This is a genomic window from Methylobacterium sp. J-026 (assembly GCF_022829585.1).
In the GTDB taxonomy this organism is placed as follows: domain Bacteria; phylum Pseudomonadota; class Alphaproteobacteria; order Rhizobiales; family Beijerinckiaceae; genus Methylobacterium.
In genome coordinates this window covers 1-42,529 of record NZ_JAKSYC010000146.1, presented here as the reverse complement: position 1 = coordinate 42,529, position 42,529 = coordinate 1, and the positions used below count along the sequence as shown (strand labels likewise).

General features: G+C 71.2%; 44 protein-coding genes and 1 tRNA gene. 24 read left to right on the top strand and 21 right to left on the bottom strand.

Translation table 11 applies throughout. From position 1 onward, the window contains the following. The 3 genes from MKK69_RS14055 to MKK69_RS14045 form a co-directional block, all read left to right on the top strand. The coding region (locus MKK69_RS14055) for a response regulator transcription factor (RefSeq protein ID WP_243968634.1) at window positions 1–222 on the top strand (222 nt) is incomplete at its 5' end. Window positions 223–335: 113 nt separating this feature from the next. After that, on the top strand, window positions 336–548 hold the full coding sequence (locus MKK69_RS14050; RefSeq protein WP_409564812.1) for a hypothetical protein: 213 nt from the start codon (window positions 336–338) through the stop codon (window positions 546–548). Between the two features lie 33 nt (window positions 549–581). Then, window positions 582–971, top strand: a complete 390-nt coding sequence (locus MKK69_RS14045) for a DUF6894 family protein (protein WP_243968632.1) — start codon at window positions 582–584, stop codon at window positions 969–971. A gap of 138 nt (window positions 972–1,109) precedes the next feature. On the opposite strand, the gene MKK69_RS14040 is transcribed toward MKK69_RS14045, so the two are convergent. Beyond that, window positions 1,110–1,547 (bottom strand): DUF488 family protein, encoded by a 438-nt coding sequence (locus MKK69_RS14040; protein WP_243968631.1) that lies wholly within the window; start codon window positions 1,545–1,547, stop codon window positions 1,110–1,112. Window positions 1,548–1,803: 256 nt separating this feature from the next. On the opposite strand from MKK69_RS14040, the gene MKK69_RS14035 reads away from it, so the two are divergent. Next, complete coding sequence (locus MKK69_RS14035) at window positions 1,804–2,634, top strand: glycoside hydrolase family 25 protein (protein ID WP_243968629.1); 831 nt, start codon at window positions 1,804–1,806, stop codon at window positions 2,632–2,634. A gap of 89 nt (window positions 2,635–2,723) precedes the next feature. Here the strand turns inward: MKK69_RS14035 and MKK69_RS14030 are convergent, their stop codons facing one another. The 4 genes from MKK69_RS14030 to MKK69_RS14015 are packed head-to-tail and all read right to left on the bottom strand — an operon-like array spanning window position 2,724 to window position 5,993. Further along, the gene (locus MKK69_RS14030) at window positions 2,724–3,500 is read right to left on the bottom strand and encodes an ABC transporter ATP-binding protein (RefSeq protein WP_243968627.1); all 777 of its coding nucleotides are present in this window, start codon (window positions 3,498–3,500) and stop codon (window positions 2,724–2,726) included. After that, window positions 3,497–4,549 (bottom strand): FecCD family ABC transporter permease, encoded by a 1,053-nt coding sequence (locus MKK69_RS14025; RefSeq protein ID WP_243968625.1) that lies wholly within the window; start codon window positions 4,547–4,549, stop codon window positions 3,497–3,499. The genes MKK69_RS14030 and MKK69_RS14025 overlap by 4 nt, the downstream gene beginning before the upstream one ends. Then, complete coding sequence (locus MKK69_RS14020; RefSeq protein WP_243968623.1) at window positions 4,546–5,610, bottom strand: iron ABC transporter substrate-binding protein; 1,065 nt, start codon at window positions 5,608–5,610, stop codon at window positions 4,546–4,548. Before MKK69_RS14020 ends, MKK69_RS14025 begins: the two co-directional genes overlap by 4 nt. Beyond that, window positions 5,610–5,993 carry a VOC family protein gene (locus tag MKK69_RS14015; protein ID WP_243968622.1) on the bottom strand — a complete coding sequence of 128 codons (384 nt, stop codon included), beginning with the start codon at window positions 5,991–5,993 and terminating at the stop codon, window positions 5,610–5,612. Before MKK69_RS14015 ends, MKK69_RS14020 begins: the two co-directional genes overlap by 1 nt. A 218-nt stretch (window positions 5,994–6,211) precedes the next feature. Here MKK69_RS14015 and MKK69_RS14010 point away from each other — a divergent pair, with 218 nt between their 5' ends. Together MKK69_RS14010 and fabI are read left to right on the top strand one after the other, a co-directional pair. Next, complete coding sequence (locus MKK69_RS14010) at window positions 6,212–7,138, top strand: DnaJ C-terminal domain-containing protein (RefSeq protein WP_243968620.1); 927 nt, start codon at window positions 6,212–6,214, stop codon at window positions 7,136–7,138. A 94-nt stretch (window positions 7,139–7,232) separates the two neighbouring features. After that, a complete protein-coding gene (gene fabI, locus MKK69_RS14005) occupies window positions 7,233–8,057 on the top strand; it encodes an enoyl-ACP reductase FabI (protein WP_243968618.1) in 825 nt (274 codons plus the stop codon). Window positions 8,058–8,145: 88 nt separating this feature from the next. On the opposite strand, the gene MKK69_RS14000 is transcribed toward fabI, so the two are convergent. From MKK69_RS14000 to cysK, 5 genes are all read right to left on the bottom strand, one after another. Further along, window positions 8,146–8,304, bottom strand: a complete 159-nt coding sequence (locus MKK69_RS14000; RefSeq protein ID WP_243968616.1) for a hypothetical protein — start codon at window positions 8,302–8,304, stop codon at window positions 8,146–8,148. Beyond that, entirely contained in the window at window positions 8,297–8,602 is a 306-nt protein-coding gene (locus MKK69_RS13995) for a hypothetical protein (RefSeq protein ID WP_243968614.1), read from the bottom strand. Before MKK69_RS13995 ends, MKK69_RS14000 begins: the two co-directional genes overlap by 8 nt. Continuing rightward, window positions 8,602–8,928: a hypothetical protein gene (locus MKK69_RS13990; protein ID WP_243968612.1), complete on the bottom strand. Its 327-nt coding sequence runs from the start codon at window positions 8,926–8,928 to the stop codon at window positions 8,602–8,604. The genes MKK69_RS13995 and MKK69_RS13990 overlap by 1 nt, the downstream gene beginning before the upstream one ends. Window positions 8,929–9,055: 127 nt before the next feature. Further along, window positions 9,056–9,511 carry a hypothetical protein gene (locus tag MKK69_RS13985; RefSeq protein WP_243968611.1) on the bottom strand — a complete coding sequence of 152 codons (456 nt, stop codon included), beginning with the start codon at window positions 9,509–9,511 and terminating at the stop codon, window positions 9,056–9,058. Window positions 9,512–9,937: 426 nt separating this feature from the next. Next, complete coding sequence (gene cysK, locus MKK69_RS13980) at window positions 9,938–10,912, bottom strand: cysteine synthase A (RefSeq protein WP_243968608.1); 975 nt, start codon at window positions 10,910–10,912, stop codon at window positions 9,938–9,940. 323 nt (window positions 10,913–11,235) lie between these two features. Here cysK and MKK69_RS13975 point away from each other — a divergent pair, with 323 nt between their 5' ends. Next, window positions 11,236–12,147, top strand: coding sequence for a TAXI family TRAP transporter solute-binding subunit (locus MKK69_RS13975; protein WP_243968606.1), 912 nt, complete (start codon window positions 11,236–11,238; stop codon window positions 12,145–12,147). A gap of 12 nt (window positions 12,148–12,159) precedes the next feature. On the opposite strand, the gene MKK69_RS13970 is transcribed toward MKK69_RS13975, so the two are convergent. Then, window positions 12,160–12,699, bottom strand: a complete 540-nt coding sequence (locus MKK69_RS13970; protein WP_243968638.1) for a GcrA family cell cycle regulator — start codon at window positions 12,697–12,699, stop codon at window positions 12,160–12,162. Between the two features lie 449 nt (window positions 12,700–13,148). On the opposite strand from MKK69_RS13970, the gene MKK69_RS13965 reads away from it, so the two are divergent. Then, complete coding sequence (locus MKK69_RS13965; RefSeq protein WP_243968604.1) at window positions 13,149–14,336, top strand: patatin-like phospholipase family protein; 1,188 nt, start codon at window positions 13,149–13,151, stop codon at window positions 14,334–14,336. A gap of 114 nt (window positions 14,337–14,450) precedes the next feature. Here MKK69_RS13965 and MKK69_RS13960 read toward each other — a convergent pair whose 3' ends face one another. The 3 genes from MKK69_RS13960 to MKK69_RS13950 form a co-directional block, all read right to left on the bottom strand. Further along, window positions 14,451–14,579 carry a TFIIS helical bundle-like domain containing protein gene (locus MKK69_RS13960; RefSeq protein WP_243968602.1) on the bottom strand — a complete coding sequence of 43 codons (129 nt, stop codon included), beginning with the start codon at window positions 14,577–14,579 and terminating at the stop codon, window positions 14,451–14,453. Window positions 14,580–14,666: 87 nt separating this feature from the next. Beyond that, on the bottom strand, window positions 14,667–16,079 hold the full coding sequence (gene pyk / locus MKK69_RS13955) for a pyruvate kinase (RefSeq protein ID WP_243968600.1): 1,413 nt from the start codon (window positions 16,077–16,079) through the stop codon (window positions 14,667–14,669). A gap of 95 nt (window positions 16,080–16,174) precedes the next feature. Further along, on the bottom strand, window positions 16,175–16,669 hold the full coding sequence (locus MKK69_RS13950) for an SRPBCC family protein (protein WP_243968598.1): 495 nt from the start codon (window positions 16,667–16,669) through the stop codon (window positions 16,175–16,177). Window positions 16,670–16,926: 257 nt separating this feature from the next. Between MKK69_RS13950 and MKK69_RS13945 the strand changes: the two genes are divergently transcribed. Then, complete coding sequence (locus tag MKK69_RS13945) at window positions 16,927–18,141, top strand: lytic murein transglycosylase (RefSeq protein ID WP_243968636.1); 1,215 nt, start codon at window positions 16,927–16,929, stop codon at window positions 18,139–18,141. Between the two features lie 7 nt (window positions 18,142–18,148). On the opposite strand, the gene MKK69_RS13940 is transcribed toward MKK69_RS13945, so the two are convergent. The 4 genes from MKK69_RS13940 to MKK69_RS13925 all read right to left on the bottom strand — a co-directional run bounded on the left by MKK69_RS13940 (window position 18,149) and on the right by MKK69_RS13925 (window position 21,545). Next, a complete protein-coding gene (locus MKK69_RS13940; protein ID WP_243968596.1) occupies window positions 18,149–18,937 on the bottom strand; it encodes an aldolase in 789 nt (262 codons plus the stop codon). A gap of 99 nt (window positions 18,938–19,036) precedes the next feature. Then, a complete protein-coding gene (locus MKK69_RS13935; RefSeq protein WP_243968594.1) occupies window positions 19,037–20,053 on the bottom strand; it encodes a biotin-dependent carboxyltransferase family protein in 1,017 nt (338 codons plus the stop codon). Beyond that, on the bottom strand, window positions 20,053–20,787 hold the full coding sequence (locus tag MKK69_RS13930; RefSeq protein WP_243968593.1) for a 5-oxoprolinase subunit B family protein: 735 nt from the start codon (window positions 20,785–20,787) through the stop codon (window positions 20,053–20,055). The genes MKK69_RS13935 and MKK69_RS13930 overlap by 1 nt, the downstream gene beginning before the upstream one ends. Next, a complete protein-coding gene (locus MKK69_RS13925) occupies window positions 20,784–21,545 on the bottom strand; it encodes a 5-oxoprolinase subunit PxpA (RefSeq protein WP_243968591.1) in 762 nt (253 codons plus the stop codon). The genes MKK69_RS13930 and MKK69_RS13925 overlap by 4 nt, the downstream gene beginning before the upstream one ends. 303 nt (window positions 21,546–21,848) lie before the next feature. Here MKK69_RS13925 and MKK69_RS13920 point away from each other — a divergent pair, with 303 nt between their 5' ends. The 9 genes from MKK69_RS13920 to MKK69_RS13880 all read left to right on the top strand — a co-directional run bounded on the left by MKK69_RS13920 (window position 21,849) and on the right by MKK69_RS13880 (window position 32,444). Continuing rightward, window positions 21,849–22,241, top strand: a complete 393-nt coding sequence (locus MKK69_RS13920) for an exopolysaccharide production protein YjbE (RefSeq protein ID WP_243968589.1) — start codon at window positions 21,849–21,851, stop codon at window positions 22,239–22,241. A gap of 442 nt (window positions 22,242–22,683) precedes the next feature. Further along, entirely contained in the window at window positions 22,684–23,790 is a 1,107-nt protein-coding gene (locus MKK69_RS13915; protein ID WP_243968587.1) for an efflux RND transporter periplasmic adaptor subunit, read from the top strand. After that, the gene (locus MKK69_RS13910) at window positions 23,783–26,935 is read left to right on the top strand and encodes an efflux RND transporter permease subunit (protein ID WP_243968585.1); all 3,153 of its coding nucleotides are present in this window, start codon (window positions 23,783–23,785) and stop codon (window positions 26,933–26,935) included. Before MKK69_RS13915 ends, MKK69_RS13910 begins: the two co-directional genes overlap by 8 nt. 642 nt (window positions 26,936–27,577) lie before the next feature. Further along, a complete protein-coding gene (locus MKK69_RS13905; RefSeq protein WP_243968583.1) occupies window positions 27,578–28,162 on the top strand; it encodes a cell division protein DivIVA in 585 nt (194 codons plus the stop codon). A gap of 58 nt (window positions 28,163–28,220) precedes the next feature. Further along, window positions 28,221–28,688 (top strand): hypothetical protein, encoded by a 468-nt coding sequence (locus tag MKK69_RS13900; RefSeq protein ID WP_243968581.1) that lies wholly within the window; start codon window positions 28,221–28,223, stop codon window positions 28,686–28,688. 138 nt (window positions 28,689–28,826) lie between these two features. Beyond that, on the top strand, window positions 28,827–29,360 hold the full coding sequence (locus MKK69_RS13895; RefSeq protein WP_243968579.1) for a hypothetical protein: 534 nt from the start codon (window positions 28,827–28,829) through the stop codon (window positions 29,358–29,360). A gap of 76 nt (window positions 29,361–29,436) precedes the next feature. Continuing rightward, window positions 29,437–29,607 carry a hypothetical protein gene (locus MKK69_RS13890; protein WP_243968577.1) on the top strand — a complete coding sequence of 57 codons (171 nt, stop codon included), beginning with the start codon at window positions 29,437–29,439 and terminating at the stop codon, window positions 29,605–29,607. Window positions 29,608–29,986: 379 nt separating this feature from the next. Continuing rightward, window positions 29,987–31,126, top strand: a complete 1,140-nt coding sequence (locus MKK69_RS13885; RefSeq protein ID WP_243968575.1) for a helix-turn-helix transcriptional regulator — start codon at window positions 29,987–29,989, stop codon at window positions 31,124–31,126. A gap of 46 nt (window positions 31,127–31,172) precedes the next feature. Then, entirely contained in the window at window positions 31,173–32,444 is a 1,272-nt protein-coding gene (locus MKK69_RS13880; RefSeq protein WP_243968573.1) for a cytochrome P450, read from the top strand. Between the two features lie 65 nt (window positions 32,445–32,509). Here MKK69_RS13880 and MKK69_RS13875 read toward each other — a convergent pair whose 3' ends face one another. After that, window positions 32,510–33,793, bottom strand: coding sequence for a hydantoinase/carbamoylase family amidase (locus MKK69_RS13875; RefSeq protein WP_243968571.1), 1,284 nt, complete (start codon window positions 33,791–33,793; stop codon window positions 32,510–32,512). 453 nt (window positions 33,794–34,246) lie between these two features. Here MKK69_RS13875 and MKK69_RS13870 point away from each other — a divergent pair, with 453 nt between their 5' ends. From MKK69_RS13870 to MKK69_RS13845, 6 genes are read left to right on the top strand one after another with little or no spacing between them, the layout of a single operon-like run. Then, entirely contained in the window at window positions 34,247–35,473 is a 1,227-nt protein-coding gene (locus MKK69_RS13870; RefSeq protein ID WP_243968569.1) for a transporter substrate-binding protein, read from the top strand. Beyond that, on the top strand, window positions 35,466–37,094 hold the full coding sequence (gene urtB / locus MKK69_RS13865; protein WP_243968567.1) for an urea ABC transporter permease subunit UrtB: 1,629 nt from the start codon (window positions 35,466–35,468) through the stop codon (window positions 37,092–37,094). The genes MKK69_RS13870 and urtB overlap by 8 nt, the downstream gene beginning before the upstream one ends. Further along, entirely contained in the window at window positions 37,091–38,185 is a 1,095-nt protein-coding gene (urtC, locus tag MKK69_RS13860) for an urea ABC transporter permease subunit UrtC (protein WP_243968565.1), read from the top strand. The genes urtB and urtC overlap by 4 nt, the downstream gene beginning before the upstream one ends. Continuing rightward, complete coding sequence (locus MKK69_RS13855) at window positions 38,182–38,892, top strand: ATP-binding cassette domain-containing protein (protein WP_243968563.1); 711 nt, start codon at window positions 38,182–38,184, stop codon at window positions 38,890–38,892. Before urtC ends, MKK69_RS13855 begins: the two co-directional genes overlap by 4 nt. Next, window positions 38,889–39,605 carry an urea ABC transporter ATP-binding subunit UrtE gene (gene urtE / locus MKK69_RS13850; RefSeq protein WP_243968561.1) on the top strand — a complete coding sequence of 239 codons (717 nt, stop codon included), beginning with the start codon at window positions 38,889–38,891 and terminating at the stop codon, window positions 39,603–39,605. Before MKK69_RS13855 ends, urtE begins: the two co-directional genes overlap by 4 nt. A gap of 20 nt (window positions 39,606–39,625) precedes the next feature. Beyond that, a complete protein-coding gene (locus tag MKK69_RS13845; protein WP_243968560.1) occupies window positions 39,626–40,588 on the top strand; it encodes an acetamidase/formamidase family protein in 963 nt (320 codons plus the stop codon). Window positions 40,589–40,725: 137 nt separating this feature from the next. On the opposite strand, the gene MKK69_RS13840 is transcribed toward MKK69_RS13845, so the two are convergent. Both MKK69_RS13840 and MKK69_RS13835 read right to left on the bottom strand, forming a co-directional pair. Then, window positions 40,726–40,800: transfer RNA gene (locus MKK69_RS13840), tRNA-Gly, on the bottom strand. Between the two features lie 405 nt (window positions 40,801–41,205). Then, on the bottom strand, window positions 41,206–42,529 hold a 1,324-nt coding region (locus tag MKK69_RS13835; RefSeq protein ID WP_243968558.1), incomplete at its 5' end, for a PLP-dependent aminotransferase family protein.

Below are 42,529 nucleotides of genomic sequence, written 5' to 3'. Positions count from 1 at the left end.
GCGGCGGGGGTCGAGCGGCTGCGGGCGCGCCTGCCCGTCACGGGCCGGGAGGCGGAGGTCCTCCTCTGGCTCTCGCGCGGCAAGTCGAGCCGCGACATCGGTGAGATCCTCGGATTGAGCCATCGGACCGTCACCAAGCATCTCGAAGGCATCTACGCCAAGCTCGGCGTGGAGAACCGCACCGCGGCCTCGATCATCGCGGCGCGCCATCTTCAGGATTGAGTCGGCGCCGCACGCCCCATCTTGTCCACAGGCGTCGCGGCCCGGCGCAACGCCTTGGTAAGCGCCCGCGCGCCACGGTCCAGGCTCAGATCGACAAGCCGAGCCCGGACGCGATGATGACCTGCCAGCAACTCGCCGAGGAACTGAAGCGGATCGCCACCACGCAGGTCAGCGACATCACCCGCGCGGTCAAAGAAGGTCAGAAGTCGATCGCCCTGAACGAGGTGCGCGATATGGCGCGGCGCCTCGAACTCCTGGCCGACGCCTTCGACCCGCGGCCGGCGACCGAGGATGCTGAGCCGGCCGACGGTGCGCAGGCGGCCTGAGGCACGTATTCGGCCCTCCCGAGGAGCCTCCCCATGATCCACGCCCATTTCCTCGTCCGCTTCGGCGGCGCGTCGCTGCCCGCTTCGGCGGCACAATGGGTTGCCGACGCCGACGCCGCCCGGGCGACCGCGCGCACGATCGTGCAGGGCCTGATGCGCCAGCACGGCGGCGACCCGCGGTTGCTCGACGCGACCATGGTGATCACCGACGAGACCGGCGCGACGCAGCTGGAAATCCCGTTCCTCGACGCGCTCTACATGCCCGTCGAACCGGTGGCCGACCTGGACCGGCGGACGCGGCGCATCGCCCCGCCCTCGCGACTCGCCGCCACCCTGCACCCGCTTCGGAAGCTCGCCGGCGCGATCGGTGCACGCATGCAGCCTGTGCACGGATCCCCGACGGATTCGCGCTTTTCCGCGTGACGAGCCGGCGCCGCGCGTCTCCCCTGCAGAGGGGGGAGAGAAGTGCGCGGCACGCTGGGGGCGCCTTGTCTCCTGAAAGATATCACGGAGAGGCGACCCGGCCCCGGTTTGCGTGACCCGCGTGACCCGGAACGCCCCTCAAAGATCCCTGACCGTGAAGCCCCGCTCGGCCAGGCGCTCCGTCAGGACGCGCCGGTGGCAAAAGGCCGGATCGCGCTCGAAGCAGAGCAGGCAGAGCGGAGCGGCCTCGGCCAGGGCGGCGAGGTCGTCGAGACTCGCCTGTCCGGCGGCCGTGTCGAGCACTTCCTCGCAGTAGATCCGGCGCATCAGCGCCGAGTCCCCCGCCCGGGCCGCCAGGCGGCCGGATTTCGGGGTTCCGAGGCTGCGCAGATGCGTGTAGCCGAGCCCGGAATCCCGCAGGGCTGACCCGAGGGCGCCCTTCGAGAAGCCGCGCTTGCGCGAATTCGCCACCGCCCGGACATCCGCCAGGACGGCGACACCGGCGGCGCTCAGGATTCCGGGGACGTGCTCCGAATCGAGCCCTTCGTACCCTATGGTAAAGATTTGCTTGTTCACGGCGGCGTGACCGAACTCGTGTGTCAGGCCCGGCACTTAGCCGGGTGTCACCCTGTGCAACACCCTAGGATGTCCTGCGTATGTCGCGGCGTTGCAACGCATCTCGGAATTCCGCCGCAATGATCGCAAAGGTCCGTTAACCGCGCCGGGGCCATCGAATACGCCTGTCTGAGGCGCATCTTCGGTGGCGGGCTAAACACTGATGTCGCGGATCGACCAGTTTTCGCACACGTCCTCCCCCTGCCGGATTCCGGGCATGAGCCATCGGCTGAGGGCGGCTCGCCGGCTCGCCGGACGGTTCGCGGCGGCGGTGATTCTCGCCGGCCTCGCGGCCTGTGCGTCGAATCGCGATTTCTACCCGACCAAGGGCGACGCGAAGCCCCATCCGGGCGTGGCCAAGGCGAAGCTCCACCCGATCCAGGGCATCGACATCTCGAAGTGGCAGGGCAACGTCGATTGGGCCTCGGTCCGGGCCTCCGGCACGCAGTTCGCCTTCATCAAGGCGACCGAAGGCGGCGACCACGTCGACGAGCGCTTCCGCACCAACTGGGACGGGGCGGCCCGGGCCGGCGTCCCGCGGGGGGCCTACCACTTCGTGTTCTGGTGCCGCTCCGCGAAGGAGCAGATGGAGTGGTTCCGGAAGAACGTGCCGAACGACCCGGCCGCCCTCCCGCCCGTGCTCGACGTCGAGTGGAACGGCCACTCGCAGACCTGCCCCAAGAAGCTGCCCCGGGCGCAGGCCCTGGCGATGGTCACCGAGATGCTGGAGGAGATGGAGCGCTACACCGGCAAGCGGCCGATCATCTACACCGACATCACCTTCCACAAGGACGTGCTGGAGGGCGAGCTGCCGGATTACCCGCATTGGCTGCGCTCCACCGCGGCGGAGCCGGAGGAGCGCTTCGTCAATCGCAAGTGGATGCTCTGGCAATTCACCTCCACGGGCCGCGTGCCGGGGGTGCAGGGCGACGTCGACCGGAATGCCTTCTACGGCACGCCGTCGGACTGGGCCTCGTTCCTCTCGACCGATTGCGATCCCCGGGAGCACAAGCGGTTGTCCGAGCAGGGACTTTGCACGGACAAATAGGTGTGCTTCCGGCGAACGAGCCTGGGTTCGTTCCGGCGGCGGTATCCCGGGATATGAATGCGGCACCCCGCGGCGGCGCGGGATAGCGGTCAGTCGATGACCGGCGCGCAGACCGGCGCCGCGATGCCGGGCACCGTCGCCATCACCACGTCGATCCCGTAGATCCGGCGCAGCAGCGCCGGGGTGACCGTCTCGGCGGAGGGTCCGCAGGCGGCGACCCCACCGTCGTGCAGGGCGATGACGCGGTCGGCGCAGAGCAGGGCGTGGCCGGGATCGTGGGTCGAGAACAGCACGGCGATGCCGGCCCGGGCCAGGCGGCGGACCTGGCCGAGGACCCGGGCCTGGTTGCCGAAATCGAGGCTCGCGGTGGGTTCGTCCATGATCAGGAGCCGCGGCGCCCCGCTGAGCGCCCGGGCGATCAGGGCGAGCTGCCGCTCACCACCGCTGATCTCGGTATAGACCGTCCCGGCCAGGTGCCCAATTCCGAGGGTGGCGAGCGCCCGCTCGGCGGCCGCCTCGTCGGATGGGCCGGGCGTGGCGAACGGCGCGAGCCGGCTCGCCCGCCCCATCACCACCATCTCGCGGACCGTGTACGGGAAGTAGGCCGCGTGCGCCTGCGGCACGGCGGCAACCGCCCGGGCGGTCTCGGTCCGCGACAGCCGGGCCAGGTCCGAACCGTCGAGCCGGATCCGCCCCGCCCGGGCCGGGATCAGGCCCAGCACGGTCTTGAGCAGGGTCGTCTTGCCGCCGCCATTGGGCCCGAGCAGGCACATCACCTCGCCCGCCGCGATGCCGAACGAGACCCCCGCTCCGACGGTCCGGTCGCCGTAGCCGAAGGCGAGTTTCTCGACCTGCAGCAGCGTCATCCGATCCGGCCGCGTCCGGCCGCCAGCAGCCACAGGAAGAAGGGGGCGCCAACCAAGGCCGTGAGGATCCCGAGGGGTACCTCGATCGTCCCGACGGTGCGGGCGATCAGGTCGACGGCGAGGAGGTAGCCGGCCCCGAGCGCCAGGGAGGCCGGCAGCAGCCGGCGGTAGTCCGGCCCGACGAGCAGGCGGGCGATGTGGGGCACGATCAGCCCGATCCAGCCGATCACCCCGGTCATCGAGACCGCCGCCGCGGTGATCAGGGTCGCCCCGGCGATCAGGATGGGGCGCAGGACCCGCGTCTCCACGCCGAGGGCCCGGGCCTCCTCGTTCCCGAGGCTCATCAGGTTCATCCGCCAGCGCAGCAGCACCAGGGGCGCGAGGCCGACCAGCATCATCGGCAGCACCGCGCCGGCATCGCCCAGAGTCACCGACGTGAGGCTGCCGAGGAGCCAGAAGGTGATCGCCGGCAGCTGGTTATAGGGATCGGCGAGCACCTTCAGGAGCGAGATGCCCGCGCCGAGCACCGCGCCCACCGCCACGCCCGCCAGCACCAGCGTCAGGACCGGATCGTTGCGGCGGACCGCGAGCCCGACGCCGTACACCGCCGCGACGGCCGCGAGTCCGCCCAGGAAGGCGAGCGCCTGGATCGGCGCGACCGGAAGGCCGAGATAGATCCCCAGCACCGCCCCGAGCCCGGCTCCGGCCGAGACGCCGAGGATGTCCGGCGAGACGAGTGGATTGCGGAACAGCCCCTGATAGGTCGCCCCCGCCGCCGAGAGGGCGCCGCCGACCACCAGGGCGGCCACGACCCGGGGCAGGCGCACCTGCATCACCACTGTCTCCACCGCCGCCGGCGCCCGGGCCGGCAGGCCGAGCAGCCGGTGGCCGAGCACGTTGGCCAGATCCGTCAGGGTGACCGGATACTTGCCGACCGCCAGCGCGAGCACGGACAGCGCCAGGAGGGCGGCCCCGGCCAGGAGCGCCGCCGGGACCCTGACGCTCCGGTGCGCCCTTACCGGAGCCGAGGCGGAGGGGGATCGGCTCACGGCGTTGCACCCGCTGGCGTCGGATCGAGCAGTGCGGCCGCCTGCGCGGCGTCGAGGTCGACGTGATAGAAGCGGCGGTAGAAGTCGCGCACGACCTCCGCCATCGGCTGCGGGAACAGGTCCGGGTGGAGCAGCCCCGCCAGCCAGCGCAGGCCGATCAGCCGGTTGACGCCCGGCGGCGCGTCGAACCACGGAAACGGCTGTTGCGGCGCCAGGTAGATCCGGCCCTCTCGCACCGCCCGCAGGTCCCGCCAGAGCGGATCCGTCCGCACACCGGTCGCGAAACCCGGATCGAGGGTGACGATCACGTCGGGATCCCAGGCCAGGACCTGCTCCAGGGAGACCGCGCCGAGGCGCCCGTCGCCGCCCTGCGCGACGTTCCGGCCGCCGGCCGCCTCCACGAGTTCGGTGTTGATCGAGCCGGAGAACCCGGTCTCCAGTCCGCGCGGCCCCCGAGCGTAGTAGACGCGCGGCCGCCGATCCTCCGGGATGGATCCGACCGCCTTCGCCACCGCGCCGGTCAGGTCCTCTGCGTAGGCCGCGAGGGCGTCCGCCTCGGCCTGCCGGCCCAGGGCCGCCCCGAGCTGCCGGTAGGATTCGGGGATCTTGGCGAAGCTGCCGTCGAGCAGGATGTAGGGGATGCCGGTCTGAGCCTGGACCCGGTCGGCCAGCGACGCATAGGTCGGTCCGAGGCCGCCCGAATCGACGATCAGGTCGGGCTTGGCGGCGAGCACGCTCTCGACGTTGGCGGTGCCGCCGCGCCCGGTCAGGCGGCCATAGGCCGGGAGCGCTCGGGTGCGGGGCTCGAGATAGGGCAGCGCCTCGGGCCGGGGCACGCTGACCCAGCCGACCATCCGGTCCGGCGCCAGGGTGTAGAGCAGCACCGAGGCCGGGGGGCCGGCGGCCAGGACCCGCTCGATCCGTTCGGGTAACTCGACGGTCCGGCCGGCCGCGTCAGTGAAGGGGCGGGCTGCGGCTGCGCCGGCCAGGACCAGGAACTGGGCCAGAAGCAGCGCAAGCGCGCCGGCGCGGGATCCGCCGGGTCCGAACAGGGCCCCCATCAGACGGATCCGCGCTCCAGGATCTCGATCAGCGCCCCGTCCGGCCCCTCCACGAAGGCGATCCGCAGCCCCGGCCCGCGTTCGGTGATGCCGGTGCGGACCGGGACGCCGCGGGCCGTGAGATCGGCCATGGCCGCTTCGATATCGGCGACCCGCAGCCCGATATGCTCGATGCCGAGGCACGGGGTGGATGCGGCCGGCGCCGTCTCCGCGGGCGCCTGCTCGATGAACACGGTCAGCCCGCCGAGATCCAGGACCACCCGCTGCACGGGGTCGGCGCCGACGCGCTTCACCTCCCGGGCCCCGAAGGTCTCGACATAGAACCGCGCAGCCTGCACGGCGTCGCGGCTGCGCAGATGGACGTGGTCGCAGGCGTATTGCATCGGACCTCCGGTTCCTCGCGATTCGGCGTCGGCGCAGCTCCAGTCACGCTGCGCGGGCCTGTGCCGAAGCGAAGTTATGTCCCCCGATACTCCGGGACGAGGGGGACCGCTTGACGCCGGCCGCGAACCCGCAGACTTTCGCCCCCAGGACCGTTGCAGGTATGCAACAGCCTTCCCACATCCGGGTGGAAACCCCACACCGCACAGCCAAGAGTTCCATGCGCAATCCCTACGACGTGCTGGGCGTGGCCAAGGGGGCGAGCGAGGCCGACATCAAGAAGGCCTATCGCAAGCTCGCCAAGGACTTCCACCCCGATCGCAACGCGAACGACGTGAAGGCCAAGGACCGGTTCGCCGAGGCCAATTCCGCCTACGAGATCCTGGGCGACGCCGAGAAGCGCAAGCAGTTCGACCGCGGCGAGATCGACGCCGACGGCAAGCCCCGCGCGACCGGCTTCGAGGGATTCGGCGGCGGACGGGCCGGTGGATTCGACTTCGAGAACATGGCCCGCAGCCGGCAGGGCGGCATGGGCGCCGGCATGGCCGGCGGGATGGGCGAGGACATCTTCTCGCACATCTTCGGCGAGGCGTTCCGCGCTGGCGGAGCCGGCCCCGGCGCCCAGCGCCAGGCCGCCAAGGGCGAGGACATCGCCGCCGAGCTGTCCGTGACCCTGGAGCAGGTCGTCAGCGAGGAGAAGCTGCGCCTGTACCTGCCGACCGGGCGGGAGGTGGACGTGGTCATCCCGCGCGGGGTGATCGACGGCCAAGCCATCCGCCTCCGCGGGCTCGGCCAGAGCGCCGGTCCGCGCGGCGAGCCCGGCGACGCGCTGCTAACCATCCGGATCCGGCCGCACCCGAATTTCACCGTCGACGGCCCGGATCTGCGGACCACGGTCGATGTCCCCCTCGAGGATGCCGTGCTCGGTGGCACGATCCGCGTGCCGACGCTGACCGGACCGGTGGAGATGAAGATCCCCGCGATGACGAGTTCGGGCCGCACCTTCCGCCTGCGCGGCAAGGGTCTGCCGAAGAAGGACGGGAGCCCCGGCGACCTGTTCGCCACAACCGCCATCGTCCTGCCGGCGGGCGAGGACGCGGCGCTCATGGACTTCGCCCGCGCCCGCCGCGGCGCCAAGGCGGCCTGAACGCGCGGGGGCGCCCCGGACTTCCGTCGCCGGGCCGCCTCCGCTAAGGAGACGCCCCGGCGCCGCGAGGTGTCGCGAGGCTTCGGGATCGATCATGGCGGAACACGGGCAGGGGCTTCTGGCGGGCAAGCGGGGCATCGTCCTGGGTGTCGCCAACAACCGCTCGATCGCCTGGGGCATCGCCCGCAGCGCCCGCGCCCACGGGGCGGAACTCGCCTTCACCTATCAGGGCGATGCCCTGCGCAAGCGGGTCGAGCCGCTGGCGAGGGAAGTCGACGCCCACGTCATCGGCCATTGCGACGTGACCGAAGCGGCCACGATCGACGCGGTGTTCGCGGAGGCGGCCCGGGTCTTCTCCGACGGGATCGACTTCGTCGTCCACTGCGTCGCCTTCTCCGACAAGGACGAGCTGACCGGCCGCTACATCGAGACCTCGGAGGAGAACTTCACCAAGTCGCTCTTGGTCTCGTGCTACTCGTTCACGGCGGTGGCCCAGCGCGCCGAGAAGATCATGCGCCCCGGCGGCTCGCTCGTGACGCTGACCTATTACGGCGCCGAGAAATGGATGCCGCACTACAACGTCATGGGCGTCGCCAAGGCGGCGCTCGAGGCCTCTGTGCGTTACCTCGCGGCCGATCTCGGCCCGAAGAACATCCGGGTCAACGCGATCTCCGCTGGCCCGATCAAGACGCTGGCCGCCTCGGGGATCGGCGACTTCCGCTACATCCTGAAGTGGAACGAGTACAACGCACCCCTGCGCCGGACCGTGACCATCGGCGAAGTCGGCGAGACGGCGGCGTATCTCGTCTCCGACATGGCCGCCGGCATGACCGGCGAGATCCTTCACGTGGATGCCGGCTACCATGTCGTCGGCATGAAGAATCCGGACGCGCCGGACCTGACGCTCGACAAGGACTGACCCGTCTCCGCGGCAGGCCCGTAGCAAAACGGATTACGAACGACCCACCGCGTAAGCCACGTACGAGGTCCCAAAAAATTCGGGCTGGTCAGCTGCCGCCGGGATCCGTCTCGTCATGCTGGGTCTTGCCGCCCTGGGGCCCGAGCCCCGGTTTACCGTCAGTTTTCTCGTTCGGGTCCCTGACGGCATCGGGCGCGACGTTCTTCGGCTTGTCCGGCTTCGCGTCGGTCTCCTTGCGGTCAGTCATCCCGGGTCTCCCGCTCCGCGCGGGACAGGCCGCCCGCAATGCTGTCGTCAGTCGCCGCCGCGGCCTTCCGGTCGGACTGTCCGCCGGACGAACCGCCGATCGCCGGCGGTGCCCGTCCCGAGTCACCGGTGCTGCCCCAGCCGTCCTTCGGTTCCGTTCGGGGTGCGGCGCCCATATCGGTGATGGCTGCCTGCTCGGCGGTCTGATGACCGCCCCCGGCAGCGGGTCCCCCGGGGGACCCGACCGCGTCTTCGGGCTTGCGGGTCGCCGTCCCGGAGTCGCGCGTCGGCCGGATCATCAGCGTTTTCCGTCGTCCTGGCCGACCGCCGCGGTCGCCCGGTCGATCGCCTCGCTCAGATCCGCGCCGGTCCCGGTCTTGCCGTTGAGGGCGTCGAGGTTCTCGCGCGGCGTCTCCGCCTCGGTCGCATCCGTGGCATCGGAGCCGGGCGTGCCCGAGGCGATCCGCGCTGCCTCTGCGTCCCCGGCCGGATCGCGCTTCAGATCGGCCTGGGTCCGGGCCGCCAGCCCGACGTCGAGGGGCGAGTCCTGGCCGAGATCCTGACCGTTCCGGTCGGCCTGGGCGCTGAAGGTCTTCAGCGACGGTCGATCTGTTTGCTGGCTCATGGCTCACCTCTTCCGTGTCTGCGCAGGACAACGGAGGCGGGACGGGAGGGTTGCGCCGGGGACGATCGGTCGCCCTGGGAGCATTGCCCCGAGAGGAGGCTGCTGGTTCCCGGAGGAAGACGCGGCGTCAGCGTCCCACGATGCGTGGCAGGAGTGCCTGGGCCAGCCGCTGCACCGCATCCTCCGCCGCCCCGCGGCTCATCGCCTTGGCTTCGATCGTCAGAAGATCGCCGTCGCGCAGGATGACGGCGGTCGAGCCCGCGCCGCCGGTGAAGGCGTACAGGCTGATCCAGCCGATTGCCGGTCCGGCGGGCAGGCTGGTGAGCCGGCAATCGGGGTTCTGCTTGAGGCAGAGGGTCTCCAGCGCAGCGAGGGTGGTCTTGCCGGACCGGATCCGGTCCTCGGTGCCGTCGGTCAGGCGCCCGAGCTGCAACGCGACCGTGGGGGCGCCCTGACAGGCCTGACAGGTGAGAATGAGCTGACCCGGCTGGGCCTGCGCGGTGGCACCGTCGCCGAGGATCGTCCGGGCCGGCTCCGCGAGGGATGTCAGGTCATGGATCGCGAAACCCTGCGCCAGCGCCATTTGGGACTACAGGCTGCACAGGATCGCGAAAAGGCAGCGCATGCGAATCTCCGACCGGTCGCCCGATCGGCGGTAGCGGAACGATCAACGAAGATCCAGACGGGTCCCGCGCGGGCCGCGGCACTGAGAATCTATGATCGTTTGCGCGATCGATACGCGCATGCGGCAATCAAGAGTGCTGAATAAATCCAGACGACTTGCAGACAACGCTCACTCAAACCTTTGAACTGGAGTGTTCGGAGCGACATAGCCTCTCAGAATGACGATGTCGCCGAACACCCTTCGGCCTGTGCCACCCGCCGTGGCGACCGACTCGGCCCCGGCCGGCCATGCCCGAACCCTATGGACCGCGTCCCGCCGAGGGAGGCCCCGCACCGTTCGACGCGGCGCGGGGCACGCGGCCGCCGCGTCCGCGGCGCAGCCCGCTCAGCCGATCCCGTCGAACAGCGCCGACGAGATGTAGCGCTCGGCGAAGGAGCAGGCGATGGTCACGATGCGCTTGCCCTGGAACTCGGGCCGTTTGGCCAGCTCCAGCGCGGCCGCGACGTTGCCGCCGGTTGAGATGCCCCCCGGGATGCCCTCCAGCCGGGCCAGCGCCCGGGCGGTCTCGAAGGCAGTCTGATTGGAGACCTTCAGCACGCCGTCGAGGATGGCGGTGTGGAGGTTGTCGGGGATGAAGCCGGCGCCGATCCCCTGGATCTTGTGCGGGCCGGGCTGGCCGCCGGAGATCACCGGGGATTCCTCCGGCTCCACGGCAAAGACCTTCATGTGGGGAAGGCGGGGCTTCAGCACCTCGCCGACACCGGTGATGGTGCCACCCGTGCCCACGCCGGCCACGAACGCGTCGAGCTGGCCGCCGGTGTCGCTCCAGATTTCCTCGGCGGTGGTCTTCCGGTGGATCTCGGGGTTGGCGGGGTTGGAGAATTGCTGCGGCATCACCGAGCCGGGAATCTCCTTCAGCAGCTCCTCGGCCTTGGCGATCGCGCCCTTCATGCCCTGCGCGCCGGGGGTCAGCGCCAGCTCCGCGCCCAGGAAGGCGAGCATCTTGCGCCGCTCCAGCGACATGGTCTCGGGCATGACCAGGATCAGCCGGTAGCCCCGCGCCGCGGCCGTGAAGGCCAAGGCGATGCCGGTGTTGCCGGAGGTCGGCTCGACCAGCGTGCCGCCGGGCTGCAGCTTGCCGGAGGCCTCCAGCGCGTCGATCATGTTGACGCCGATACGATCCTTGACGCTGGCGATCGGGTTGAAGAACTCGAGCTTCAGCAGGATCTCGGCATCGACGCCGTGCTCCTTCGGAAGGCGGTTCAGGCGGACCAGGGGCGTGTTGCCGATCGTTTCGGTGATCGAGCCGTAGACACGGCCGTGGCCGACCTTCGCCGGTGCGTGGAGGGAATCGGCCATCGCGGAACTCCTGCTCGTCGTGGGATCGGACAGATGTGTGTCCGGACCGACCAGACCAAGGCTTCCTGGGTTGGGGAGGCCGGGCTCGGACGCGGACGGGAGGCTGCGATATCGCGTTGCCGCCACCGGAGCAATCGGGCTAAGTGCCGTTGCTGAAAGTTCTTTCCGCTCCCGACGATGTGTCCGGCCGTTGGTGGAACGGCTTTGCTATTGGCCGCGTGATCGATGGAAACTTATTCTCCTCCTCTGCGCCGGCCGGGCGCCCACGCATGACGGGACCGCCGATGCCGACACGCCGTACGCACACCGCCGGAGCAGGGCCGTTGACGCGCCGGACGGCGATCCTTGCGGCGCTCGGCCTCCTCGCGGCGCGGCCGGCCCAGGCCGCTGACGCCGTCCACGTCGTCCTGGCCACGGCGACGCCGGGCGGCGGCTTCCCGGCCTTCGGAGCGGCCTTCGCGGCGGCGATCCGGCAGGCCGATCCGGACGTCACGATCGAGACCCGCGCCAGCGCCGGCTCGGCCGAGAATCTCGGCCTCCTGCGGTCCGGCTCCGTCGATCTCGGCTTGGTTCAAGGAGAGTACGCCTACCCGGCCTTCGCCGACCCCGGCGGGGTCACCGTGCTGGCCCCGATGTACCCGACACCCGGCCTGTTCGTGGTCCCGGCGGGCAGCCCGATCCGGTCGGTGGCGGATCTGCGTGGACGCGCGGTGGCGCTGGGCACGCACCAGTCCGGCCTCACCGTGATGGGGCGCACCGTGCTCGCCGCTTCGGGGCTCGATCCCGAGCGCGACATTCGCCCGATCCTGCTCGACCGGGCGGGTGATGGGCCGACCCTGGTGCGCGAAGGCCGTGCCGACGCGCTCTGGGGCGGCGGTCTCGACTGGCCGGGCTTCGCAGCGCTCGCCCGCGCGCCGGGCGGAGCCCGGTTCTTCGGTCCGTCCGAGACCGGGATCGCGCGCCTCGCGCAGCCCGGCGCCGCGATGAAGCGGCTGACCGTGCCGACCGGCAGCTTTCCGGGGCAGGCAGACCCGATCGAGACGGTGGGCTCCTGGAGCTTCGTCCTGGCGCGCCCAGGCTTCGACGGCCATCCGGCTGACCGGATCGTCCGCGCGCTCGCCCGCGACGCCGCAGCGCCGACCCACCCGAGGAACCTCATCGGGCTGGTGCCGCCGGAGCGCATCAACGCCGCCACCGTACGCTACCTGCGCGCGACAGACGCGAGCCGCCCCTGACCCTGTCCCCGATCAGCGGAACGAGGCGACCCGGCGATCCCGCTTCCGCTCGGCCGCGGGCTGGTAGGCGATCTCGGCGTGGTGGGTGCAGTAGGGGAGGCCGGTGATCGCGCGGCCGCCGCAGAACCGGAATTCCGGTGTGGTCGGGTCGCCGAGCGGCCAGCGGCACATGGATTCGCGCAGGTCCATGATCGTGACCCGCTGGGAGGTGGCCAGAGGGACCGGTGCTGTCGCCGGCGCGGGGGCCGGGAATTCGGGCGCCGGGCGGTGCGACAGGATCGCCACCGGCTCGGGGGCCTGCGTCTCGACCACCGCGATGGCGGTCTCGATCTCCACGGTCTTCGCCGACGGCACCACGACGGCGGCGGCAGGCAGTTCCTCGCCGCCCCTCGGGCGTCCGGCCAGACCGAGGCGATGGACCTTGCCGATCACCGCGTTGCGGGTCACGCCACCGAGCTGCGCCGCGATCTTGCTCGCGCTCTGCCCTTCCTCCCACAGCCGGCGCAGGAGCGCCACGCGATCATCCGTCCAGCCTACGACGCCCGCTTCCATCATCCCCTCCGCCCCCTGCGGCTTGCGCTGCGCCATGGTCTGCGATGCGCATCCCGGGTCAATGGACCCGCCATTCGGCCGGCCACGCCGCCGTGCGGACCGCGCACCCGCGCGACAGGCTCCGCACCGCAGTGCGACACCCTGTCTCGTCAAGCCGCGGGGAACCCTAGCGCGCGGCTCGCGAGCGTTGCAAGGGCGCCGGGCAGTCCGGGGCGCCTCCTGTCCACCGCCAAAGGTTTGACGGCGTCCGGCGCGGCGGCCCGATCGCGCCACCGCGTGGGTGATGCGCCCGCATCGGTTGTGCGAACCCGCGATCCCGTATGATCGTGACCCCCGCGCAACAGCGCCATGTTATCGCGCCCATTGGCCGGCTAAGACGGAACCTCCGCTGCGGCCAAGCTCGTTCCGTATGGCACAGTGGCCGGGTTTCACGGATCGGGGTGACGAGGATGGGTTTCCGTCGGACAAGCCTGCACGCGCTGGTGGCGCTCGGGCTGGCGGGCCAGGTCACGGCCTGCGGCAGTCTTCCGCGCACGCCGTACACCGCCGAGCAGGCGTCGCTCGCGGGCATTCCCGGCATTCCGGGCGCCCGCGTTTTCGCCGACGCCTCGGTGGAGACGATCGCGGAACTCGCCGCCAACCCGCACAGTCGGGCCAAGGGATTCACCTACCTGGCACTCTCGGGCGGCGGCGGCGACGGGGCCTACGGCGCCGGTGTGCTCAACGGCTGGACGGCTTCGGGCCAGCGACCGGAATTCACCCTGGTGTCGGGTGTCTCGACCGGTGCTCTGATCGCGCCCTTCGCCTTCCTGGGTCCGGCCTACGACGCCTACCTGACCGAATTCTACACCAGCGGCGTCGCCGGTGATCTGGTGGCGTCGCCCAACCTCGCGAACGTGCTGTTCGGCTCGGGCCTGTTCGGCGACGGGCGCCTGCGCAACCTGATCGACCGCTACGTCACGCCGGACCTGATCCGCGCGGTGGCCGAGGAGCACGCCAAGGGCCGGCGCCTGCTGGTGGTGACCACGAACCTGGATTCCCAGCGCGCGGTGATCTGGAACATGGGCGCCATCGCGGCGAGCGGGGTGCCGAACGCCCGGGAGCTGTTCCGCGACGTCCTGGCCGCCTCGGCCAGCATCCCGGCGGTGTTCCCGCCGCAGCTGATCGACGTCTCGGCGGGCGATACGCGCTTCCAGGAGATGCATGTCGACGGTTCGGTGGTGACGCCGGTCTTCACGTTGCCGCAGACGCTGCTGCTGCGCGACGGCCGGATCCGGACCGGCGGCAAGGCCGAGATCTTCGTGGTGATCAACGGCCGCCTGGAACCCGATTTCGAGGTCACAAAGGACAACACCCTCTCGATCGTCGGGCGCTCCTTCACCACGGCGAGCCGAGCCCGCTCGCGGGCCACGCTGACGGCGACCTACGCGCTCGCGCGGAACAACGGCATCGGCTTCAACCTGACCTACATCGACGAGGACGGCCCGAAGGTTCCCCCCTCGAAGGGTTTCGACACCGCCTACATGCGCGCCCTCTATGAGGAGGGCATGGCGAAGGGTCGGACCGGCACGTTCTGGCAACACACGGTGCCGGCGGCGCCGACCGTCAAGGAGACGGCCGCCGCGATCGCGAACTAACTGTGAGGCCGCGCGCCTGACGGCGCGCGGCCAGCGCGTTCGAGCCGTACGCGCCCGCGTTGCGATCGGGAACGGCTTGAAGGTTCTGCTGTGACGCGCTCGGCGCCGAGCGCCCTATCGGCCCAGGATCTTCGTGACCAGGCGGCCGATCGGCGTCGCGGTGCTGGCGTTCCGGTCGTCGCGATCGACGGGGCGGTTCTCGTTGCCGAGGATCTTTGAAACGATGCGTCCGATGAGGTTCATGGGTCGGCCCTCCGTTGGCGCGCCATAACGGCGCAGCTTTCGATTCAACGGGCGAGTGGCGGGGCGCGTTCCACCCGGGCCTCCGCCTCAGACTTGCAGCAGGCGAATGTTGTTGGTGTTGCCGGCCGTGTGGAACGGGATGCCGGCGGTGACCACGATGATGTCGTTCGGCTTGGCGAAGCCCTCGTCCTGCGCGTGCTGCCGGGCCTTCGCGGTCATCTCCTCATAGGAGTCGACATCCTCGGTCAGGACGCTGTGCGCGCCCCAGAGGAGGCTCAGCCGCCGCGACGTCGCGAGGTTCGGCGTCAGCGCCAGGATCGCGGCGGCCGGGCGCTTGCGCGCCACCCGGGCGGCCGTGGTCCCGCTGGCCGTGTAGGCCACGATGGCGGCGGCGTGCACGGCCTCGGCGAGGTCGGCCGTCGCGGTCGCCACGGCGTGGGGCGGTGTCTCCTCCTCGCCGGGCTCCGAGGCCGCCACGATCGAGTGGTAGAGCTTGTGCCCCTCCACGCTCCGGATGATCCGGTCCATCATCGCCACCGCCTCGACCGGGTAGCGGCCGGTGGCCGATTCCGCCGAGAGCATCACGGCGTCGGCTCCGTCGTAGATCGCGGTGGCGACGTCGGAGGCCTCGGCCCGGGTCGGTGCGGGGGCGTTGACCATGGAGTCGAGCATCTGGGTCGCCACGACCACGGGCTTCACCGCGAGCCGGCAGGCGCGGATCAGCTCCTTCTGCCGCCCGGGCACGTCCTCGTGCGGGATCTCCACGCCGAGGTCGCCGCGGGCCACCATGACGGCGTCGGAGAGGCGAATGATATCGTCGATCCGCTCCAGCGCCTGGGGCTTCTCGATCTTCGACATGATCCCGGCGCGGTCGCCGATGATCCCCCGCGCCTCAATCACGTCCGAGGGCTTCTGCACGAAGGACAGGGCCACCCAGTCGACGCCGAGTTCGAGCCCGAAGGCGAGGTCCGCCCTATCCTTCGCGGTGAGCGGCGACAGGTCCAGCAGCGTCCCCGGCAGGTTGACGCCCTTGCGATTCGAGATCGTCCCGCCGGTGACCACCTCGGCGGTGATGGCGGTCCGCTCCGGCCCGGTGACGCGCACCCGCACCCGCCCGTCGTCGATCAGCAGTTCCTGGCCGGGCACCACGGCGTCGAAGATCTCCGGGTGGTGCAGGGGAATCGCCTGCTTGTCACCGTCGGTGCCGTCGAGGACGAACCGGACGGTCTCGCCCGCCTCGAGATCCAGCCGGCCGTCGCGCAGCGTGCCGATCCGGATCTTGGGTCCCTGGAGATCCTGCAGGATGCCGATCGGCCGGCCGACCTCCTGCTCCAGGGCGCGGATCGCGGCGTGGACCCGTGCATGGTCCGCTTGGACGCCGTGACTGAAGTTCAGCCGGAACGTATCGACGCCGGCGAGGAACAGGGCATGGAGCCGGTCGGGCGCCGATGTCGCGGGGCCCACGGTGGCGACGATCTTGGCGTGGCGGTGACGACGCATGCGGGTCTCGGCCTCCTGAGACTGCCCCTGGGGATCGTGCCGGGCGGCTGGTTGCCGCCCGAAGAGCGTTTCGCACCCACGCGATTCGACAGAGCCTATCTGGACGCTTCCCGGGCGATCCCGGCAAGCCCGGACTCGAACACGCCCGCGATGTCGGCGACGGCCTCGGCATCGCTCATGCCCTCGGCGTCGAAGGTCGCGCTCCAGAGCACCGTCGATCCGGTGCCGTTCGGCCGGACCGTCAGCGTCGCGTTGTAGGCGCGCACCGGCAGGGGGCCCTGGACGAAGCCATAGCTGTAGCTCATGCCGACCTCGTCCCGCGCGGTCTCGACCTCCACGACGGTGCCGAGGCCGCCCTTCACCACCAGGCCGCGGATCTGCGCGCGGATGCCGTCATCCTCGTCGTCGCTCGACAGGATGCAGCGCTCCACCTGCGGGTGCCAGAGCTGGATGGCGCAGAAATCGCCGACCAGCGCCCAGACCGCGCCGGCCGGCGCGGGGATGTCGCGGCTGCGGGTCACCTCCAGGGCGCAGGCCGGTTCCGCGGCGAGCAGCGCCGTACCGAGGATCGCGAGGGCCGCACGCTTCACCGGGTCGGTCTCCCTCGGGCCATGTCGGGTGAACGTCGGATATCCGCGTTTGTTCGTCGGGCACCGCGCGGGCACGGCGGACGGGTCACACGACGTGGTGATATGGCCCCGATCGGCGTCCGATCGAGACCGGCCGCTTCCTGGAAGCCGCCCCTCCCTGCGGGTTATGCTGGTACGTCGAGGGATCTGGATCGCCGGAGATGCCCATGCCCGCTCACGATGCGCCGAAGCAGCCCGCGCGGATCGGCATTCTCGCCATGGCCTGCGCGCTGGCACCGACCCTGGCGGCCGCCGCACCTGACGCAGCCCCGCCCGCGCCGCAGGCCTTCGAGACCTGCCGCGCCGACCTGATCGCCTGGGCTACGGCGCGGGCCGTGCCGCAGAGCGTCGCGGATGCCCAGCTCGCCGGCCTGACGGCCGATCCGGACGTGCTCGCCGCCAGCGGGAGCCAGGGCGAGTTCGTGCGGCCGATCTGGGACTACATCGAGGCCAGCATCACCCCGTCCCGTATCGCAGCCGGCCAGCGCAAGCTCGCCGAGAATGCCGAGACCCTGTCGGCGATCGAGGCCCGGTACGGGATCGACCGTCACATCCTCGTGGCGTTCTGGGGCGTGGAGTCGAATTACGGCGCCGTCCTCGACAACCCCGCCATCGTGAAGCCGGTGGTGCGCTCCCTGGCGACCCTTGGCTGCGGCGACCCCGCCCGCGCTCCCTACTGGCGCGACGAGCTGGCGGCGGCCCTCCAGATCCTGGCGTGGAACCAGGCCCCGCTGGAGCGGATGCCCGGCGGGCTCACTGGTTCCTGGGCGGGCGCGATGGGCCACACCCAGTTCATGCCGAGCGTGTACCAGCGCTACGCGGTCGATTTCGACGGCGACGGGACACGCGATATCTGGACCTCGGTGCCGGACGCCCTGGCCTCCACGGCCAACTACCTGCGCGCCCAGGGCTGGAAGCCCGGCGAGGGCTGGGGCGCCGAGGCGGTCCTGCCGGAGAACTTCGACGCCGCGCTCGCCGACGAGACGACGCCCCGCAGCCTCGCCGCGTGGCGGGCGTTGGGCGTGTCACCCGTCCCCGGGCGTCCGGTCCCGGACGAGACCGCGGAGGCGACCTTGATCCTGCCCGCCGGGATCCGCGGCCCGGCCTTCCTGCTCCGGCCGAACTTCGCGGTGATCCTGCGCTACAACACGGCGCTCGCCTACGCGCTGACGGTGGCGCTCCTGTCGGACCGCCTGCGCGGGGATCCAGGTCTCGTCCGCGACTGGCCGCGGGGCGACCGGCCGCTCACCGCCGACGAGCGGCGCGATATCCAGTATCGGCTCACCGCGCGGGGCTTGCCCACCGGCGGTGTCGACGGCAAGATCGGCCCGAAGACCCGGGCGGCCCTGCGCGCCTTCCAGGGCGCGGTCGGGCTGCCCGCGGACGGCTATGCCGACGCGGCGCTGCTCGACAGGATCCGGGCGACGCCGTGAGCGCCGGTCACGCCAAAAAGGCCGGCTCGTCCCGGGCGAGCACGCGCTTGACGCTCTCCAGATGCATCCGCGCGCTCTCCGCACGGCCGGCCGCCTCCTGGGCCGCCACGTGCTTCACGATCGCTTCGGGCACGATTTTGAGGGTGCGCCCCGTGCTCAGGGCGAGCACCTGCGCCTGTGCGGCCCGCTCCAGGTAATACAGATCGTCCCAGGCCTCCGCGATGGTCTCGCCCAGGACCATCACGCCGTGATTCTTGAGGAACACCACGTCGGCATCGCCGGCGCTCGCTGCGATCCGCCGGCCCTCATCCGAATCCAGGGCCAGCCCGTTGTAATCCTCGTCCACCGCGATGCGGCCGTAGAATCGCAGGGCGGTCTGGCCGGCCCAGGCCAGGGGCTGGCCCTCCAGCATGGCGAGGGCGGTAGCGTAGGGCATGTGGGTGTGGAAGGCGGCCCGGGCGCGGGGCTTCAGCCGGTGCAACTCGGCATGGATGTGGAAGGCCGTGGCCTCCGGCTGGCCGTCGCCCTCAACGACGTTGCCGTGGAAGTCGCAGAGCAGGAGACTCGACGCGGTCACCTCCGCGAAGGCCAGACCGTAGGGATTGACCAGGAACAGGTCGGGCCGCTCGGGCAGCACCGCCGAGAAATGGTTGCAGATGCCCTCTTCCAGCCCGTGCCGGGCGGCCCAGCGCAGGCAGGCGGCGAGGTCGATCCGGGCGCGGCGGACGCTGTCGCCGTTGAGCGGTTCGTTGCTGCGCGCGGGCGGCGTGCCCGGGGCGGAGACGGCGTGCGCCATACGTAGGAGACTTTCCTGCTCGCGTTCGAAAAACTGCCGCCGGAGACCCGGTTCTCCGGGACCGCCAGCGGCGCGGCCCGGCCATAGCGTGTCGCCCGCTCAGGCGCGACCATCCGTGACCCCGCCGACGAGGTTGAGGCGCAGCAGGAAGTCGGAGGCGAAATCCGTGCGGACCACCGGTTCCCGCGCCGCCGGCTCCCGGAGATGGTCGCGCTCGGCCTTGCGCGCCGCCACCGCCTCCGCCACCGTGACGTCCCGGAACGCGAGGCGCGCCCCGCCGCGCGCCTGGGCGAGGCGGCCGAGATCGGGGCCGATCACGGTGGCGATCTTCGGGTATCCGCCGGTGGATTGGCGGTCGGCCATCAGCACGATCGGCAGGCCGTTGCCGGGGACCTGGATCGCGCCCATCGCCACGCCGTCGGAGACGATATCGTGGCCCTTGGCGTGCTTCACGGGCGTCCCGTCCAGGAAGCAGGCCATCCGGTCGCCCCGGGGCGAGACGGTCCAGGGCCCGGTCAGGAAGGCCGCGATCTGGTCGGGGGCAAAGTAGTCGTCCTGCGGACCCAGCACGACGCGGATCAGGCGCGCATCCCGCTCCAGCCAGGGCACGACGAGCCTGTGGGGCGTCGCCGCGCCCGGTCGGCCCTCGGCCACGGGCAGGCGGTCGCCGGCGGTGAGGCCGCGCCCGTCGAGGCCGCCGAGGGCCGAACGGGTGTGGGTCGCGGTGGATCCGAGGACCGGCGCCACGTCGAGCCGGCCACTCACCGCGAGGTAGCCCCAGGATCCGGCATCCCCCGCACGCACCGCCAGGGTCCGTCCCGGCTCCAGGGTCAGCGCGACGGCGCCGGGCAAAGCCGCCCCGTCCAGGGCGACCCGGAAGCCCGGCGCGACCAGGGCGAGGCCGACCGCGCCCTCCGCCGCCGTGACCGTGACCCCGCCGGTGGAGACCTCCACGGCGGTGGCGTCGAGGGGGTTGCCGGCCGCACGGTTGGCGGTGGCGTGCATCAGCGGGTCCATCGGCCCCGCCGCGGTGATGCCGTAGCGCAGGTAGCCGTGCCGGCCGCCATCCTGCAGCGTGATCCCGGGGCCGGAGGCCTCGACGACGAGCGCCGCCATCAGCGCGACTCCCAGCGGCGTACCACCGCCTCGCCCGCCGCCTCGCGGGCGCGCAGCGCGTCGAAGGTCGCGGCATCGACGGGTTCGAAGCGGATCAGGTCGCCCGCGCCGACGAAGAAGCTCGGGTCGCGCTCCGGCGCGTAGAGCCGGGCCGGGGTGGCGCCGATCACGTACCAGCCGGTCGGCATCGGCACGGTGGCGACCGCGGCGAGCCCGCCGCCGATCACCACGGCGTTTGCCGGGTGGGGCGGCCGCGGGCTCGCCCGCCGGGGCACCGCCAGAGCCTGCGGCAGGCCGCCGAGATACGCGAAGCCCGGGGCGAAGCCGTACATGTAGACCCGGTAGGTCGCCCCGGCATGGGTCGACACCACGGCATCGGGGGCGAGGCCGGTGCGCTCTGCGACCTCGGCGATGTCCTCGCCATGGGGGGCGTCGTAGCAGCAGGGCAGCGTCCACAGGGTCGTGGCGGCCGCCCGGGTGGCGGTGCCTGCCACGAGGGCCCGGACCCGGTCCGCGAGCGCTGCGCGGTCGAGTACCAGCGGATCGTAGTGGAGCATCAGGGAGCGGTAGGTCGGGACGCGTTCCCGCAGGCCCGCGGGCGGGTCGGCACCCAGGGCGTCGTCGAGCGCCAGGACCCGGTCGCTGATCGCGGGGTCGACGGTCGTGCCGAACTCGACCACCAGCGCCGCCTCGCCCGCGTCGAGGAGACGGGGCTCGCTGACGGCGTCGCTCACGGACGGAACGGCGCCAGCGTCACCCCGGCCGCCTCCAGCCGGTCCCGGACCGCCCGAGCGGTGGCGACCGCGTGCGCCGAGTCGCCGTGGACGCAGATCGAGCGGATCGGCGTCGGCAACGCCGCGCCGCTGGCCGTGAGGATCGCCCCGGCCTCGACCATCCGCAGGACCCGCTCGGCGGCCGCGCCGGAATCGGTGATCAGGGCGCCGGGCTGTCCTCGGGGGATCAGAAGGCCGGATTCCGTATAGCCACGATCGGCGAAGATCTCCTGATGCACCGCGAGCCCGAAATCCTCGGCCGCGGCAACCTGCGCGCTGAGCGCGATCGCGAGCATGGCGAGGTCCCGGTCCACCGCCCGCACCGCCCGGGCGATGGCGTCGGCCACCGGCCGTTCCTCGGCGGCGAGGTTGCCGAGCGCCCCGTGCGCCTTCACGTAGGTAATGCGATGGCCTGAATAGGCGGCCAGCGCCGCCGCGGCCCCGACCTGATAGGCCACCAGCCGCTCGATCTCGTCCGGGCTGAACGGCATCCGGCGGCGACCGAAGCCCCACAGATCGGGGAAACCCGGATGGGCGCCCACCGCGACACCCCGCGCCTGCGCCAGGGTGAAGGTCCGGGCCATGATCTCGGGATCGCCCGCGTGCAAGCCGCAGGCGACGTTGGCCGAGGTCACGATGTCCAGGATCGCCGCGTCGTCGCCGCAGGCATAGGCGCCGTAGCCCTCGCCGAGATCCGAGTTCAGGTCCACGCTCGTCAACGGATTCGCTCCTCTGCAACTCCGTCGCGCCGCCGGGCCCGATTCGATCCGCGGCCAGGGCGGAGCGTGCCCGTGAGAGTCTTGAACAGCCCGGACCGGAGTGCAAGGTCGATGCCGCATGGTCGGCCAGGGAATCTGACGACGGGGCCTGCGGGGACGCACGGCCGCCGCGCAAGGCCGATGCCTTGAGGCTCCGCGAATTCAGACCCTGTACTGCGACACGGTGAAGTTCGCGACATCTACCTCGGAACTCCCGGGAGGATTTAGCATTTAGCCCGGAGTAAAATATCTGGAGGAATGTTTATGAAGGTCTCACGTCTGGCCAGCGCCGTCGCGCTCCTGACCCTGGTCGCCGGCCCCGCCCTCGCGGCCCCGTGCAGCACCGGGACGACCATGCCCAAGACCCCGGATCAGCAGGCATCCAACCCCAAGAGCTCCGATGTCGACAAGTCGAGCAAGAACCTCGCCGGCGGCCAGCAGCCTGCCTCGCCCGGCACGGTCGGGGCCATGAACAACGCGGGTGCTGCTCAGACAGCGGACGCGCAGGCGACGGCGAATGCCCCCAAGTCCAGCGCCGATCCGGGTGCCGCGAACCTCGCGGGCGGCAAGCAGCCGTCCTCTCCCGGGACCGTCGGTGCGATGAACAACACCATGGCTGACCGTCAGACGGCGCCGGTTCAGGGCGGCGGCTGCTGATTTAGCACAACCCTGTTGCACGTCATGCGGAAGCCCGCCTCGCCCGTCGAGGCGGGCTTTTTCGTCCGTGCGGCCCGTGTCCGCCCTCCGGAGGGCGACATGCGTCCTGCGACTCCAAAAAAATTGACCCGTTGCATGCCGGCGTCGGACGACCGGTCCGATTGCGTGCTCTGGGCCTCTCCACGCGCATCTGATCGAATGGATCGCATTCGGCGCGGCGCCTGAACGGTCTTCGATGACACCCTGATACGGTCGTTGAGCCCCGGGCCCGCGCAGCGCGCCCCCGATGGCCTCGCGCTTTCAGGCTGATCTCGGCCCACCCGGCGCCGAGACGCATCCCCGCCGATCGACCGTCACGGAGTTTGAGCCGGGCTCATCCGGGTGTATCGGGTACATTCGGCATCCAACTCGGGATGTTTTGGCAATCACGCGGGGGCTTGGGGTGGGTCGGAGAACGCGCCTCATCGTCGGGCTGCTGCTGCTCGGGGCGATCGGCGTCGCCGTTTCGGAGCCCGGTCGAGGATTGCCCGGCCGGGCCGCCCTCGGCCTGCATGCGGCCGGCGAGCGGCTCGCGGTCCTCCTGCCCGCCATGCGCAAGCCGCCGGCGGTCGAGGCGCGGTTGCCGGCGCCGCGTACCGCCGTGGAAGACGGGCGGACCTTCATCCGGCTGTCCGATCCAGAGCGCGCGCGGATCGGGCTCGTCACCGAAACGCGCCCGGCCGTGCAGCATCGCCAGGAGCTGACCGCCTACGGCACCGTCCTCGATCTCGCCCGCATCACCGAGCTCACCAACAGCTACGCGGGCGCCGTCGCCGCGCTCCAGACCGCCCAGGCGCGGGCCGAGGTCTCGGCCAGCGCCGCCCGCCGCGCCCGCAACCTCGGCGCCGGGGTGGTGGCGGTCGCCCAGATCGAGACCGCGGAGGGCACGCTCCTGACCGACCGGGCCGCCCAGGCGGCGGCCGAATCGCAGGTGCGGACCCTCGCGGCGACCGCGCGGCAGGAATGGGGTTCCGCGCTCGGCAAGGCGATCATCGACCGCGCGCCCCTCGTCACCCGGCTGATCGAGCGCACGGATTTCCTGATGCAGGTGACGCTGCCGCCCGGGGAGACCTTCGCGAGCCCGCCGCAGGCCGCCTTTGCCGAGGTGCCGCCGCAGAGCGAGCGGGTCGCCCTGCGCCTGGTCTCGCCCGCCACCCGGACCGATCCCCGCCTCCAGGGTCAGAGCTTCTTCTACCTCGTGTCCGGCGACAGCGGACTCCTGCCCGGCACCAGCACGATGGCGTTCCTGCCGGGCGAGCGCGCGGTCCGCGGCGTGCTCGTTCCAGAGGATGCCGTGGTCCACGGGGAGGGGAGCAGCTGGGTCTATCGCAGCACCGGCGACGGCGCCTACGTCCGGCACCCGATCCGGCCGGACGCCCCCATGTCGGCGGACGCCTACGTGGTCGAGGATCTGCCGGACGGCGCGGAGATCGTGCTGCGGGGCGGCCAGGCCCTCCTCTCCGAGGAGATGAAGAGCCGCATCCGCGTGGTGGGCGACGACGATGACTGAGCCGTCCGGCTGGGCTGGCCGCTTCGGTCCCCAGGCTGCCCTCGTTGGTTTCGCCGTCCGTCAGCCGCGGGTGGTGCTGGCCCTGGCCTGCGCCCTCGTGATCTTCGGACTCACCGCGCTGGCCGGCGCCCGCTACGATGTCTTTCCCGAATTCGCGCCGCCGACCGTGACGATCCAGGCCGAGGCGCCGGGCCTCGACTCCGAGCAGGTCGAGGTGCTGGTGACGCAGCCGGTCGAGGTCGCGGTCGGCGGCCTCCCCGGCCTGGAGACGCTGCGCTCGACCTCGATCCAGGGCCTGTCGGTGATCACCGCCGTGTTCAGGCCGGGCAGCGACGTCGACCGGGTGCGCCAGCGGGTCAATGAGCGGCTGGCGGCTTTGTCGGGGCGCCTGCCCGACGGTGTCGCGGTGCCCGCGATGACCCCGCTCACCTCCTCGACCCTCACGGTGCTCCTCGTCGGGCTGACCTCCGGCACCCGGGATGCCATGGATCTGCGCCACGTCGCCGAATGGACCGTGCGCCGACGCCTCCAGGCGGTGCCGGGCATCGCCCAGGTGTCGCTCTACGGGGGTGCCGTGCGGGCGCTGCAGGTGCAGATCCGCTCCGACGACCTGATCCGCTACCAGATCGCCCTCAACGACGTGCTGGCCGCGGCCCGCAAGGCGACCGGCGTGCGCGGGGCCGGCTTCGTCGACACCCCGAACCAGCGCGTGCTGCTGCGGACCGAGGGGCAGTCGCTCACCCCGGAGGCGCTGGGGCGGACGGTGCTCCACAATGACGGCGGGGCGAGCGTGGTGCTCTCCGACGTGGCCACGGTCACGGCCGCCCCGGAGCCGGCGATCAGCGCCGCCCTGGTGGACGGCAAGCCCGGCGTCCTGCTGATGGTCGGCGCCCAGGTCGGGGTCGATACCCGGGCGGTGACGGCCCGCCTGGAGGCCGCCCTGGACGAGCTGCGCCCGGTCCTCGACCGAGAGGGAGTGTCCCTGCGCGCCGACCTGTTCCGGCCGGCGAACTTCGTGGATGTCGCCACCGGCAACGTGATCCAGGCCCTGGCGTTCGGCGGGGTCCTGGTGGTGATCGTGCTCCTGGTCTTCCTGGCGGATTGGCGGGCGGCGCTGATCAGCGCGGCGGCGATCCCGCTGTCGCTGATCGCCGCCGCGCTCGCCCTCCAAGCCTGGGGCGAGAGCCTTAACACGATGACGCTGGGTGGCCTCGCCCTCGCCATCGGCGAGGTCGTCGACGACGCGGTGATCGGCGTCGAGAACGTTTCCCGCCGCCTGCGGGCGGCGCGCCCCGGCGGGCAAGGGGCCGCCCGGGTTGTGCTCGGCGCGATGCTCGAAGTGCGCAGCTCGGTTGCCTACGCCACCCTGGCGGTGCTGCTGATGTTCCTGCCGGTCCTGGCGCTCACCGGGGTGGCGGGACGCCTGTTCGGCCCCCTGGCCCTCGCCTACGTCGCGGCGGTCGTCGCCTCGCTGCTCGTCGCGCTGACCGTGACGCCGGCGCTGGCGCTGCTCCTCCTCGGCGGCCGCAATGCCCGGGACGCCGCGACCCGCGAACCCCCGGTCGTGCGCTGGAGCCGCGCGGGATATCTGGCGCTGCTGGCGCGGATTGGCCGGGTGCCGCGGATCACGATGCTCGTGGGCGTGCTGGTGACGCTCGGCGGCGCCGCCATCCTGCCGACCCTCGGGGCGGTGTTCCTGCCCGACCTGAAGGAAGGCCACATGATCCTGCACATGGTGGCCGTGCCCGGCACCTCCCTGCAGGAATCGCAGCGGCTCAGCGGCCTCGTCTCCGGCGGCCTGAAAGGCATCCCGGGGGTACGGGCGGTGGCCGCACAGATCGGGCGCGCGGAGGCCGGAGAGGACACGGCGGGACCCCATTACAGCGAGATCCATATCGACCTGGAGCCCGGCCTCGACGGGGCCGCGCAGCGGAATATCGAGATGGCGATCCGCACGCTGGTCGCGGGTTTTCCCGGCGCGGCCTTTTCGCTGAAGACCTTCCTGACCGAACGCATCGAGGAGACGGTGTCGGGCTTCACCGCGCCGGTGGTCGTCAACGTGGTCGGCAGCGATCTCGACCGGATCGAGGCCGCCGCCCGCTCGGTGGCGCGCGAGCTCGCGGAGGTGAAGGGTGCCCGGGACGTCCAGCAGGCCTCCCCGGCCGGCCTGCCGCAGGTGACCGTGGCCCTGCGGCCGGTCGATCTGCGCCATTGGGGGCTCGATCTGGTGGAGGTGCTGGAGGCGGTGCGCACCGCCTACCAGGGCGATGTCGTCGGTCAGACCTACCGCGGCAATGCGACGGTCAACGTGTTGGTGATCCTCGACGCGCAGGTGCGGAGCCGGCTCAGTGCGATCGGCGATTTACCCTTGCGGGTGCCCGGCGGCCGCTTCGTCCGCCTCTCGCAGGTCGCCGATGTCTACGAGAGTGCCCGCCGCTATCAGGTGCAGCATCTTGGGGCGCAGCGGATGCAGGCGGTCACCGCCAACGTCGAGGGCCGCGACGTGTCGGGTTTCGTGGCGGCGGCCAAGCGCAAGATCGCCCGCGAGGTCCGGCTGCCCGAGGGGGTCTACGTCGCCTTCTCGGGGGCCGCGGAGGCGCAGGACACGGCCCGGCGCGACCTGATGATCCATGCCGGGCTGGCGGGCTTCGGGATCATCGTGCTGCTCGCTGTTGTCACCGGTTCCACGGCGAATCTGATGCTCGTCCTCGTCAACCTACCCTTCGCCTTCGTGGGCGGCGTGGCGGCGGCCGCGCTCGCGGGCGGCGTATTGTCGCTGGGTTCGATCGTGGGCTTCGTCACCCTCTCGGGGATCTCGCTGCGCAACAGCGTGATGATGGTTGCCCATTACGAGCAGATGGTGAACCGCGACGGCCGGCCCTGGGATGCCGCCACCGCCGCGGAGGGTGCGGCCGATCGGATGGTTCCGATCCTGATGACCTCCCTTGTCACCGGTCTCGGGCTGCTGCCCCTCGCCCTCGGCGCGGGCGAGCCCGGTCGGGAGATCGAAGGACCGATGGCGCTCGTGATCCTGGGCGGCCTCACGACCTCGACGGTTCTGAACCTCCTGGTCCTGCCGGTGCTGGCCCTGCGCTTCGCCCGCTTCCGGCCCGTCGACGATGCGCTGGCGGTCCTCCAGTCCTGAACTCGACCGATGTCGCCGCATCGGTGCGGTGCGGGCGCACTCTCGAATCCAGATCCATCTGGCGAGGCGGATTTGCGGTACACAAGGACCGTTTTTTGGGGCTCCGGACCAATACGACCGATTGATTGCAGTCATATCGAATAATTACATCAAATACAGGCGAGAAATTTATTTTGATATATGTTTAATATCCCAAAAAATGCGTGCAATGTAAATATTGATCGAGCTTAAAGACCAATATCGCCTGCCTTTGACCGCTGTGGCTTTCTCGGTCGCGCCGATACTGCAGGATGTATTGACCCAACGGGCATCGGCCAGCCCGGACATCGCGGGATATTCGACGCATCACGACGGCGGATCGGTCGAGGCCCGCCCCGACGGTCGAGCGGGACGAAGATTAATTGTGGTTAGGAGGAGCTTATGAAAAGCTAGCGGGCGAATACACAATTAACGAGTCATTAACCATGACTGTGTCTCTATCATGCCATGTTCGCCATGGGAAAGGCAGAAATGAGCATGATCGCGGCTCCCACAGCCTCTTGGTCCCACATTCTGACGCAGGTCGCGGAGAGTCTGGACCGGATCTCCGAGAAACCGTCGGCGGAGATCTTAAGGCTCAAACCGACCTCCGGTCCGGCCGACATGCCCGCGCTGCGGCTGAGCCTGGATTCCGAGGAGGTCCCGGCCGCGGTCGTCCCGCAGCCGGCCGTCAACGACGCCGAGCCGGTCCCGGCACCGGTCTCGGAACAGGCCTCCGGACCGACGTCGTCCGACGTTCAGCCCGACGCCGTCTCCGACTGGATGACGACCCTCGACATCATCAACGGCATGGTCGGTCTTGCCGACGAGCAGAAGAAGCGCCTGCGCGAGCAGAGCGCCTCGCACGGGGTGCTGCTCGAAACCGTGCAGCGCGAGCTCAAGGAGACGCAGCAGCGCCTGCAGCTCTCCGAGATGCGGGCCCACGAGATCCAGACGCGGGCCGATATCCGCCTGCAGCGGGTCCAGGCCGATGCGGATGCGCAGGTCGAGGAGATCCGTGCGGAAGCCGAGGCCCGGGTGCGCACGCTCCAGGCCGAGGCGGAAGCCTGGGTCCGGGCGGCCGAAGAGCAGGTGCGGGTCGCCGACCTCCGGGCCTATACCGCCGAGAAGTGGCTGTCCCGGATCGACGCGGCCGCCAAGACGCTGCTGCTCGGCGGCCATATGAGCCAGATCGAGGCCGAGGCCTGAGCGAACGGGCGCTCCACCCCCGTCGCTCCCGTCCTCCAGCCCGGCCCCAGGATCGATCATGGAACAGTCACGACGGATCGCCTCCGATCAGTCCGGCGCGGTGCTCGCCGCCACCGAGCCGACCACGGACGGCGCGATGTCCCAGGGCAAGGTCGTCGTCCTGACCTCGCTCCCGACGGCCGCGAAATGGTCGGGCCTGCTCGATCGGGTGCGCGGTGCGGCCGAATATATCCGCGCGGTCGAGGATCGCGCCCAGGATTACGAGGGACGCGTCCAGGACCTCGTCGAGCAGGTCCGTGCCGACCTCCGGGACGCCGATGCGAAGGTTCGCGCCGCCGAGCAACGCACCGACGAGGCCGAGGCGCAGGCCGCGATCCAGATCCGGGCCGCGGAGGAGCGGGCCCGTATCGCCGAGGAGCGCGCCGCGCTGGCCGAGGAGTGGCTGCGGCGGATCTCCGAAACGATCGAGGCCGAATTCGTCATGGCCCCTGCCGATTCGCGCAGGACCGCCGTGTCGGCCATTTGAGAGCAATCGTCGAACCCCCGGCCATCGGGGGTTCTTCGACCTGCGGATGATGCTGTGGCGGGCGTTTCCGGAGAGACGCGTGACGCAGCGTCGCCAACGCCGCCGTCTTGAGACACGAACGGGCAGAAGGGAACCGCGATGCCAGCGATGGACGAGGCGTTCTGGGCCAACCTCGATGCGCAGATCGTCGCGCACCGGCAGGACGGCCAGGACAAGCCGCCGGCCGCATCCCCCCAGCCGGCGCCGGTGATCGCCGTGGTGAACGGCGCGGCTCCGGCGCCCCGCCGGATGCCCTCGGACTGGACCGGTGTGCTCGACACCCTCACCGCGGCCAAGAGCGCCGCCCAGCAGCAGGAAACGCGCCTGCGGGAGCAGGCCGCCGAGCAGGACGCCCTGCTCCAGGAATTGAAGCGCTCGCAGCAGGAAGTCCGCGCCTTCGAGGTGCTGCTGCGCGAGGTTCAGGCTCAGGCGGACGCGAAGGCCGGGGAAATCCGGGCCCGCGCCGAGGCGCAGATCGGGAAGCTCCAGGCCGAGGCCGCCGCGCAGATGCAGGCGATGGAGGCGCGGGTCCAGGCTGCCGAACGACGCGCCGAGGCCGCCGAGGGCTGGCTGGTGCGGATCGAGCAGGCGAGCCGGGATCTGGCGCCCGCGGAGCGACGGGTCGCGGCGTAGGGACCATCAACTGGGGGGCGGGGCCATGTGCGCGCCGCGCCGCGTCCGCGCCGGGACGGCGGAACGATCGATCCGGGTGCCAGCGCTGGCGGCTCTGCTGGCGCTGTCGCTCGGCGGCTGCGTGACCTTGTCGGAGGGGCCTGTCGACCGGGACGTGATCGAGCAGGTCTTCCCGACCGCTCCCAGCGCGGCCGTGAGGGGCGCCGCCCAGGACCCCGCATGGCGGCTGCGGCTGACGCGCCTTTAAGCTCGCACCGTAACGCCTGTCGCCCCCCGCCTGCGCGATACGCGGTCGGGCCTGCCGGCATGCGATGTTACCGGCCATCCATCCCACAGCCGTCGCACGGCCCTCGGCGCATGCCTCATCCATTTGGGGGACGCGCTTCTCGTTCTCGTTGCTAAAACGAATGTACGAGCAACCCTAAGCCAGGGCCCCGACCATGCCCGAGCTGCCGTCGTGACGCGATCGACGAGCGCACCGGCCGCGTTCGCCGCCGTCCTCGGACACGTGGCGCAGCCTGCCGCCCGGACGGCACCGCCCGCCATGCCCGTCGAGGAGGCCGATCACCACCGCGAGCCGTAGGTTACGTCCGCGTTCAACCTGTCCCTGACAGCGGAGTGTGGCGATGGAAGAACTCGAGACCTATTCGCACCTGGTCGGGTCGATCTACGACCGTGTCGGCCAGCCGGAAGAGTGGTCCGCGCTTCTGGAAGACCTCGTCGGCTTCGTCGGCGGCCGGGTCGGGCAGCTCGCCGTGTTCAGCCTGGACGGGTCGCGCAAGCCCATGTGGGCGGTGTCAGGGTTCGACCGGACGCAGTACCGCACGTTCCTCTACCGGCACGCCACCGAGGACCCCCGGCTTCCCTACATCCTGTCGAACCAGGGCAAGGTGATTCGCGCCGAGGAGGGGGTCGATCCCGCCCAGTTCCGCGAGACGGCCCTGTTCAAGGAGGTCGTCCGGCCGTTCGGCATCGAGCACAGCCTGGTCACGTATTTCGCCCGGGAAGCCGACGTGATGGCGACCCTCGCGGCCATGCGCGACGAGGAGGCGGGCCCGTTCCAGTCCGCCGAGATGCGGCGCCTGTCGACGCTCGTGCCGCATCTGCGCCGGGCCTTCGAATTCTACGCCCTGATGCGGCAGGCCTCGGAGCGGTCCTCCGATCTCGCCTCCGCCCTCGACCTCCTCGACGCGGCCGTGATCCTCACGGATTCCCGTCTGCGCGTCGCCCATGCCAACCGCGCCGCCGAGGCATTGGCGAAGTCCCGCACGGGCCTGTCCCTCGACCGGGGCAGCCTCGCCATCAAGGACGGGCCGTGCTCGCGCCGGATCGCCAAAGCCGCCACCGAGGCGCTCGCCGCCGCCAAGGGCGGGGTCAAGATCACCCAGGCCGACCATATCGCCATCACCTGTGCCGAGACCGGCACCCCGATGCGGGTCTCGCTCCATCCCCTGTCCAAGCGTCCGACGGGCACGGGCTCGCGGGTCAGGGCCGAACTCGCCGTGGTGATCCGCAACGGCGCACCCAAGCTGCAGGAGGGGGCCCCCGGCCGCCTGCAATGCCTGTTCGGATTGACCGGCGCGGAGGCGGTCCTCGCCCACGCGGTCGCCTCGGGGCGCTCGCTCAGCACCCATGCCCGGGAGCGGGGGATCGCGATCTCCACCGTGCGGACGCAGCTGCGCGCCCTGTTCGCCAAGACCCAGACGCACCGACAGGGCGAACTCGTCGCGCGCCTACGCGAAGGCCTGGATATCTCCCTGAACTGACGGCCCGCCCCGCCGAACGCGGCCGCCTTGTGGAATGGAGTCGCGCATGCCCGATCCCGCCGCGCCCTGCCTCGCGGAGCTGGAAGCCCTGCCGGTGGCGGATCGCTGGCCGGTGGCCCGCGACTGGATCCGGCGCGCCCCCGGACCCTTCTTCGCGCAGTTGCGGGAGCGTGCGCCGATCCTGGATTGCGGCGCGGTCGTCCTCGTGGCCAGGCGCGCCGACGTGGCCGAAATCCTCACCCTGCCGAGCGTCTTCTCCGTCGCGCTCTACAAGCCCAAGATGGGCTCGTTCATGCTGGCGCTCGACGGGACCGAGGTGAACTACAGGGACAAGGCGGTGATGCGCGCCGTGCTGCCCTGGGGCGACCTTCCGGCCATCCGGACGCGCGCGGGCGCGATCACCGATGGGGTTCTCGACGCGGGCGGCGGATCGCTCGACGTCGTCGCGTCGATTGCGCGCCTGGTGCCGATGCGGATCGTCCAGGAGTTCCTCGGCTTCCCGGCGCCGGACGCCGACCTCTTGCGCTGGTCGTATGCGAACCAGCTCGACCAGTTTAACAACCTGCCCTTCGACGGGCGTCCGGATGCCGCGAAGGTCCAGGCCGCCGCCGAGCACGCCCGCGCGGAGATGCAGGCCGCTTTCGCGTCGCTCATTCCGGCCCGGCTCGCGGCCATCGAGGCGGGCGCGAACCCGCCCGACGACGTGCTCACGCGGCTTCTGCGGCTGCAGATGCCGGTCGCGGCCGGCTTCGGGATCGACCGGGTGGTCATCAACGTCGGCGGTCTCCTCATCGGCACCATCGAGACCACCGCGGAGGCCGTGGTGAATGCCCTGGCCGAGATCCTGCGGCGCCCGGACGTCCACGCGGCGGCGCGGGCCGCCGCGGCCGACATCGCGGCCTTCGACGGTTTCGTGTGGGAAGCGCTCCGTTTCGCGCCGATCGTCGCCTTCATGTTCCGGCAGGCCGAGACCGACCACGTGCTCGGACGCGGTGGCCCGGGGGCGCGCCGGATCCAGAAGGGCAGGGTGGTGCTGCCCCTGAGCCTGTCGGCGATGTTCGACGCCGACTGGGTGCCCGATCCCGAGCGCTTCGACCCGACCCGGCCGGACCACGCGTACCTGCATTTCGGCCTCGGTCACCACGAATGCCTGGGCCGCTACATGGCCGGCGTCATGATCCCGGAGATGGTGCGCCGGATCCTCCTCCGGGACGATCTCCGCGCCGAGAGCGCCGTCGAGGATGACGGCACGCCGTTCCCGACCGCCTTCCGGATCGCCTACGCGTGCGATCCCGCAGCGGTGCCAGACGGTCACTGACATGCCGCCGCCGGACTGCCCAGGTGGTCAGTCTCGCGCGTTGCGGTGCCCGAGTAGAATGGTCCTCAGCCGCCGCAGGTTTCCGCCGCCAGCCAGACGGTGAGGATCGCGGTGGCGTCGAGCAGATCGTCGATCGCCATGGCCTCGTCGGGGTTGTGGCTGCCGTTGGCGTTGCGCACGAACAGCATGGCCATCGGCACGCCGGCCTTGGCGAAGGCGGCGGCGTCGTGGGAGGCGGGGCTGCCGAGGGGCCGGGTCGCGATGCCGAGCGCGTCCGCCGCCGCCGCGAGCCCGTCGCGGATCCGGGGCGCGACCGCGCCCACGGAGGCCTCCGCTCGGGACCCGAGCGCCACCTTGACGCCGCGGCGCTCCGCCGCCGCCACAGCGTCCAGGAAGGCGGCCTCCAGTTCCGCCAGCACCCCGGCCGTGTAGGCCCGCATGTCCAGGCTGAAGCGGAATTCGCCGGGGACCGTGGTCATACCGTGCGCCGCGGCGTCGGTGTGGAACCGGCCGAAGGTGACCGCCATCGGGCAGCCGGCCGCCTCCCGCTCCGCCCAGACCCGGTCGAGGGCGAGGGCGATCTCCGCGCCGGCTATGGCGGCGTCCCGGCGGAAGCGGCGCGGGGTGCCGACATGGTCGTAACGCCCGCGGATCCGGACATCGGGATAGCGCACGTTGCCCGGGATCCCGGTGCAGAGCCCGACCGGGATCCCGGCTTCCTCGAGGCTCGGAGCCTGCTCGATATGCACCTCCAGGAAGGCGTGGATCGCGGTGGCGTCGAGGGCGGGCGGGCCGGCCCGCAGCGCTTCCGGGTCGCCGCCCGCCCGGGCGATATGCCCGGCGAGCGCTTGGCCGTCGTCGATCCGGACGGCATCGAGGGCCCCGTCCGGGAGGCTGCCGAGCGCTGCCCGGCTGCCGACGTAGGATACCTGGAACCAGACGCTCTCCTCGGCGCGGATCGCCATGACGGTGATGTCGCGCTCCGGCGTCAGACCGAGCCGGCGGATGGCCGCGACGGCGGCGAGGCCGGCCACCACGCCGGCGGCCCCGTCGTAATTGCCGCCCTGGGGCACGGTGTCGAGATGGGAGCCGATCAGGATCGGCGGCAAGCGGCGGTCCCGGCCCGGCAGGGTCATGGTGGTGTTGGCGGCGGCATCCCGCCGGACCGCGAGGCCGAGTTCCTCGGCGCAGCGCACCACCACCGCGTGGGCCGCGGTCTCCTCCGGGCTGTAGGAGGCCCGCGTGAACCCGGGCTCGGTCCGGCCGCAGCGGGCCAGCGCCGCGAACAAAGCCTCAACCCGGCCCCGCTGCGCGCGGACTGCCGCGCCGATCGCCGATGCCGTTTCCATCCCTGCGCCGCTCCAAGCCCGGATCGCTCGCCGCTGCGCTGCCATTTCCGTGCCGCCCGCGCCGTAGCCGGTCCGACGCCGAGCGTCAGCGCCGCGGCGCATCAGCCGAGGACGCGTTTCAGGCTGGGCTCGAACCGTGAGCAGCCGGTCGAGAATTCGGGACGGCGATCATTGCCGTGACGGGCGCACATATCGGCTCGCCCCGGGAAGCGGATGTCGGGATCCGCGGCATGACCGCTCCGTGCCTCAGAAGCGGCCGCGCTTCAGTGCCATTATACGTCGGCCCCGTATTCCGGTCTTTGAAGCGGATGGTCCCGGGCGAATTCTGCCCGTCGCGTGTACAAGTGACGCCAATATGCGCAAGCCATCCGGCGATCTGCAGCCTCTTTGACCTTCCCGTCCCCGACCCCGCGGCCGACAATCGAGCGTGCGGCCGAGGGAGCTTTGGAATCGATGACGCAACTCACGCGGCGCGGCGTCCTGGGCACGGCGGCTTTCCTGGCGGCGCCTGCGCTCATCCGGCCGGCCTTCGCCGCCGATACGGTCAAGCTCGGCTGCCTGTTCTCGTCCTCCGGCACGATGGCCAATCTTGAGGGCCGGCTGAACCACGTGGTCCGGATGGCGGCCGACGAGATCAACGGGCGCGGCGGCGTCAACGGCCGTCAGATCGAGGTCGTGACCTCCGATCCCGCCTCGGACTGGCCGCTCTACGCACAGGTCGGACGGCAGATGCTCCAGCAGGAGAAGGTCGCGGCCCTGTTCGGGTGCTGGACTTCGGTGTCGCGGAAGTCGGTGCTTCCGGTCGTCGAGCAAAATGACGGGTTGCTGTTTTACCCGCTGCATTTCGAGGGCGACGAGAATTCGAAGAACGTCGTCTACGTGAACTCGCCGCCGGCGAGTTCCGTGCTGCCCGCGGTCGACTACCTGATGGGTCCGGACGGGGTCGGCGCGAAGCGCTTCTTCATGATCGGCTCGGACTATGTCTGGCCGCGCACGATCAACAAGCAGCTGAAGGGCTACTGGACGGGCAAGGGCATCCCCGAGACCGCGTGGCGCGAGGAATACGTGCCCTTCGGCTTCTCGAACTTCCAGACGCTGGTGAACCAGGTGCGCAGCTTCGCCAGCCAGCCCGGCGGCCAGCCGATCGTGGTGCTCACCGTCGTCGGCTCCTCGATCCCCGATTTCCTGCGCGAATTCGCCAACCAGGGCATCAGTGCCACCGACGTCCCGATCCTCGGCCTCGACATGGTGGAGGCCGATCTGGAGGGTCTCGATACCGGGAAGCTCGTCGGCCATCTGAACTGCTGGGCCTATCTCCAGGCCGCCAAGGGCGAGCGGAACAGGAAATTCCTCGGCGACTGGGCATCCTACGTGAAGGCCAAGAACGTCCCGTTCAGCGCCGATACCGTGATCGATCCGATGGTTTCGGCCTACGACAGCGTCCAGCTCTGGGCGCTGGCCGCCGCCAAGGCGGGGTCCTTCGCGGTCCCGGAGGTGCGCAAGGCCTTCGCGGGTCTGAGCTTCGACGACCCGTCCGGCTACACGCTGACCATGACGGGGGCGGACAACTACGTCTCCCGCGGCGTCTTCATCGGGTCGGTCAACGAGAAGCGCGGCTTCGACGTGCTCTGGCAATCCCCCGACGCCCCGAAGCCGGTCCCGTTCAGCCCCTATGGCTGATCCGGGGCGGCGTGCCATCCTGGCGCTCTGGTCCCTGGCGCTCGCCTGTCTCGCTCTCCCGGCCACCGCCGCACCGTTCGACCGGGCGGCGCTCGCGGCCGCGCTCTGCGGCGACGGGGCAGCGCAGGTGCGCGGGGCCGAGGGCCTCGTCCAGGCCGGCGGCGCGCTGCCGGGCGATGACCTGGCGTTCGCGGGGCGGATCCTGGGCGCGTTGGCCGAGCGCCGCCTGTCCTGCACCGCCGAGGGCGCGGTCCTGCTCGATCGCCCGGGGGCGCCCGAGGGCCGCGACGCCGTCACCGACGCGGTTCGGCCGGCCGCGGAGGCGCGCGCGCCCGTCCTCGGCCTGCGCCAGCGCGCCGCCGTCGAGACCGCGCGCGGCATGATCGGCCTCCTGACCGGACCGGATCCGGCGGCGCGCGCCGCCGGTCTCGCGGTCCTGGAAAGGCGCATCGCGACCGTGCCGGAGGCGGTGTTCGACCGGGCGCGGGACGCGGAGACGGATCCCGGTCTGAAGTCCACCATCGCCGGCCTCGCCCAGGCGGCCGCCCTGTCTTCGGCCGATCCGGCCCGGCGCGTCGCGGCGATTGGCGCCGTGGCGGCGAGTCCGTCCGGGACCGCCCGGGCGCGGCTCGCGGCGCTGAAGGGCGATCCGGCCTACGCGACCGATCCGGCCTTCCGGGCGGCCGTCGATGCGGGGCTCGCCCGGGTCGGCCGCGCGGTCGCGATCGGCGACGCCCTCGCGGTCGTCTACAACGGGTTGAGCTTCGCCAGCATCCTGTTCATGGCGGCGGCCGGGCTCGCGATCATCTTCGGCTTGATGGGCGTCATCAACCTCGCCCAGGGCGAGTTCATCATGCTCGGCGCCTACGCCACCTACGGCGTGCAGGAGGCGCTGCGCCGGTTCGCCCCCGGGCTGCTCGACCTCTACCTCGTCGCGGCGATCCCGGTGGCCTTCGGCGCCGTCGCCCTGGTGGGGATCGTGGTCGAGGCGCTGATCCTGCGCCACCTCTACCGGCGCCCGCTGATGAGCCTGCTCGCCACCTGGGCGGTGAGCCTGTTCCTGGTGAATCTGATCCGCGTCACCGTCGGGACGCAGAACCTGCAATTCGCGATGCCGGCCTACGTCAGCGGCGGCGTACCGCTCTACGCCGACTTCGTCGTCACCTGGAACCGCCTCTTCGCCATCGGCTTCGCGGTGGTGACGCTGGCCCTGACCCTGCTGATCCTGCGCCGCACCCCCCTCGGGCTCGACATCCGCGCGGTGACCCAGAACCGCGACATGGCCGCCTGCCTGGGCCTGCCGACCCGCCGGGTCGACCGCCTCGCCTTCGGCCTCGGCTCGGGGCTGGCGGGGCTCGCCGGGGTGGCGCTCTGCCCGATCTACAGCGTCAATCCCGGCATGGGCTCCGGCTTCATCATCGACAGCTTCATGGTCGTGGTGCTGGGCGGCGTCGGCAGCCTTGCCGGGACCCTGGTGGCGGCGCTCGGGGTCGGCGGCGCCAATGTGCTGCTCGAGCCGATTTCCGGCGCGGTCGCCGCCAAGGTGATCGTGCTCGTCGGCATCATCCTGTTCCTGCAGCGCCGGCCCGAGGGGCTGTTCGCGTTCCGGCGGCGGCGATGAGCGGAACCCTCCGGACCGCCCTGGCGCGCCAGACCGGGCCGGCGACGCGGGCCCTGCGCGATCCCCTGGTCGCCGGGCTGGTCGGGCTTTGCCTCGCCGCCGCGGCGGCCCTGCTGGTGGCTCCCCCCGCCCCCTACCTCGTCAACGCCCTGGGCCAGCTCGCCGCCTTCGCGATCCTGGCCGTCTCCCTCGACCTGGTCTGGGGCTATCTCGGCATCCTCAGCCTGGGGCACGGGCTGTTCTTCGCCATCGGCGGCTATGTCTGCGCCATGCACCTGCTCGCCCACGGCGCTGCCGTGACCGGGGTGCTGCCGGACTTCGTGCAGTTCATGGGCTGGAAGAGCCTCCCGGCCTACTGGGCGGGCCTCGACCACGCCGCCTACGCCTTCCTGCTCGCACTGGCGGTCGCCGGCCTCGTCGCCTTCCTGTTCGGGCTCGCCTCGTTCCGCTCGCGGGTCAACGGCGTCTACTTCTCGATCATCAGCCAGGCGCTGGTCTACGTCGCGATGCTGCTGATGTACCGCAACGATACCGGTCTCGGCGGCAACAACGGCATGACCGGCTTCCCGCTGCTGTTCGGCTGGCCGATGGGCTCCCCCGGCGTGGTCACGGGCCTCGCGGTTGCCACGCTGATGGCACTGGCCGCCGTGCTCGCCGGCGCCCGGCTCTTGGTCGGCAGTGCCGTCGGGCGGCGGATGCTCGCCTGCCGCGACGACGAGACCCGCCTGCGCACGCTGGGCTACAGCACCACCCGGCTGAAGCTCGGGATCTGGTGCCTCTCGGCCATGATCGCCGCCCTGGCCGGCATCCTGTACGTGCCGCAGGTCGGCATCATCAACCCGCGGGTGCTGGCGCCCGATCTGTCCATCGAGATCGCCGTCTGGGTGGCGATCGGCGGGCTGGGGCGGCTCGGCGGGGCGGTGATCGGCGCCGTGCTCGTCAACGGCCTGAAATTCTGGCTCAGCGCCGCGATGCCGGAGGCGTGGCCCTTCATCCTGTCGGGACTGGTGCTCCTCGTGGTGCTGGTGCTGCCGAACGGGCTTCTCGACCTCGCGGGCCTCCGCCCGACCTGGCTGCGGGCGGCCCGATGAGCGCCCTGGTGGTCGATGCCCTGACGGTCGTCTTCGGGCGCTTCACCGCCCTCGATGCCGTCTCGCTGGCGGTCGATCCCGGCGAGGTGCGGGCCGTGATCGGGCCGAACGGCGCCGGCAAGACCACGCTGCTCGACGTCATCTCCGGCATCACCAAACCGGTCGCCGGCCGGGTGACCCTGGGCGACGGGCTCGACCTGACCCAGTGCTCCGAGGCCGCGATCGCCCGGGCCGGCGTGCGGCGCAAGTTCCAGAAGCCCAGCGTCTTCCCGGCCCTCACCGTGCGCGAGAACCTGGAGATCGGCTGCGGGCCCGCGCTGGCGCCCCGCGAACGCCCCGCCCGCATAAGCTCCGTCCTGGGGGAGATCGGCCTCGCCCCGCGTGCCGCGGTTTTGGCCGGACGCCTCGCCCACGGTGAGAAGCAGTGGCTGGAGATCGGCATGGTGCTGGCCGCAGAGCCCGCGCTCCTCCTGCTCGACGAGCCGGTGGCCGGCCTCTCCGACGCCGAGACGGCCCACACCGCCGCGCTGATCCGCGCGCTTCGGCGGCCGGACCGGGCGATTCTGGTGATCGAGCACGACATGGCCTTCGTGGAGGCCGTCGCCGACCGGGTGACGGTGCTGCACGAGGGCCGCACCCTCTACGAGGGCAGCATGCGCGGCGCCCGCGGCGATGCCCGGGTCATCGAGGTCTTCCTCGGACGATGAGTGATACGACGCCCGCACCGGCACGCCTCGCAGTCGAGGGGCTCGACCAGCATTACGGCAGTGCGCAGGTGCTGCGCGGGATCGACCTCGCCGTCCAGCCGGGGGCCTGCCTGGCCGTGCTCGGCCGCAACGGCGCCGGCAAGACCACGCTGCTGCGCTGCCTTACCGGCCTGATCCCGGCGAGCCGCGGCCGGATCGCCCTCGACGGGATCACGTTGGACCGCCTGTCGCCGGACCGCCGCGCCCGTTCGGGCCTCGCCTACGTGCCCCAGGGCCGCGAGATTTTTTCGGAGCTGACCGTCGCCGAGAACCTGAGGGTCGCCGCCCGCGCCCACGGGCTGGAGCGCACCGATGCCGTGGACGAGGCCGTCGCGCTCTTCCCCGCCCTGCGCGGGCTTTGGCACCGCCCGGGCGGCAACCTCTCGGGCGGCCAGCAGCAGCAGCTCGCCATCGCCCGGGCGCTCGCCACGCGACCCCGGGCGCTCCTGCTGGACGAGCCGACGGAGGGCATCCAGCCCTCGATCGTGGCCGCCATCGAGACCGTGATCGCCGGCCTGAACGGCCGGATCACGGTGCTGCTCGTGGAGCAGTATCTCGATTTCGCATTGCGGGTCGCCGACGCCGTGGTGGTGCTGTCCCGGGGCAGCGTCGTCGAGCGCGGCGCCCCCGGTGCGCTGAACCACGATACGCTCACCCGTCACATCGCCGTCTGACGGCACAACAAGGAGACGCCGTGTCCACGCATCACGAGATCCCCGCCACGCCCGAGACGATGGTGCTCGGCTACTTCGACGCCGCCCTGCCGCCGGTCCTCACCGTCGCGTCCGGCGACACCGTCACCCTGCACTCGCATCCGGCGGGCGGGCGCGAGTCGCTCCATCCCGATCCGGCCCGGGTGCCGGCCGACCTGCTCCACGCCCTCGACACCCTGCAGCGCGGCCCCGGCCCGCATTTCGTCACCGGGCCGGTCCACGTGGCGGGCGCCGAGCCCGGCGACATGCTCCAGGTCGACATCCTCGACCTGAAGTTCCGCCTGGATTGGGGCTTCGTGGCGATCCTGCCGCTGCTCGGCACCCTGCCGGACGAGTTCACCGACTACGAGACGATCCACGCCGACATCGACACCGCCCGCGGCCTCTGCCGGCTGCCCTGGGGCACGGAACTGCCCCTCGACCCGTTCTTCGGCATCCTGGGCACCGCCCCGCCCGCCGCCTGGGGCCGGGTCGGCACACCGGTGCCCCGCGCCTTCGGCGGCAACATGGACAACAAGGAGATGCGGGTCGGCACGACTTTGTACCTGCCGGTGTTCAATCCCGGCGGCGGCTTCTACGCGGGGGATGGCCACGGGGTCCAGGGCGACGGCGAGGTCTGCATCACGGCGCTTGAGACGGGGCTCACCGGCACGTTCCGCCTCACCGTGCGCAAGGATCTCCCGGGCGCCTGGCCCTTCGCCGAGACCCCCACCGACCTGATGTCCATCGGCCTGCACGAGAGCCTTGACGAGGCGATGCGGCAGGCCGTGCGCGAGATGGTCCGCCTCGTCTGCGCGCGCACCGGACTCACCCGGAACCAAGCCTATATGCTGTGCTCGCTGGCCGGAAACCTGCGGATCACCCAGACGGTCGATGGCAACAAGGGCGTGCACATGCTCATGCCCAAGGCCGCCCTCGCTCAGGCCCCATCCCGGACGGCCTGACACGCGATCGAATCGCCGTCTGCCAGATGTCAGTTGGCGCGTCTCTCGATATTCGGGACGGCGCGCCATCGACCGGTAGGGCCGTCCCGAGCAGGGGCGGGCCTACCGCACGCGGTCGTCTTCGACGGGGAATGGCGTGGAGCGGGCGATCGGGATCGAACCGACGACATTCAGCTTGGGAAGCTGACGTTCTACCACTGAACTACGCCCGCAACGGGATGCGTTCTGAACGGCTTCGGGGGTCCGAGTCAACGCCCTTCGTGACGGTCCTGGCCGCTGCGTCGCAGATTGGTCGCGCGAGCGAAGCGGCATCGGACAGTCTCGTCGATGCGCTGCGGCAGCGCGAAGTCCGTTGGGTGACCGGAGTGCCACGTCTGCGGACGCGGGAGGCGAAGATGGCCTGTCGCCGCCCGAGTTCGGATCGCTCACGGTAGCGTAGCCCGGAAGCAGTCCTCCTAGGTCGCCGGGAGACCTTCGCATGGCGATCGCGATCAGGCTGTTTTCGGCTGCACGGCCGATGACCGGAAAGAGCTTGATCGTGTGATCGTCTTGGTCGTCATTCGAGCGCATCATCGAGTGACCGGGCGTGTGCTTCGACCGCGATGGGGCTCGGCGGTTCAGATGTAGGCCGAGGCGAGGGCCGGGGAGCCTTCGAGGGCGTGGGCAAGCACCTCCAAGCCGTGCGTGATCTGCTGACGGGTCGAGGGGCCGCCGAGACAGAGACGGACCGCCTCCGGTGGCGTCCCCGCGACGCAAAACGGGTCGCTGGCGATGACGCCGAGCCCGGCCGACCGACCTTGGCTGGCGAAGGCCGAGCGCGTCCAGCCCTCCGGCAGCGTGATCCAGACGTGGAAGGCATGCGGATCGGCCGTGTAGGTCCCGGCTGGAAGCATCGCGGTTGCGATGCGCTGCCGTGCGGCTGATTCCTCGCGGACGAACTGGACGATGGCCTCCGCCGTGCCATCCATGATCCAGCGCGTCGCCAGGGCCGTCGAGATCGGCGAGGCCATGACCGTAGCGGCGCGCAGGGCGCCCCCCAGGGGCAGTGCGGAACGGGCGCTCGGGGCGACCAGGAAGGCGAGCCGAAGTCCGGCGCCCAGGCACTTGGCCAGTCCCGCCACGTAGTAGGTGATCTCCGGTGCGAGTTCCGCAAAACTCGGCGGCGGAGACGGGCAGATGCGGGCGTAGGCGTCGTCCTCGATGATGGTGACGGCGTATCGCCGCGCAACCGCGATCACGGCCTCGCGCCGCGTCCTGGGCAGGGTCGCGGTGGTGGGGTTCTGCAGCAACGGATTCAGGTAGATGGCCTTCGGCGCGACTTTGGTGCAGGCGGCGGCGAAGGCATCCGGATCGACCCCGTATCGGTCCATGGGCAAATCGACGAGGCGCAGGCGCAGATGTGCGGCGAGCGCGCGGATCCCGGGATAGGTGATCCGCTCGGCGCAGATCGTGTCGCCCGCCTGAGCGACCTGCCCCAGTATGCCGAACAGGGCGCTGTGCGCGCCCGGGCAGATCAGCAGACGCTCCCGGGACGTGACGACCCCGCGGCCTTTCAGCCAGCGCAGAGCCGCTTCCTTGTCCTCCTCCGTGCCGCCGAAGCCCTGGTAGCGCAACAGGTTGGTGAGATCGCCGGACAGGTCCGCGAACGAGGCCTGCATGCGGGCTTGCAGGGCCGGCGCGTCGGGCTCGGGGGGCAGGTTCATGGTGAAGTCGACGGGACCGGTTCGACGCGCTGTCGTGGCACCGGTCGAACGCGGCGGGCGAGCGGGATCGACCACGAAGGTTCCCTGACCGACGCGCCCCTCGATCAGCCCGCGCTTATGGGCTTCGACGTATCCGCGCGACACCGTCGTGAAGTTCAGGTCGAGCGCCTCAGCGAGGGCGCGCTGGGTCGGCAGGCGCGTCCCCGCGGTCAGACGCCCGGTTCGGATGTCCTCGGCC

Excerpts from the sequence above, each read along its gene's own strand:
- MKK69_RS14050 (WP_409564812.1), top strand. The coding sequence starts at position 336 with ATGATGACCTGCCAGCAACTCGCCGAGGAACTGAAGCGGATCGCCACC.
- MKK69_RS14045 (WP_243968632.1), top strand. The coding sequence starts at position 582 with ATGATCCACGCCCATTTCCTCGTCCGCTTCGGCGGCGCGTCGCTGCCC.
- MKK69_RS14035 (WP_243968629.1), top strand. The coding sequence starts at position 1,804 with ATGAGCCATCGGCTGAGGGCGGCTCGCCGGCTCGCCGGACGGTTCGCG.
- MKK69_RS14030 (WP_243968627.1), bottom strand. The coding sequence starts at position 3,500 with ATGACGCTGCTGCAGGTCGAGAAACTCGCCTTCGGCTACGGCGACCGG.
- MKK69_RS14020 (WP_243968623.1), bottom strand. The coding sequence starts at position 5,610 with ATGGGGGCCCTGTTCGGACCCGGCGGATCCCGCGCCGGCGCGCTTGCG.
- MKK69_RS14015 (WP_243968622.1), bottom strand. The coding sequence starts at position 5,993 with ATGCAATACGCCTGCGACCACGTCCATCTGCGCAGCCGCGACGCCGTG.
- MKK69_RS14010 (WP_243968620.1), top strand. The coding sequence starts at position 6,212 with ATGCGCAATCCCTACGACGTGCTGGGCGTGGCCAAGGGGGCGAGCGAG.
- fabI (WP_243968618.1), top strand. The coding sequence starts at position 7,233 with ATGGCGGAACACGGGCAGGGGCTTCTGGCGGGCAAGCGGGGCATCGTC.
- MKK69_RS14000 (WP_243968616.1), bottom strand. The coding sequence starts at position 8,304 with ATGACTGACCGCAAGGAGACCGACGCGAAGCCGGACAAGCCGAAGAAC.
- MKK69_RS13995 (WP_243968614.1), bottom strand. The coding sequence starts at position 8,602 with ATGATCCGGCCGACGCGCGACTCCGGGACGGCGACCCGCAAGCCCGAA.
- MKK69_RS13990 (WP_243968612.1), bottom strand. The coding sequence starts at position 8,928 with ATGAGCCAGCAAACAGATCGACCGTCGCTGAAGACCTTCAGCGCCCAG.
- MKK69_RS13985 (WP_243968611.1), bottom strand. The coding sequence starts at position 9,511 with ATGGCGCTGGCGCAGGGTTTCGCGATCCATGACCTGACATCCCTCGCG.
- cysK (WP_243968608.1), bottom strand. The coding sequence starts at position 10,912 with ATGGCCGATTCCCTCCACGCACCGGCGAAGGTCGGCCACGGCCGTGTC.
- MKK69_RS13970 (WP_243968638.1), bottom strand. The coding sequence starts at position 12,699 with ATGGAAGCGGGCGTCGTAGGCTGGACGGATGATCGCGTGGCGCTCCTG.
- MKK69_RS13965 (WP_243968604.1), top strand. The coding sequence starts at position 13,149 with ATGGGTTTCCGTCGGACAAGCCTGCACGCGCTGGTGGCGCTCGGGCTG.
- MKK69_RS13960 (WP_243968602.1), bottom strand. The coding sequence starts at position 14,579 with ATGAACCTCATCGGACGCATCGTTTCAAAGATCCTCGGCAACGAGAAC.
- pyk (WP_243968600.1), bottom strand. The coding sequence starts at position 16,079 with ATGCGTCGTCACCGCCACGCCAAGATCGTCGCCACCGTGGGCCCCGCG.
- MKK69_RS13945 (WP_243968636.1), top strand. The coding sequence starts at position 16,927 with ATGGCCTGCGCGCTGGCACCGACCCTGGCGGCCGCCGCACCTGACGCA.
- MKK69_RS13940 (WP_243968596.1), bottom strand. The coding sequence starts at position 18,937 with ATGGCGCACGCCGTCTCCGCCCCGGGCACGCCGCCCGCGCGCAGCAAC.
- MKK69_RS13935 (WP_243968594.1), bottom strand. The coding sequence starts at position 20,053 with ATGGCGGCGCTCGTCGTCGAGGCCTCCGGCCCCGGGATCACGCTGCAG.
- MKK69_RS13920 (WP_243968589.1), top strand. The coding sequence starts at position 21,849 with ATGAAGGTCTCACGTCTGGCCAGCGCCGTCGCGCTCCTGACCCTGGTC.
- MKK69_RS13910 (WP_243968585.1), top strand. The coding sequence starts at position 23,783 with ATGACTGAGCCGTCCGGCTGGGCTGGCCGCTTCGGTCCCCAGGCTGCC.
- MKK69_RS13905 (WP_243968583.1), top strand. The coding sequence starts at position 27,578 with ATGCCCGCGCTGCGGCTGAGCCTGGATTCCGAGGAGGTCCCGGCCGCG.
- MKK69_RS13900 (WP_243968581.1), top strand. The coding sequence starts at position 28,221 with ATGGAACAGTCACGACGGATCGCCTCCGATCAGTCCGGCGCGGTGCTC.
- MKK69_RS13895 (WP_243968579.1), top strand. The coding sequence starts at position 28,827 with ATGCCAGCGATGGACGAGGCGTTCTGGGCCAACCTCGATGCGCAGATC.
- MKK69_RS13885 (WP_243968575.1), top strand. The coding sequence starts at position 29,987 with ATGGAAGAACTCGAGACCTATTCGCACCTGGTCGGGTCGATCTACGAC.
- MKK69_RS13880 (WP_243968573.1), top strand. The coding sequence starts at position 31,173 with ATGCCCGATCCCGCCGCGCCCTGCCTCGCGGAGCTGGAAGCCCTGCCG.
- MKK69_RS13875 (WP_243968571.1), bottom strand. The coding sequence starts at position 33,793 with ATGGAAACGGCATCGGCGATCGGCGCGGCAGTCCGCGCGCAGCGGGGC.
- MKK69_RS13870 (WP_243968569.1), top strand. The coding sequence starts at position 34,247 with ATGACGCAACTCACGCGGCGCGGCGTCCTGGGCACGGCGGCTTTCCTG.
- urtB (WP_243968567.1), top strand. The coding sequence starts at position 35,466 with ATGGCTGATCCGGGGCGGCGTGCCATCCTGGCGCTCTGGTCCCTGGCG.
- urtC (WP_243968565.1), top strand. The coding sequence starts at position 37,091 with ATGAGCGGAACCCTCCGGACCGCCCTGGCGCGCCAGACCGGGCCGGCG.
- MKK69_RS13855 (WP_243968563.1), top strand. The coding sequence starts at position 38,182 with ATGAGCGCCCTGGTGGTCGATGCCCTGACGGTCGTCTTCGGGCGCTTC.
- urtE (WP_243968561.1), top strand. The coding sequence starts at position 38,889 with ATGAGTGATACGACGCCCGCACCGGCACGCCTCGCAGTCGAGGGGCTC.